This is a genomic window from Rouxiella silvae, assembly GCF_002093625.1.
In the GTDB taxonomy this organism is placed as follows: Bacteria; Pseudomonadota; Gammaproteobacteria; order Enterobacterales; family Enterobacteriaceae; genus Rouxiella; species Rouxiella silvae.
This window is the reverse complement of sequence record NZ_MRWD01000029.1, coordinates 1-57,671: the sequence shown is the minus strand read 5'-3', so window position 1 is coordinate 57,671 and position 57,671 is coordinate 1. Positions and strand designations below refer to the sequence as shown.

Annotated in this window: 51 protein-coding genes (1 of these 51 running past the window's edge); 28 read left to right on the top strand and 23 right to left on the bottom strand. The window is 52.6% G+C overall.

Annotated elements, in window-relative coordinates; genetic code table 11:
- The 7 genes from BS639_RS13265 to BS639_RS13235 form a co-directional block, all read left to right on the top strand.
- Nucleotides 1-310: the 3' portion of a dipeptide ABC transporter ATP-binding protein gene (locus tag BS639_RS13265; protein ID WP_084983311.1), read on the top strand. It extends 1,370 nt beyond the left edge of the window; the window shows 310 of its 1,680 coding nt (coding positions 1,371-1,680); the start codon falls outside the window, past its left edge; it ends in the stop codon at nucleotides 308-310.
- Between the two features lie 17 nt (nucleotides 311-327).
- Nucleotides 328-1,389, top strand: a complete 1,062-nt coding sequence (locus tag BS639_RS13260; RefSeq protein WP_173882098.1) for a putative FMN-dependent luciferase-like monooxygenase — start codon at nucleotides 328-330, stop codon at nucleotides 1,387-1,389.
- Nucleotides 1,386-2,510, top strand: a complete 1,125-nt coding sequence (locus BS639_RS13255) for an alkylhydroperoxidase domain protein (RefSeq protein ID WP_084983309.1) — start codon at nucleotides 1,386-1,388, stop codon at nucleotides 2,508-2,510. Before BS639_RS13260 ends, BS639_RS13255 begins: the two co-directional genes overlap by 4 nt.
- Nucleotides 2,511-2,626: 116 nt before the next feature.
- Nucleotides 2,627-4,171 (top strand): ABC transporter substrate-binding protein, encoded by a 1,545-nt coding sequence (locus tag BS639_RS13250; RefSeq protein WP_233427673.1) that lies wholly within the window; start codon nucleotides 2,627-2,629, stop codon nucleotides 4,169-4,171.
- Nucleotide 4,172: 1 nt separating this feature from the next.
- Nucleotides 4,173-5,102, top strand: a complete 930-nt coding sequence (locus BS639_RS13245; protein ID WP_084983307.1) for an ABC transporter permease — start codon at nucleotides 4,173-4,175, stop codon at nucleotides 5,100-5,102.
- A gap of 2 nt (nucleotides 5,103-5,104) precedes the next feature.
- Nucleotides 5,105-5,968, top strand: coding sequence for an ABC transporter permease (locus tag BS639_RS13240; RefSeq protein ID WP_055780572.1), 864 nt, complete (start codon nucleotides 5,105-5,107; stop codon nucleotides 5,966-5,968).
- 5 nt (nucleotides 5,969-5,973) lie between these two features.
- Nucleotides 5,974-7,650 (top strand): dipeptide ABC transporter ATP-binding protein, encoded by a 1,677-nt coding sequence (locus BS639_RS13235; RefSeq protein WP_084983306.1) that lies wholly within the window; start codon nucleotides 5,974-5,976, stop codon nucleotides 7,648-7,650.
- A 108-nt stretch (nucleotides 7,651-7,758) separates the two neighbouring features.
- Here BS639_RS13235 and BS639_RS13230 read toward each other — a convergent pair whose 3' ends face one another.
- Nucleotides 7,759-8,556, bottom strand: a complete 798-nt coding sequence (locus BS639_RS13230) for a MetQ/NlpA family ABC transporter substrate-binding protein (protein WP_084983305.1) — start codon at nucleotides 8,554-8,556, stop codon at nucleotides 7,759-7,761.
- A 302-nt stretch (nucleotides 8,557-8,858) separates the two neighbouring features.
- On the opposite strand from BS639_RS13230, the gene BS639_RS13225 reads away from it, so the two are divergent.
- Entirely contained in the window at nucleotides 8,859-9,572 is a 714-nt protein-coding gene (locus tag BS639_RS13225; RefSeq protein WP_084983304.1) for an SDR family oxidoreductase, read from the top strand.
- Nucleotides 9,573-9,617: 45 nt separating this feature from the next.
- Here BS639_RS13225 and BS639_RS13220 read toward each other — a convergent pair whose 3' ends face one another.
- Nucleotides 9,618-10,454: an SDR family oxidoreductase gene (locus BS639_RS13220; RefSeq protein WP_084983303.1), complete on the bottom strand. Its 837-nt coding sequence runs from the start codon at nucleotides 10,452-10,454 to the stop codon at nucleotides 9,618-9,620.
- Between the two features lie 101 nt (nucleotides 10,455-10,555).
- Here BS639_RS13220 and BS639_RS13215 point away from each other — a divergent pair, with 101 nt between their 5' ends.
- The 3 genes from BS639_RS13215 to BS639_RS13205 all read left to right on the top strand — a co-directional run bounded on the left by BS639_RS13215 (nucleotide 10,556) and on the right by BS639_RS13205 (nucleotide 14,697).
- The gene (locus tag BS639_RS13215) at nucleotides 10,556-11,467 is read left to right on the top strand and encodes a LysR family transcriptional regulator (RefSeq protein ID WP_055780594.1); all 912 of its coding nucleotides are present in this window, start codon (nucleotides 10,556-10,558) and stop codon (nucleotides 11,465-11,467) included.
- A gap of 193 nt (nucleotides 11,468-11,660) precedes the next feature.
- Complete coding sequence (locus BS639_RS13210; protein ID WP_055780598.1) at nucleotides 11,661-12,692, top strand: isocitrate/isopropylmalate dehydrogenase family protein; 1,032 nt, start codon at nucleotides 11,661-11,663, stop codon at nucleotides 12,690-12,692.
- 265 nt (nucleotides 12,693-12,957) lie between these two features.
- On the top strand, nucleotides 12,958-14,697 hold the full coding sequence (locus BS639_RS13205) for a cytochrome c biogenesis protein DipZ (protein WP_084983302.1): 1,740 nt from the start codon (nucleotides 12,958-12,960) through the stop codon (nucleotides 14,695-14,697).
- Nucleotides 14,698-14,753: 56 nt separating this feature from the next.
- Here the strand turns inward: BS639_RS13205 and BS639_RS13200 are convergent, their stop codons facing one another.
- Complete coding sequence (locus BS639_RS13200) at nucleotides 14,754-15,656, bottom strand: AraC family transcriptional regulator (protein WP_084983301.1); 903 nt, start codon at nucleotides 15,654-15,656, stop codon at nucleotides 14,754-14,756.
- A gap of 99 nt (nucleotides 15,657-15,755) precedes the next feature.
- Here BS639_RS13200 and BS639_RS13195 point away from each other — a divergent pair, with 99 nt between their 5' ends.
- Nucleotides 15,756-16,502, top strand: coding sequence for an SDR family oxidoreductase (locus BS639_RS13195; RefSeq protein WP_055780606.1), 747 nt, complete (start codon nucleotides 15,756-15,758; stop codon nucleotides 16,500-16,502).
- 101 nt (nucleotides 16,503-16,603) lie between these two features.
- Here BS639_RS13195 and BS639_RS13190 read toward each other — a convergent pair whose 3' ends face one another.
- Nucleotides 16,604-17,323: a sulfite exporter TauE/SafE family protein gene (locus BS639_RS13190; protein WP_084983300.1), complete on the bottom strand. Its 720-nt coding sequence runs from the start codon at nucleotides 17,321-17,323 to the stop codon at nucleotides 16,604-16,606.
- A 106-nt stretch (nucleotides 17,324-17,429) separates the two neighbouring features.
- On the opposite strand from BS639_RS13190, the gene BS639_RS13185 reads away from it, so the two are divergent.
- A complete protein-coding gene (locus tag BS639_RS13185) occupies nucleotides 17,430-18,317 on the top strand; it encodes a LysR substrate-binding domain-containing protein (RefSeq protein WP_084983299.1) in 888 nt (295 codons plus the stop codon).
- An 18-nt stretch (nucleotides 18,318-18,335) separates the two neighbouring features.
- Here the strand turns inward: BS639_RS13185 and BS639_RS13180 are convergent, their stop codons facing one another.
- Complete coding sequence (locus BS639_RS13180; RefSeq protein WP_055780613.1) at nucleotides 18,336-19,775, bottom strand: amino acid permease; 1,440 nt, start codon at nucleotides 19,773-19,775, stop codon at nucleotides 18,336-18,338.
- Nucleotides 19,776-20,156: 381 nt separating this feature from the next.
- On the opposite strand from BS639_RS13180, the gene BS639_RS13175 reads away from it, so the two are divergent.
- On the top strand, nucleotides 20,157-21,431 hold the full coding sequence (locus BS639_RS13175) for a Glu/Leu/Phe/Val family dehydrogenase (protein ID WP_055780616.1): 1,275 nt from the start codon (nucleotides 20,157-20,159) through the stop codon (nucleotides 21,429-21,431).
- A gap of 176 nt (nucleotides 21,432-21,607) precedes the next feature.
- Nucleotides 21,608-22,033 (top strand): cupin domain-containing protein, encoded by a 426-nt coding sequence (locus tag BS639_RS13170; protein WP_173882097.1) that lies wholly within the window; start codon nucleotides 21,608-21,610, stop codon nucleotides 22,031-22,033.
- Between the two features lie 46 nt (nucleotides 22,034-22,079).
- Here BS639_RS13170 and BS639_RS13165 read toward each other — a convergent pair whose 3' ends face one another.
- The 4 genes from BS639_RS13165 to BS639_RS13150 all read right to left on the bottom strand — a co-directional run bounded on the left by BS639_RS13165 (nucleotide 22,080) and on the right by BS639_RS13150 (nucleotide 25,480).
- The gene (locus BS639_RS13165; protein WP_084983298.1) at nucleotides 22,080-22,940 is read right to left on the bottom strand and encodes an AEC family transporter; all 861 of its coding nucleotides are present in this window, start codon (nucleotides 22,938-22,940) and stop codon (nucleotides 22,080-22,082) included.
- A 63-nt stretch (nucleotides 22,941-23,003) separates the two neighbouring features.
- Nucleotides 23,004-23,507, bottom strand: a complete 504-nt coding sequence (locus BS639_RS13160; protein WP_055780623.1) for a DUF1543 domain-containing protein — start codon at nucleotides 23,505-23,507, stop codon at nucleotides 23,004-23,006.
- 176 nt (nucleotides 23,508-23,683) lie between these two features.
- Nucleotides 23,684-24,511, bottom strand: a complete 828-nt coding sequence (locus tag BS639_RS13155) for an MBL fold metallo-hydrolase (RefSeq protein WP_084983297.1) — start codon at nucleotides 24,509-24,511, stop codon at nucleotides 23,684-23,686.
- A gap of 327 nt (nucleotides 24,512-24,838) precedes the next feature.
- Nucleotides 24,839-25,480, bottom strand: coding sequence for a glutathione S-transferase family protein (locus BS639_RS13150; RefSeq protein WP_084983296.1), 642 nt, complete (start codon nucleotides 25,478-25,480; stop codon nucleotides 24,839-24,841).
- Between the two features lie 137 nt (nucleotides 25,481-25,617).
- Between BS639_RS13150 and BS639_RS13145 the strand changes: the two genes are divergently transcribed.
- Nucleotides 25,618-26,532, top strand: coding sequence for a DMT family transporter (locus tag BS639_RS13145; protein ID WP_084983295.1), 915 nt, complete (start codon nucleotides 25,618-25,620; stop codon nucleotides 26,530-26,532).
- Nucleotides 26,533-26,557: 25 nt separating this feature from the next.
- Here BS639_RS13145 and BS639_RS13140 read toward each other — a convergent pair whose 3' ends face one another.
- On the bottom strand, nucleotides 26,558-27,421 hold the full coding sequence (locus BS639_RS13140; RefSeq protein ID WP_084983294.1) for a LysR family transcriptional regulator: 864 nt from the start codon (nucleotides 27,419-27,421) through the stop codon (nucleotides 26,558-26,560).
- A 98-nt stretch (nucleotides 27,422-27,519) separates the two neighbouring features.
- Here BS639_RS13140 and BS639_RS13135 point away from each other — a divergent pair, with 98 nt between their 5' ends.
- The gene (locus BS639_RS13135) at nucleotides 27,520-28,911 is read left to right on the top strand and encodes an MFS transporter (protein WP_084983293.1); all 1,392 of its coding nucleotides are present in this window, start codon (nucleotides 27,520-27,522) and stop codon (nucleotides 28,909-28,911) included.
- Nucleotides 28,912-28,993: 82 nt separating this feature from the next.
- Here BS639_RS13135 and BS639_RS13130 read toward each other — a convergent pair whose 3' ends face one another.
- The 3 genes from BS639_RS13130 to hpxO all read right to left on the bottom strand — a co-directional run bounded on the left by BS639_RS13130 (nucleotide 28,994) and on the right by hpxO (nucleotide 31,270).
- The gene (locus BS639_RS13130; protein ID WP_055780641.1) at nucleotides 28,994-29,764 is read right to left on the bottom strand and encodes a hypothetical protein; all 771 of its coding nucleotides are present in this window, start codon (nucleotides 29,762-29,764) and stop codon (nucleotides 28,994-28,996) included.
- Nucleotide 29,765: 1 nt separating this feature from the next.
- A complete protein-coding gene (locus tag BS639_RS13125; RefSeq protein WP_055780644.1) occupies nucleotides 29,766-29,963 on the bottom strand; it encodes a hypothetical protein in 198 nt (65 codons plus the stop codon).
- Nucleotides 29,964-30,112: 149 nt separating this feature from the next.
- On the bottom strand, nucleotides 30,113-31,270 hold the full coding sequence (hpxO, locus tag BS639_RS13120; RefSeq protein WP_084983292.1) for an FAD-dependent urate hydroxylase HpxO: 1,158 nt from the start codon (nucleotides 31,268-31,270) through the stop codon (nucleotides 30,113-30,115).
- Between the two features lie 355 nt (nucleotides 31,271-31,625).
- Between hpxO and BS639_RS13115 the strand changes: the two genes are divergently transcribed.
- The gene (locus BS639_RS13115; protein WP_084983291.1) at nucleotides 31,626-32,795 is read left to right on the top strand and encodes a cupin domain-containing protein; all 1,170 of its coding nucleotides are present in this window, start codon (nucleotides 31,626-31,628) and stop codon (nucleotides 32,793-32,795) included.
- A gap of 59 nt (nucleotides 32,796-32,854) precedes the next feature.
- Here the strand turns inward: BS639_RS13115 and BS639_RS13110 are convergent, their stop codons facing one another.
- Entirely contained in the window at nucleotides 32,855-33,439 is a 585-nt protein-coding gene (locus tag BS639_RS13110) for a TetR/AcrR family transcriptional regulator (RefSeq protein WP_055780652.1), read from the bottom strand.
- Nucleotides 33,440-33,595: 156 nt separating this feature from the next.
- Here BS639_RS13110 and BS639_RS13105 point away from each other — a divergent pair, with 156 nt between their 5' ends.
- Nucleotides 33,596-33,994: a RidA family protein gene (locus BS639_RS13105; protein WP_084983290.1), complete on the top strand. Its 399-nt coding sequence runs from the start codon at nucleotides 33,596-33,598 to the stop codon at nucleotides 33,992-33,994.
- Here the strand turns inward: BS639_RS13105 and BS639_RS13100 are convergent.
- On the bottom strand, nucleotides 33,991-34,899 hold the full coding sequence (locus tag BS639_RS13100) for a LysR family transcriptional regulator (protein ID WP_055780659.1): 909 nt from the start codon (nucleotides 34,897-34,899) through the stop codon (nucleotides 33,991-33,993). The two genes, BS639_RS13105 and BS639_RS13100, sit on opposite strands and share 4 nt — an antisense overlap.
- Nucleotides 34,900-35,032: 133 nt before the next feature.
- Between BS639_RS13100 and BS639_RS13095 the strand changes: the two genes are divergently transcribed.
- Nucleotides 35,033-35,890 carry an NmrA family NAD(P)-binding protein gene (locus BS639_RS13095; RefSeq protein ID WP_084983289.1) on the top strand — a complete coding sequence of 286 codons (858 nt, stop codon included), beginning with the start codon at nucleotides 35,033-35,035 and terminating at the stop codon, nucleotides 35,888-35,890.
- Between the two features lie 83 nt (nucleotides 35,891-35,973).
- On the opposite strand, the gene malQ is transcribed toward BS639_RS13095, so the two are convergent.
- The gene (gene malQ / locus BS639_RS13090) at nucleotides 35,974-38,061 is read right to left on the bottom strand and encodes a 4-alpha-glucanotransferase (RefSeq protein ID WP_084983288.1); all 2,088 of its coding nucleotides are present in this window, start codon (nucleotides 38,059-38,061) and stop codon (nucleotides 35,974-35,976) included.
- Between the two features lie 9 nt (nucleotides 38,062-38,070).
- Complete coding sequence (malP, locus tag BS639_RS13085) at nucleotides 38,071-40,473, bottom strand: maltodextrin phosphorylase (protein WP_084983287.1); 2,403 nt, start codon at nucleotides 40,471-40,473, stop codon at nucleotides 38,071-38,073.
- 307 nt (nucleotides 40,474-40,780) lie between these two features.
- On the opposite strand from malP, the gene malT reads away from it, so the two are divergent.
- The gene (malT, locus tag BS639_RS13080) at nucleotides 40,781-43,507 is read left to right on the top strand and encodes an HTH-type transcriptional regulator MalT (RefSeq protein WP_084983286.1); all 2,727 of its coding nucleotides are present in this window, start codon (nucleotides 40,781-40,783) and stop codon (nucleotides 43,505-43,507) included.
- A gap of 94 nt (nucleotides 43,508-43,601) precedes the next feature.
- On the opposite strand, the gene malM is transcribed toward malT, so the two are convergent.
- The 3 genes from malM to malK all read right to left on the bottom strand — a co-directional run bounded on the left by malM (nucleotide 43,602) and on the right by malK (nucleotide 47,034).
- Nucleotides 43,602-44,498 carry a maltose operon protein MalM gene (malM, locus tag BS639_RS13075; RefSeq protein WP_084983285.1) on the bottom strand — a complete coding sequence of 299 codons (897 nt, stop codon included), beginning with the start codon at nucleotides 44,496-44,498 and terminating at the stop codon, nucleotides 43,602-43,604.
- A gap of 101 nt (nucleotides 44,499-44,599) precedes the next feature.
- Nucleotides 44,600-45,895, bottom strand: a complete 1,296-nt coding sequence (locus tag BS639_RS13070; RefSeq protein WP_055780845.1) for a maltoporin — start codon at nucleotides 45,893-45,895, stop codon at nucleotides 44,600-44,602.
- Nucleotides 45,896-45,924: 29 nt separating this feature from the next.
- Entirely contained in the window at nucleotides 45,925-47,034 is a 1,110-nt protein-coding gene (gene malK, locus BS639_RS13065) for a maltose/maltodextrin ABC transporter ATP-binding protein MalK (RefSeq protein ID WP_084983284.1), read from the bottom strand.
- Between the two features lie 423 nt (nucleotides 47,035-47,457).
- On the opposite strand from malK, the gene malE reads away from it, so the two are divergent.
- The 4 genes from malE to BS639_RS13045 all read left to right on the top strand — a co-directional run bounded on the left by malE (nucleotide 47,458) and on the right by BS639_RS13045 (nucleotide 51,817).
- On the top strand, nucleotides 47,458-48,636 hold the full coding sequence (gene malE / locus BS639_RS13060) for a maltose/maltodextrin ABC transporter substrate-binding protein MalE (RefSeq protein ID WP_139804099.1): 1,179 nt from the start codon (nucleotides 47,458-47,460) through the stop codon (nucleotides 48,634-48,636).
- A gap of 97 nt (nucleotides 48,637-48,733) precedes the next feature.
- Nucleotides 48,734-50,311 (top strand): maltose ABC transporter permease MalF, encoded by a 1,578-nt coding sequence (gene malF, locus BS639_RS13055; RefSeq protein ID WP_084983282.1) that lies wholly within the window; start codon nucleotides 48,734-48,736, stop codon nucleotides 50,309-50,311.
- Nucleotides 50,312-50,323: 12 nt separating this feature from the next.
- Nucleotides 50,324-51,214 (top strand): maltose ABC transporter permease MalG, encoded by an 891-nt coding sequence (gene malG, locus BS639_RS13050; protein WP_055780855.1) that lies wholly within the window; start codon nucleotides 50,324-50,326, stop codon nucleotides 51,212-51,214.
- Nucleotides 51,215-51,352: 138 nt separating this feature from the next.
- Nucleotides 51,353-51,817, top strand: coding sequence for a GNAT family N-acetyltransferase (locus tag BS639_RS13045; protein WP_084983281.1), 465 nt, complete (start codon nucleotides 51,353-51,355; stop codon nucleotides 51,815-51,817).
- A 35-nt stretch (nucleotides 51,818-51,852) separates the two neighbouring features.
- Here the strand turns inward: BS639_RS13045 and BS639_RS13040 are convergent, their stop codons facing one another.
- Nucleotides 51,853-52,338: a GNAT family N-acetyltransferase gene (locus BS639_RS13040; protein WP_084983280.1), complete on the bottom strand. Its 486-nt coding sequence runs from the start codon at nucleotides 52,336-52,338 to the stop codon at nucleotides 51,853-51,855.
- 183 nt (nucleotides 52,339-52,521) lie between these two features.
- On the opposite strand from BS639_RS13040, the gene BS639_RS13035 reads away from it, so the two are divergent.
- The 3 genes from BS639_RS13035 to BS639_RS13025 all read left to right on the top strand — a co-directional run bounded on the left by BS639_RS13035 (nucleotide 52,522) and on the right by BS639_RS13025 (nucleotide 54,909).
- On the top strand, nucleotides 52,522-53,112 hold the full coding sequence (locus BS639_RS13035; protein WP_084983279.1) for a TetR/AcrR family transcriptional regulator: 591 nt from the start codon (nucleotides 52,522-52,524) through the stop codon (nucleotides 53,110-53,112).
- A complete protein-coding gene (locus tag BS639_RS13030) occupies nucleotides 53,109-54,029 on the top strand; it encodes a DMT family transporter (protein ID WP_084983278.1) in 921 nt (306 codons plus the stop codon). The genes BS639_RS13035 and BS639_RS13030 overlap by 4 nt, the downstream gene beginning before the upstream one ends.
- A 142-nt stretch (nucleotides 54,030-54,171) precedes the next feature.
- On the top strand, nucleotides 54,172-54,909 hold the full coding sequence (locus BS639_RS13025) for an HPP family protein (protein WP_055780871.1): 738 nt from the start codon (nucleotides 54,172-54,174) through the stop codon (nucleotides 54,907-54,909).
- A 74-nt stretch (nucleotides 54,910-54,983) separates the two neighbouring features.
- Here the strand turns inward: BS639_RS13025 and BS639_RS13020 are convergent, their stop codons facing one another.
- Together BS639_RS13020 and zigA are read right to left on the bottom strand one after the other, a co-directional pair.
- Complete coding sequence (locus tag BS639_RS13020; protein ID WP_084983315.1) at nucleotides 54,984-56,192, bottom strand: CobW family GTP-binding protein; 1,209 nt, start codon at nucleotides 56,190-56,192, stop codon at nucleotides 54,984-54,986.
- A 26-nt stretch (nucleotides 56,193-56,218) separates the two neighbouring features.
- On the bottom strand, nucleotides 56,219-57,454 hold the full coding sequence (zigA, locus tag BS639_RS13015; RefSeq protein ID WP_084983277.1) for a zinc metallochaperone GTPase ZigA: 1,236 nt from the start codon (nucleotides 57,452-57,454) through the stop codon (nucleotides 56,219-56,221).
- Nucleotides 57,455-57,671 lie beyond the last annotated feature (217 nt).

Sequence of the window (57,671 nt, the reverse complement as noted above, 5' to 3'; positions counted from 1 at the left end):
GGTGCTGGTGCTCGACGAAGCCACCTCGGCGCTGGACGTCACCGTGCAGGCACAAATTTTACGTTTGCTGGTGCAGCTGCAGCAGGATTTAGGTCTGACCTATCTTTTCATCTCTCACGACCTGGCTACCGTACGTCAGATTTCACACAGTGTATCGGTGCTCAATCAGGGAAAACAGGTTGATTATGGCGACGTTGAATCCCTGTTCTCTGCCCCTACCGATGCTTACACCCGGGAACTTTTAAGCGCCATTCCGGGGTTTTCGCCTTTGCACGTTGCAGAACGTTCAGCAACCAAGGAGTTTGTATGAGCCAAGCGGCCTCTAAAATTAGCCCTAAACGACTGGGATTCTTTACCCGCCTGTTGGACGACACAAGTCCGCAGGAGCGCTACCGCCTAGCAACAGAGCAAATTGCCCACGCCGAGCAGCAGGGATTTGACTCGGCTTGGATAGCGCAGCACCACTTTCATCGCGATGAGGGCGGCCTGCCCGCGCCGCTGGTTTTTCTTGCCTACGTGGCGGCCAATACACGCCACATTCGCCTCGGCACCGGCGTGATTACGCTGGCAATGGAAAATGCACTGCGCGTGGCTGAAGATGCGTCGGTGCTGGATTTACTCTCCGGTGGCCGCCTGGAAATTGGACTCGGCTCCGGCGGGACGGCTTCCTCGTTTATCCCCTTTGGCTTAAATATTGACACGCGCGGTGAGGCCTTCGGGAAAAACCTCGACATTCTGCGTCACGCCTGGGCTGGCAAGGCGCTGGAAGGTGAAGATAACCAGCTTTATCCACCCGCCCAGCAGTTAAACCGACGCCTGTGGCAGGCCACCTTCTCACCCGAAGGCGGTGCACGTGCGGGTGCTGCGGGCGATGGCCTGATGCTGTCACGCACCCAGCCACGCCCTGAGGGACAACAGGGTTTACCGCTGGACGTGCTACAAAACAGAATTATTGACGCCTATCTTGAGGCACTGCCCGCAGGCGTTGAGCCGCGCATTCTCGGTTCACGCACCGCGTTTGTCAGCGACGACGCCGATGAGGCAAGAAGACTGGCGGCAAAAGGATTACAGCGACAGGCTGACGGCGCACGTGCGGCCGGAAATCGCTTTAGCGGCAATACCCTCGATGAACACATCGCCGCCTTTGACGTGCATCTGGGCACCGCAGATCAGGTTATCGCCTCTTTACAGCGTGATACCGCACTCGCACGCGTCACCGATTTGGCGTTTCAGGTGCACTCAATCGATCCACCGCATCCGTATATTTTGCGCTCCATTGAGCTTATCGCCAAAAAAGTGGCCCCAGCGCTGGGCTGGGTTCGCCGCACGCCAAAAAATATTGCCAAACCGCAACCACTTCATCAGGAACTCTCAAGGGAAACGCTATGACTTCTGCATTTAATCACACCGACCTGCTGGCAACGCTTGCAGAAATCGAGCCAGAATCAGCGCTTGCGCAGGCGCGTGACACCCGTGATGCGGCCACCGAGCACACGCAGGGAAGCTACAACGCCCTGTTCAACAGTAACGAAAATCTCAACGACTTCCCTCTGCATGAACGCCTGTCGCTGGCGCAGCAGATTGCCCGCTGGCACGGTGACATTCAGCTGGGCGCACATTACGCGGAACGTCTGAACGCGTTGCAGTCAGATGCTTGGGTCTCGCGCAGCCGCCAACAATCGGCACTGGCGCACGCCGAGCGGCTGAGCTTTAAACCAGCCAACGCCACCGCCGAGCATCTTGAGGAGCTACAGAAAGCCGGTTGGACGTTAAATTCCATCGTGACACTGTCACAGCTGATTGCTTATGTTAGTTTCCAAAGCCGCCTGCTTCGCGGTTACCGCCTAATCAACGGTAAACCTACCGAAGATAATGGCCCACATTCGGTCGGTGCAGCTTTTTGGCGCACCGATGCTAAGACGCACTCAGGGAAAAAGGCGCCAAAGGCCTTTACTCAGGACGAACTGAACTGGGAACCGTGGATCGCCTCAAAACCTTTAAAAGACTTCAATGCCGAACAGCAGGAAACACTGGCGCGCTTTGGCCACTCAGACTCCGACTACTTCCGCCTGCTGGCGCGAAATTTACCGGTGCTGGAGCAGCGTACGCTGACCGACAAAGGCATTTTCTTCACCCCGGGCGGTCTGCCGCGCAAAGACCGTGAACTTGCCGCCGCAGTAGCCAGCAAGATTAACGGCTGTATTTTCTGCGCCTCCGTACATGCCCGCAAAGCAGCACAGCTGTCGAAAAATCCAGAAGCAGTTCAACGGCTGCTGGACACGCCGCCGGGAGATATTTTAAGCCACGGTCAGGAAGCCAGATGGCAGGCAGAAATCGACTTTTCTGCCGCGCTTTCCGCTACGCCTGCCACGGCCAACGCGCAGCAAATTCAGCAACTGCGAGCGCTGGGGTTGAGCGACCTCGAGCTGCTGGATCTTGTGCAATCCACGGCGTTCTTCGCCTGGGCAAATCGATTGATGCTGACCTTAGGTGAGCCTTTCGAAAAATAAGAAAAAAAAACAAAAACAGGGTTTTATAAACTTTTATGGAGTCGTTAATGAAGATAAGCAAACAGCAATGGAAATTAAACCAGGTTGCCAAACTGGGTTCGGCCTTGATATTAGTGATGGCGGCAGGCCCGTCATTTGCCGCAGAAACGCCGGTCCAGGGTGGCACACTCAACGTTGCGCTGGGCAGCGACACGCCGATTATTGACCCGTCAATTACCGGTCAGTCGGTAACGGCGCTCATTGACCGCAATGTGGTGGACTCGCTTGTGGGTCAGGCGGAAGATAATCGTTTCACCCCGTGGTTGGCCTCTAGCTGGGAGGTGAATGAAAATCACACCGACTACGTGTTCCATCTTCGCAAAGACGTGACCTTCAGCGACGGTACTAAGCTGAACGCCGACGCGGTGAAATATAATCTGGAACGTATTCTGGATCCTAAAACCACCTCGAGCTACTCCAAGTCTCTGCTCGGACCAATCAAAACCATCACCACCCCGGATGAGTACACCGTTGCTATTCACTACGACACGCCGTTTGCCCCGCTATTGCAGGGATTAAGCCTACCGTATCTGGGCATTCAGTCGCCAACTTATCTTAAGAATACCCCGAACACCACGAATACCGTGGTCGGTTCCGGGCCGTTTATCCTCAAGTCGTTTGTTAAAGGCAGCGGCAGCCAACTGACCCGCCGCGCGGACTACCAGTGGGGACCCGGCTACGCAGCACACACTGGCCCGGCCTATCTTGAAGCCATTAACTTCAAATACCTGCCGGAGTCTTCAGTGCGTCTTGGTGCGCTGACCAGCGGTCAAATTCAGGCGATTGACGCCGTGCCACCGGTGAACGCCAAAACGGTGAAAACCAATCTGGCGCTTGACGTAAAAACCAAAGAGAATCCGGGAATTGTGCGGGTGCTGTACCTCAACACCTCCAAGGGTCCCTTCACGGATCTGAAAGTGCGTCAGGCATTTCTAACCGCTGTCGATCCAACGTCAGCAGTAAAAGTGGCGTTCTTTGGCACGGTTAAAGCGGCCAATAACGTACTGGGTCCACAAACGCAGTATTACGACCCGACGGTTGCCAAACTGTGGGGCTTTGATTTGAGCAAGGCAGAGAAGCTGCTCGACGAAGCGGGTTGGACCAGCAAAGACGCCGCCGGTATTCGCACCAAAGACGGCAAACCGCTGACCGTTGATTTCGTGTATGACCCGACAACGCTTGAAAGCTCCGACGTCACCTTATTCCAGGCAATTCAATTCCAGGTTAAAAAAGCCGGTATCGATCTTAAGCTGGATCCGGTTGATTCTGGTGGCTTTACTGACAGAACCAACAACAACCAGTACGACGTAGTGTCGAACTTCTATGTGCGCGCCGAGCCGGACATTTTACGCACCGTGTTCCACTCAAACTACACGCCGCCTAAAGGCTCAAACTACAGCCACATTAGCGCACTGGATGCCAAACTGAGCGAAGCCGTTGGCGCACCGGACGCAAAGCGTAAGCAGCTGTATTCCGACATTCAGCATCAGATTATCAGTCAGGCGTACGTCGTGCCTCTTTACGTGCCGGCTTATCAGCTGGGCATTTCCAAAAAGGTTCACGGTGTCAGTTGGGCAACCAACGCCAAGCCTAATTTTTATGATGCCTGGCTGAGCCATTAATATGCTTTGGACTGCAACACAACGTCTTTTCACCATCTTGGCCGTGCTTTGGGGCGCGGCCACCCTCACGTTTATTGCTCTGAAGATGATACCCGGTGATCCGGTGTCTATTCTCAGCGGCGGTGCCAACGTGGTGGACGATGCTTTTCGCGCCCAGCTGACCCATGAGTTCGGGTTGGACCAGCCGCTGTGGCTGCAATATTTGCACTACTGCGGTCAGGCCTTGCTGGGCAATTTTGGACAGAGTTATCAATATCGCGAGCCGGTGATCGGCGTGATTATTGATGCCCTGAAACAAACGCTGGTACTGGCCGTGAGTGCTTTAGCCCTCGCGCTGGTATTGGCTATTCTCAACGCGCTGGCAACCGCCGGGCGCTGGCGCTATCTCAGAACCCTCTTTGCCGGTCTGGAGCTGTGTCTGTTGAGTACGCCGGTTTACTGGCTGGGCATTATTCTGCTCAGCGTGTTCAGTTTTCAGATGCACTGGTTCCCGGTGATGGGCAACGACGGTTGGCGCTCACTGGTGCTGCCAGTTATTACCCTCAGCCTGCCGCTGGCTGCAATACTGAGCCAGATTCTGCGCGACGGTTTGGAAGAGGCTCTCTCACAGCCGTTTGCGCTGACGGTGCGCGCTCGCGGTGCAGGGGAAACGCACCTTCGCCTTCGTCACGGGCTGCGTCATGCGGCATTGGCGGCTTCGACGCTGACCGGCACCCTGCTGGCCAACGTGCTTAGCGGGTCCATTCTGACTGAAACGGTATTTGGCCGCGCGGGGATTGGCAAAATCACCCTGCAGGCGATTGCCAGTCGCGATATGCCGCTGGTGCTGGGGGTAGTGATGCTTTCAGCCCTGCTCTTCGTGGTTATTAACCTGCTGGTGGATGCTGCCTATCTGGTAGTCGACCCGCGTCTGCGCAAAAGGACCCCTTGAATATGAGCAGCGATCCTTTACTGGTGTTTTCGCGCCAGTCTATTAAACAGCGCAGTGGTAATCCGTGGCTGTTACCTAAAACCTTGATACCGGCGGCCGTGGTGCTGCTGCTTTTTCTGACCGTCATCTTTCCGCAGTGGTTCACCCCGCTAAAGCCCGATGATATGGACATGGATGCCGTACTCGCCGCACCCACTCTGCACCACTTATTTGGTACAGATTCGCTGGGGCGCGATGTCTTTGCCCGCGTCGTTTACGGCTCCGCGCTGTCACTCAGTATTGGCCTCGGTGCGACTGCCATTGCCTGTGCCGGAGGCATGGCGCTGGGTCTGCTCACCGCGCTGGCGCCGATGGCTATCCGACGCGTGCTGGTGCGCCTGCTGGATATTTTGCTGGCTTTCCCTGAGCTGCTTTTGGCTCTGCTGGTGATTGCGGTACTGGGACGCGGGCCAACCAACACGCTGCTTGCGGTAGGGTTATCCGGCATTGCCAGCTATGCCCGCCTGCTTCGGTCCCAAGTATTGCAGGTGAAGCTTTCGGGGTACGTCGAACACTCCGTAGCGCTGGGCGAGTCGTCGTTAAGCATTATTTTTCGTCATATTTTACCCAACACGCTGCGGCCACTGCTGATTTTGGCCACCATTGGCGTGGGCCAGTCGGTACTCACCGCGTCGTCACTCAGCTTTTTAGGCCTTGGCGTGGTGCCGCCCACCGCCGAATGGGGTGCGCTGCTGGCCGACGGCCGCGATTATCTTGATGTCGCGCCGTGGATAAGCCTGCTGCCAGCAACCGTGGTTGCGCTGTCGGTTATCGCCATCACTTTGTTCGGACGTCGTCTGCAAACTATTTTGGCAAAAGGGGCCTAAACGTTATGACCTTCAATACGAACGCCTTTACTCCCTTGCTTATCGTTGAAGACTTGCAGGTTGATTTTCATCAGCAGCAGGGAAACGTTCAGGCGGTAAAAAGTATCTCGTTTCAAGTGAACCCAGGTGAAATAGTGGCGCTGGTCGGCGAATCCGGTTCAGGAAAATCGGTTACCGCCCGCACGTTGGTCGGTCTGGCGGGTGACAATGCTAATGTGCGCGCACGCACCCTGAGTCTCACGGCGCATGATGGAAGCCAAAAAAACCTTTTAACACAAAGCACCGCTGACTGGCAGGCGCTTCGCGGTCGAGAAATCGGCTTTGTTTTGCAAGATGCTTTGGTTTCACTGGACCCGCTGCGCACTATTGGCCGGGAAGTGGCCGAACCGATGCTGATTCATCGGCTTTTCGCGCGCAGCCAGGTGGCCGCACAGGTCTTGTCACTGTTATCTCAGGTGGGTATTCCAGACCCGCACAATCGAATTAACCAGTATCCGCATGAGCTGTCGGGCGGATTACGCCAGCGCGCGCTTATCGCCTCTGCGCTGGCGGGCGGACCAAAACTGCTGATTGCCGATGAACCCACGACGGCGCTCGACGTGACGGTTCAGCAGCGTATTTTGGACGTATTTCGTAAATTGGCAAAGGCTGGTCACGGCGTTCTACTGATAACCCATGACCTGTCGGTAGTGGCTCAGGTCGCGGATCGCGTAGTGGTGATGCAGCACGGGCAAGGCGTTGAAAGTGGCCCTGCGGCAGAAGTGTTGGCGGCACCGGTGCATCCTTACACTCGACGGCTGCTGGCGGCCATTCCCGGCGCGAGCACCCGCGGTCGCTGGCTGTCGGGTGAGCCCCCGCTGCCGGATGTGCCCTTAACGACACAGGAAAATGCGACCCAACGCCGCCGGGAGAGAGACGTCGCCGCGTTAGATGTTCGCAGCGTGTCGGTCGATTTCAGCCGACCCGATGGCGTGAAGCATAACGCGGTAAATCAAGTATCGCTTCAGCTGGCATGGGGGGAAACGCTGGGGTTGGTAGGTGAGTCTGGTTCGGGTAAAACCACCCTCGGCAAAGTGGTGTTGGCGCTGCAAAGCGCGCACCGAGGCGAAGTGTGGCTCGCGGGTAAACCCTGGAGCAGCCTTCGTGAAGTTGAGCGTCGGCCTTCACGCGGACGGATCCAAACCATTACTCAGGATCCGCTGGGTTCGTTTGACCCGCAGTATACGGTGGAGCAGATTATTCAGCAGCCGTTAAAACTGCGAGCAAACCTGTCTCCCGCCGCGCTGCGCGCCAGAACGCTTGAACTGGTAAAACTGGTAGGCCTGCATCCCGATCTGCTGCTGCGGCGTCCTCAGGCGCTGTCTGGCGGTCAGCGGCAGCGGGTTTCAATCGCTCAGGCGCTGGCTTCTGATCCAGAAATCTTGGTATGTGATGAACCGGTTTCCGCGCTCGACGTTACCACTCAGGCGCAGGTGCTGGACCTGCTGATGGCACTTCAGCGCAAACTGGGCTTGGCGATGCTGTTTATTTCACACGATCTCGGCGTGGTGCAGCACATGAGTCATCGAATTGCGGTAATGAAAGACGGGAAGATAGTTGAAACCGGAACGACTGAGGAGATAGTCGCCTCGCCGAAACATCCTTACACTCAAACGCTGTTGGCCAGTCTGATGGTGGCATGATGAATACGGGATGGGGTAGCGTTATATGCTACCCCATTCTAGCTTTCCACCGGTCGGGGGAAAGGTTCACCGTAGTAGTACAAATACTGAGGAAGAGGCCAGCACGGTTTAGCTTTTAGCCGCGCTCACCGGCAGGACAGAACCGTGGTATTTCTGCTGAATAAATTCTGCCACCTGCGGTGATTCTAAATCTTTCGCCAGACGTAAAATTCGCGGGTCCTCCGCCAGCTTTTGCGAGGTAACCAGAATATTGGCGTAAGGATTTCCCTTCGCCTTCTCCAGACCCAGTGCATCTTTGGCGGGATCCAGTCCTGCCTCAAGCGCAAAGTTGCCGTTGATAACCGCCAAGTCTACGTCCGGCAGTGCGCGCGGGATCTGCGGAGATTCAATCTCCAGTATCTTTAGGTGCTTTGGATTACCGATAATATCCAACGGTGTTGCCAGGCCTTTCAGGTCGGGTTTTAGCGTAATCAAGCCCTGATCCTGCAGCAAATAGAGGCCGCGGCTAAGATTGGTTTCATTATTCGGGATAGCCACTTTGGCTTTATCAGGCAGCTGGCTGTAGTGCTTGTATTTACTAGAATAAATACCCAGTGGCTCAATATGCACCTCGGCAGCCACGGCAAATTTAACGCCCAACGCCTTCTCCTGCGTCGCTAAATAGGGACGGTGCTGAAAATAGTTGGCGTCAATATCGCCGTGAGCCAACAATTCGTTGGAGTTCACGCCGCTAGGAATTTCAATCACCTTCAAATTCAAATCCGGATCGATTTTTTGCACATAGGCAAGAATTTCAGCATGCGGCACCGGATCGGCCGCCACGCGCAAAGGCTCAACGGCATAGGCCGATACGGACGAAACCAGCACCGCCGCAGCAGTAAGAGGCAAAACAAAATTTTTAATCATGCTTATAGATCCCAGTAATGTTTTTATAAATGACGGGTGACAAAAAAAATCGCTTCACTTCATTGTCAAAAAAAACTCAACATTGAATCAAGTGATGCTTTTTTGTTATAAGTCAGAGCATTACACAGGCCAAAAAAGGGTACTACCAAGAAAAATTGCTAAGCGTCTCAGGAAAATGCATAAGCTTTGTAGGTCGTTATTTTCCTTATGCCGCCTGTTCACAATGCTTATCAGGATATGTTACTCGTCACCGGCAGGACCCGCTGTTAACGTCGAATTCACATCTAAAAAGGGAGTTAACAATGAGTACATCTTCTTCGTTACCGGTGGCGATTGTGACCGGTGGAACCAGCGGCATCGGCCTGGCGGTGGTGCATAATCTGGCTAAAGATCATCAGGTTTACGCATTAGGCAGAAATAAAGACAGTCTTGTGCAACTGCGTTTACTGCAAAACGTTGAGGCGGTGGAGATTGATTTACTGGATTTTGATGCACAGCGGCAGTTCATTAACCGGTTAGCGAAAATTAACGTGCTGGTGCATTCCGCCGCCGTCTCTGAGCAAACTACGGTAGAAAAAGCCACACCGGACGTCTGGCAGAGGCAATTTTCAGTTAACGTATTTGCTCCCGCTGAATTAACCCGTCTGGCGCTGCCGGCGTTGCGCGAGCAGAACGGCCAAGTGGTATTTATCAATTCGGGATCGGGTACGCTGGCACTGCCGGGCCACACGGTGTATTCGGCGAGCAAGTTCGCGCTTAATGCGCTGGCTCACGCCCTTCGCGGGGAAGAAAGCGCCAACGGGGTACGGGTAGCTACGGTATCACCCGGCCCAACCGATACGCCAATGAACCGCAACAGCCGTCAACGAGCGGGCAACTTCGCAGAAATCGACCCGCTGGAATACAGCACGCCGGAGTCGGTAGCCAGCGCGATTCGTCTGGTCGTTTCTGCCAGCGAAGACACACAGATTACCGACGTTAACGTCAGGCCTCGCCACGACAAGGCCAAGCGCTAATAGTGCGTTTCACCTCGCGTGCCTAAGCCATCCCTGAGTTTCAACTCATAAGGCGCTGTCGATATCCGTTGCAAGAGTGATTAATTTTTGCTCTTCAAGCTGCTGCAAACGGTTATTCAGCGCTGCATGAATCGAGGCATAGGCCGTACTCCCGAGGGCAAGGCGCTTTGGCATTATTTTCGCATCTACGGCGGCAATTATGGCCGCCACCGCTTTTTGAGCATCACCGGTGATAGGGAATTTTTCGCCGTCTACGGCGCGCCTGACCTCCCCGGCGGGCGTATTGTCATAGCAACTCATGGGTGTTGCTCTCTCCAGCCCTGCGGCAAAATTTGTTCCGGTGGGACCAGGTTCAACCAGCATGAAATCGATGCCCAACGGTGCAACCTCCTGCGCTACCGATTCAACAAAACCCTCAATTCCCCACTTGGTGGCGTGATAAAGGCTAAAGTTCGGATAAGCTATTTGGCCGCCTTCCGATGAAATCTGCACCACGCGTCCCGCTTTTTGTTCGCGCAAATAAGGCAGCACGGCACGGATCAACTGAATCGATCCGGTAAGATTGGTGGCGATCTGACGTTCAATCTGTTCGTCGCTGAGTTCCTCAGCCGCGCCAAACAGGCCATAACCGGCGTTGCTTACGACCACATCAATATGTCCTACATTCCTAAAGGCTTCTTCCACTCGCGATCTCATCGCTGGGATGTTTGTCATATCCAGCGTAAGTACCTGCAAACACTCGCCAAATTGCTCAGACAGGGCATTAAGTGTGCCTGACTTACGCAGTGTGGCGATAACCCGGTCTCCTCGTTCAAGAAGACGTTCGGTTAATAGACGGCCAAGGCCGGTGGATGTTCCCGTTATGAACCAAGTTTTAGACATCGTGTTTACCTCTGTAAGAATAATTTGGCTTTGAGGTATAGATGTTAAGCCTTGTTTATTGTTACGTTAATGACCAATAAACCGCACCTACAGGTGAAATAATGTCACCAATCAATCGTCCCACGCTGGCAGAGCTTAGAGCCTTCATGGCCGTTGCCGAGTACAAAAGCTTTCGCCGCGCGGCGGACATGCTCGGCGTGACGCGCTCTTCGCTGAGCCACGTAATGAAAACGCTGGAAGACACTTTGGGCACGCGGTTGCTGCATCGCACCACCCGCAGCGTCTCGCTTACCGAAGCAGGAGAAAGGCTAATGAACAACCTTGAGCCGCTGCTTAACGGGCTGAATGTTGCGCTCGAAAACGTTTCTGGAGATCATAATCACCTCATTGGCCGACTGAGAATTAATGGTAATGAGGGCGGGATTCGCATTCTGCTCGCCAGCATCGTGCCGACGTTCATGCAGCGTTATCCTCACGTAGAACTCGACCTGGTGGCCGAAGGGTCGCTGGTTGATATTGTTGAAGCGGGCTTTGATGCCGGGATTAGACTCGCGGAGGCGGTGCCTAAAGATATGGTCGCGGTGCGGTTGGGGCCAGAGGTGCGCTTTCTTGCCGTCGCCTCCCCTGATTATTTCGCGCGTTGCGGCACGCCAAACGTGCCCGACGACCTGTTGCAACATCAGTGCCTTCGCCAGAGGCTGCCGAGCGGTAAGCGCTACCGGTGGGAGTTTCTCAAACACGGGCAGGAAACCGCGCTGGATGTGCCCGGAATGCTGACCCTAGATAACCTGCAGTTAACGCGCGAGGCGGCCATCGACGGTCTAGGTATTGCCTATCTGCCGGACAGTTATGCTAACGAATCGCTGTCTAACGGCGAGCTGGTCGCAGTGTTGCAAGATTGGTCTCCCACTATTGCGGGTCTGTGCCTCTACTTCCCGCAGAATCGCCATATGCCGGCGAATCTGCGCGCACTCATCGATATTATCCGTGAAATTGATGCCGCAACGCGGTAAGATTCATCAAATTAATTAACATTTTTTCTACAAATTTTGCGCTTTAGCATCCGTGGGTAATGCAACTGTCCGCGCAGTTAGATATTTTAAGAAACAAATTCGCATCGCAGTCTGGTGTTGACAACATTACAATGGTCGGCAGTAAGCTGACACACTTGAAAAGTTTCCCGTTTACCAAAAAGAGACAAGTAACATGACCCAACTAAACAAGAAAATCCCTGCCACGCTAATACCAGGTGATGGTATTGGACCGGAAGTTGTTGAAGCGACTGTCAGAGTTCTCGATGCGCTTGGCCAACCTTTCGAATGGGATGTTAAGCAGGCAGGCGTTGCCGGTGTGGAAGCGGAAGGGGATCCGCTGCCGGCAAGTACGTTAGCCAGCATCCGCGAACGTCGTTTAGCGCTGAAGGGTCCGCTTGCTACGCCAATCGGCGGTGGGTTCCGCTCTTCTAACGTGCGTCTGCGCGAAGAATTTGAGCTGTATGCCAACGTACGTCCTGCCAGCACCCTGGTCCCGGGCCGTTTTGAAGACATCGATCTGGTGCTGTTCCGCGAAAACCTGGGCGGTTTCTATGTCTCGCACGAATACTATATTCCGGTAGGCGATGACCCTAAAGCGGTTGCCGTTTCAACCGGCATGAATACCCGTGAGGGAAGTAAACGTATTGCTCGCTATGCGTTTGAATATGCCATTAAAAATAACCGTAAAAAAATCACTATCGTACACAAAGCCAACATCCTGAAAGCGCTGACCGGCATTTTCCTGGAAGCGGCTCGTGAAGTGGCCAAAGAGTACGAAGGCCGTGTTGAAGTTGACGATATGATTGTTGATGCCTGTGCGATGCAGCTGGTTCTGAACCCGTGGCGCTTCGATATGCTGCTGTGTACCAACCTGTTTGGCGACATTCTTTCTGACCAAATCGCCGGTCTGGTCGGCGGTCTTGGCATGGCTCCAGGTGCCAACATCGGTAAAGATGTGGCTATTTTCGAAGCTGTTCACGGCACAGCTCCGGATATCGCAGGTAAAGGCCTCGCTAACCCGATCTCCTTGCTGCTGGCTGCGGCCATGATGCTTGACCACGTTGACATGAAAGACAAAGGCGATCGCCTGCGTGCTGCAATTTATGCAGTATTGAACGAAGACAACATTCGCACCGGCGACCTCAAGGGTACGGCAACGACCCGCGAATTCACCGACGCAATTTGCCGTCGTCTGGCTGACTAAGCCTGCGCACAGCGTTACCCTGCCCTGTTAATGTCTTAACGGGGCAGACTTATCCCTTCAAAGTTTGCTCCCTCACTCTTTTCCTTGCCCTTAGGCCGTTCACCACAATCTTAACATTTTCGTTAAACCTCACCCAAGCAGGTTCAAGGGGGATATAATTCAAGTATCGCTATATATTTAAATACATAGCGAAACTTGACGATACATTCCGGTACATTGCGGTGCATCAGGCTCCAAGGCAGCCGCGACCTATTGAGGTTTTACTATGCTAATCCTTATTCTCGCCTATTTTGGCGGCATTTTGACCATCGCCAGTCCCTGCATTTTGCCGGTATTGCCTTTCGTTTTTGCTCGCTCCGACCAATCTTTTCTGAAATCAGGTTTACCCTTGCTGGCCGGAATGGCGCTGACATTTACGCTGGTTGCCACGCTGGCCGCAGTAGGCGGAGGATGGGTTGTGCAGGCAAACCAGTACGGACGCTGGGTTGCACTGGTGCTGATGGCATTTTTCGGCGTCACGCTGCTGTTCCCGCACATTGGTGACAGAGTGATGCGCCCGCTGGTCTCGGCTGGTAACAAGGTAAGTGAAGCGGCGACCAGCAGTAAAAAATCGCCAATCGGCACCTCTTTCCTGCTGGGTATTGCAACCGGGCTGCTTTGGGCGCCGTGTGCAGGCCCGATCCTCGGATTAGTACTCACTGGCGCAGCGCTGCAAGGGGCTAACGTCGGCTCAAGCCTGCTGCTGCTGGCCTACGCCGCGGGCGCCGTGACCTCCTTAATGCTGGCCCTGCTGATCGGTGGCAAAGTTTTCACCGCCATGAAACGCTCTTTGGGTGCGGGGGAATGGATACGCCGAGGTATTGGCGCAGCGATGCTGATAGGCGTGGTGGCCATTGCACTGGGTCTGGATACTGGCCTGCTAACGCGTCTCTCCAATCAAACCACCAGCGGCATCGAGCAAAAGCTGGTCGATAAATTGGGTTTAAGCCGTACAGGGAGTCAATCGCCAACCGCCGCCGACGAAAATGGCACCCCGGTGTTAAGTGACCTTGGTCCGATGCCTTCTCTAGACGGTGCCGTTCAGTGGCTTAATTCGCCACCGCTGACCCCGCAGGCGCTGAAAGGCAAAGTGGTATTGATAGATTTTTGGACCTATTCCTGCATTAACTGCCTGCGCGCCCTGCCGTACGTTAAGGCGTGGGCGGATAAATACCGCAGCGAAGGACTGGTGGTTATCGGTGTGCATGCCCCAGAGTTTGCCTTTGAGCGCAACGTTAATAACGTGATTCAAGAATCTAAAAAGTTGGGCATTGACTACCCGATTGCGATTGATAATAACTACAGCATCTGGCGCGCCTTTAATAACCAGTATTGGCCTGCTCACTACTTCATTGATGCCAAAGGCGAGATTCGCTATGAACACTTTGGCGAAGGCGAGTACCCCCAGTCGGAGCGCGTTATTCAGCAACTGCTTAAAGAAGCCGGTGCTAAAAACGTCAATACCTCAATCAGTCAGGTACAGGCAAAAGGCGTAGAACAAGCCGCCGGTCAGGATAGCGACATCTCACCTGAAACCTATCTGGGTTATATGCGTTCACAGCATTTTGCCTCGGACAATAAGGTAACCGATGCACCGGCGGACTTTACCATTTCAGACCCTCTGGACCTCAACGAGTGGGGCCTGCAGGGAAACTGGACCGTGGGTGATGAAAAAATAACCTTAAATAAGCCTAACGGACGCATTACCTATCGTTTCCACGCGCGCGACCTTCATCTCGTATTAGGTCCACAGGAACAGGGTAAACAGATCCGCTTTAAGGTCACCCTCGACGGTAAAGAGCCTGGCGAGATGCACGGTTCGGACATCTCCGCCAGCGGCGAAGGCGTGGTGACCGACCAGCGGCTCTATCAGCTCATTCGTCAGCCGGATGCTGGCGGTGAGCACAGCTTTACCATCGAGTTTCTTGATGCGGGGGTAAACGCCTACGCCTTTACCTTTGGCTGATTGCGGGATCTGAGAGTCAACTGACAAGCGCGCAGAAAGGGACTTCTGCGCAACGCTTATTGACGCAGTTGCTGAGCGTAATGTGCTGGCGCCATACCGACATAGCGGGTAAATGCGACACTAAATGCGCTGGCAGAACCATAGCCCACGCACTCTGCAATATCCCCCATGCTGCCTTCTTTGTTTTGCAGCATCTTTCTGGCCAGCGCCATTCTCCAGGCCAGCAAATACTCCATAGGCGCCACGCCAACGGCTTCTCGGAAGCGCTCAAAAAAGCTTGAACGAGACAGCGCCGCCTCTTTTGCCAGCTCCACCACCGTCCATCTACGCCCCGGCGTTTTATGCATTTGCCGTATCGCTGCGGCAAGACGCTCGTCGGCTAATCCGCGTAAAAGTCCCGTGGAACCTGCGGTTGCGGTCATTGAGCGAAGCGCTTCTATCAGTAGAACCTCCAAAAGGCGCAGCAGAACGACGTCACGAGCAGGTCGGCGCTCTCGGGTCTCATCAGCCACCAGTTGAACCAGCGTTGAAAGCCTTTTCTCGCCACGAACCAGCACCAACTGCGGCAGCAGTGAAACCAGCAGCGCCGCATCCGGCGAGCCAAACTGACAATACCCAATCAGCAATTGCACCTCTGGCTCCCCCTCGGGAGAACCTATCCGGTAGACGCCCTCAGGATGCAAGGTTGGGAAACTGCTGACTTCTTTAGACAGCTCGGGAGGATAACTTGAGGTCGAAAAATCCGATGCTGCCGGGATAAGCACAAAATCACCCTTTTGCAGGGTAAGTGGCGGTTGCCCATTGATCTCCAGGCAGCAACATCCTTCCAGAATCACACCATAAAACGGCTTTTCGCTTTGCGTACGATGTACGCGCCATATTCCTGCGCCGTGGACGAGTTTCGAAAAAGGGGCCTGAGGTTGGAGCAGCGTAACCACCTCGGCAAGAGGATCGTTCATAACCGGACTCCAACGAATGAAAACTGGACTTTGCAGTGTATTAAGTACGGCCGATGGCGCGTAGAGTCAAGTTCTAACGATTTATCTTCAGGAGTTATAATGAAAACTGTGCTGATTACTGGCTGTTCCTCTGGCTTTGGGTTAGAGACCGCAGGCTATTTCTTAAAACAAGGTTGGAAGGTCATTGCCACTATGCGTACCCCGCGTGAAGACCTGCTGCCGCGCTCCGAACACCTGCGCCTGCTTGCCCTTGATGTGACCGACGCAGAAAGTATTCACCACGCGGTTGAAGCCGCCGGTCCCATTGACGCACTGGTCAACAATGCGGGTATTGGCTTGCTGAGTGCTATCGAAGGTACCTCGATGGATCTCGCACGTGATATTTTCAACACCAATACCTTTGGCACAATGGCGCTGTGTAAGGCGTTTATTCCACAGTTCAGACAGCGAAAATCAGGGGTGATTATAAACGTGACGTCTACCGTCACACTAAAACCGATCCCGCTGCTTGCCGTTTATACCGCCAGCAAGGCCGCGGTTAATGCCTTTACAGAATCGCTGGCGCTCGAACTCGCGCCTTTCAATATTCGAGTGGGTCTGGTGCTGCCGGGGTTGGCTCCCTCCACCGATTTTGGCAAAAATGCGGCATCGAGAATGCAAAACGTCTTCCCCGAGCCGTATGAGGCTTTTGCCGCGAATTTTTTTGCCAACGCTAAAAACACTGCCGTTGTTACCTACGCGGCCGACGTGGCGCACGCGGTGTGGCAGGCGGTAAACGACCCTTCAGCCCCCATGCGCATCCCCGCCGGTGCCGACGCCGTTGCACTTGCCGCACAGAGCCTTTAGTGCATTGAGAGTAAAGTCAGTAATACCGTTAACCCGAAGCCAATAGTTAGGCTTTGGGTTAATCGTCCGAGAAAAAACCGTAACGCCGTTTTATCAAAAAACTACACCACCGCATCCCACAGCAAAGAAACTCCGGCAATCAGCAGCATGGCGTCAATCAACCGATTAAAGACATTTTCTGAAAGTCTGAGCACAAATCGTCTGCCTATCAGGGTGCCCATAATCAAGGTGCTACCGACCAAAATGCCGCAAATAAATACCGATGCGGGCAGTGCGCCGATAGCTTCAAAGGTTGAGGCTTTGGCCAAATAGATAGCAAAAGAGGCGGCGGCTTCGGTAGATAACAACGCGCCTTTCACTAGGCCGTATCCGGCAAATATAGGGATCGTTATCGGACCGGTTGAGAACACCACGCCGGTCAAATATCCGACCACCGCCCCGACTAGCGCCAACTGGACACTGTTCAACGTGAAGGCCTGTGTTTTTGCCCATCGACGCAGGGGAATTAGCAGCAAAAAGAACAGTCCGATACAGAGGTTTGATAATTCAACCGGCATGACCCATAGCGTGTTTGCCCCCAGAACAGCCGCAGGAATACCGGGGATGGCATACAGCATAAATGCTTTATAATTAATCTCTTTACGCCATAAAATCACCCGCGAAACGTTGCCCATAATGGCGGCAATCGCCATGATAGGAATAGCTGCCTTGGGGCCAAAAGTGTAGGTCAAAGCCGGTAACAGCATGATGGATGCCCCCGTGCCGACCACGCCGCTAAGGGTCCCAGCCAGAACCCCAATCAAGATAATAACGAGATACATCACCGCATTTATTTCCTATAAGTCTTCATTTAAGCGATGTTAGCGATTAAAAAATTACAATACTCGTGCTAAAACATCACATAACCGTGACTTTAAAGGACAGTAAATGCACCCTCTTCCTCCCCTGACAGCGCTGAAGGCTTTTCTGGTTGCCTGTCATGCAGGCAGTTATACCGCAGCGGCCAAAGAGCTGTGCATCACTCACGGCGCGATAAGCCGTCAAATTCAGGTGGTTGAAAAGTGGTTTGGGGTAAATTTATTCAGTAAGGAGGGTCAGCGTCGCGTGCCGACCCCCTACGCCTTGACGCTGGCCCGTGAACTCGGTAGCGCCTTTGACACGCTTTCTGATATTGCGCTGCGTTATGGAAACGGCGGGCGGAATAATGTGTTTAACATCAGCGTGCCAACTACCCTGAGTTTAAAGTGGCTGCTCCCACGAATTGACGATTTTTACGCCCGTTACCCACAGGCTAATTTGCAAATATCCACCGCCAATACCGAACAGCTGCATATTATCGGTCATTATGACCTGTTAATTCGTCGAGAAATCAGCGCGGTGGAGTATTCGGCCATTGCGTTCTTGCAGGACCAGCATTGTCTAATGGCCTCACCGGAACTGCTTAAACGCTATCCCATTGAGAAACCAGCAGATGTTTTGTTGTGCCCACGGATTGAGACGTTGACTCGCCCAGGCCACTGGAATCAATGGTTTGCCGCGGCGGGCCTGCAAAAAATGCCGGTAAGCGGTTTTAGACGTTACGATCATTTTCACGTTTCGCTGCACGCGATGCTTGAAGGGATTGGCGTCGGTCTAGGACCGGTCAAGACGCTGTCTACCGAAATTGCGCGTGGTAATCTTGTTCCGCTGTTTACACAAAACACCGTGGCGCCGTGCCTGTATCAGGCGCTGACGCCAGTTGGGGTGCAGAAAACCGTTTTACACCAAGATTTTGAACGCTGGCTGGTCAATCAGGACGGACTCTCTGAGGAATAATAATCCGTCACTTCAGCTCTATGCCTGACTGTTGATTACCGTCGTCATCTGTTGCTCCTTTCTTTGCTTCATTTTCCAAAAAATGAACAGCATGATGAACCACAGCGGCGTGGCACAAAGTGCAGAAAGTGTGTCTGGGTCGAACAGCATAATGACAATCGTAAAGGCAAAGAACGCCAGGCTGAGCCAAGTCATCACAATACCCGCAGGCATTTTAAACGAGGATGCAGCGTGCAAATCAGGGCGTTTTTTACGATAAACCAGATAAGAAATCAGGATCATCGCCCAGCTGTAAATCACCAAAATAGCTGCCAGAGTAGAAACGATAGTGAACAGCGTCATCACGTTCGGCACTAAAAACAGTAAAAGCGTGCCGCTGAGCATGCAAAAACAAGAGAATAACAGGCTGCGTATCGGGATTAACGTGGTTCTCGAAAGGATTCGGAACTGCCAGTGGGCGTGTTTCTCGATAGACAGGCCATAAAGCATGCGCGTGCTGGAATAAACGCCGCTGTTAGCCGACGACATAGCCGAGGTCAGAGCAACAAAATTGATCACGGCGGCCGCAGCAGGTAACCCAGCTTTGGCAAAAAGCATCACGAACGGGCTAACGTCGGGCGAGATAGCCCCCCAGGACGTTACGCCAATAATCACCGTCATCGACAGCATATAGAAAATTATGATCCGGAGCGGCAGCGCATTGATGGCTTTTGGCAAAATTCGCTGCGGATCCTTAGTCTCCGCAGTCATGGTGCCTAGCAGTTCTATGCCGGTATAAGAAAAAATAGCGATTTGGAATCCGGCCAGAAAACCTGCAATTCCGTGCGGCATAAACACTTCAGGGTCACTAAGATGATGCATTGAGGCGCGCACACCGTCTGGAGAGGTCCAGCCGGTCGCAATCATCCAGCCACCGGTCAAGATAAGCGCCACAATGGTCACCACTTTTATCAGCGCAAACCAGAATTCCGCCTCGCCAAACATTTTGACCGACAGCATGTTGAACAGGCAAAGCAGCCCGAGCGTGAACAGCGCCGGCGCCCAGGCTGACATATGCGGAAACCAGTACTGCATATAGCCGCCGCACACCACCACGTCGGCAATACAGGTAACAACCCAGCTCAACCAGTAGGACCAGCCGAGAAAAAAACTGGCTTTTGGTCCGAGATAATCCGCCACAAAATCCGCGAACGACCGATAGTCGAGACGCGAAAGCAACACCTCACCCATAGCCCGCATTACCATGTACATGAAAAAGCCAACCAGCATGTAGATGATTAAAATGGAAGTACCGGAAACGGCGATATTTTTCCCTGCGCCCATAAAGAGACCCGTGCCAATTGCACCCCCTAAGGCAATCATCTGAATATGACGCTCACTGAGGCCCCTGTGCAGTTTCTCAGGGGCATCAAGCTTACCGGCAGCGTTTTCCTGTCGTTCTATTTTCTCGAGGGTCATTGCAATTCCTTTAGCCTTGCAGAAAAGTCATGGAGCGGCGAGTTCAGGATGCATGCTGGCGTTGAGCTTTAACAAAGTCAACACTGAAAAATATCATTTCATTCACTTTTTGACCGGTCTCAAAGTTCTGATAATTGGGAAAAAAAAGTTTATTAGTCACTTTAATGAATATAAATTGCATAAAAATTCACTCCTTATAGGTCTCTATTTCTTGTATAACTATTCACTAATTGAATGCCTCACCGATCACAAATAAGCAATTTGCCGTTGTCATCCATAAACACTCTTTATAAAAGCTGATAACATTATCACCGCATAGTGAAATGCACTTCTCTTCCTCAGCTTCACAAAATAAATGACTTTATTTAAAAAGGCTTTTTTATGGAAAAGTTATCTTACGCGTCAGAAAGCAGTACATCTCCCTGGACAACCTATCTGCGTCAAATCGATCGCGTCGCCCCTTATCTGGGTGACCTTTCACGCTGGATAGACACCCTACGTCATCCGAAACGCGCGCTGATCGTAGATATTCCCCTGCAAATGGATGACGGTACGATCCGTCATTTTGAAGGCTATCGCGTTCAGCACAACCTCTCGCGCGGCCCGGGAAAAGGCGGCATCCGCTACCACCCTGGTGTTGATCTCAACGAAGTTATGGCGCTTTCGGCGTGGATGACCATCAAGTGTGCGGCCGTGAATCTGCCTTATGGCGGAGCGAAAGGCGGCATTCGCGTTGATCCCTTTGCCCTGTCTGACGGTGAGCTGGAGCGACTGACTCGCCGCTACACGAGCGAAATTGGCATTATTATCGGGCCTCAGAAAGACATTCCGGCACCGGACGTCGGTACTAACAGCAAAGTTATGGCTTGGATCATGGACACGTATTCCATGAACCACGGCACCACCATCACCGGCGTTGTGACCGGTAAGCCGATTCATCTCGGCGGCTCACTAGGCCGCGAAAAAGCCACCGGCCGCGGTGTATTTGTTACCGGACGCGAAGTTGCACGCCGCGCAGGTATTGAAACTGAAGGCGCAAGAGTGGCGATTCAAGGATTTGGTAACGTGGGCAGCGAAGCTGCTCGCCTGTTTGCCGAAATCGGCGCACGGATCGTGGTAATTCAAGACCATACGGCAACCTTGTTTAATGACTCCGGCATCGATATGGCGGCGTTGAGTGAGTGGCAAATCCAACACAGACAAATTGCAGGCTTCCCGGGTGCACAGGAAATCAACAGCGAAGCCTTCTGGACTACGCCGATGGATATCCTTATTCCTGCGGCACTTGAGGGACAAATCACCCGCGAACGCGCACAGCTGCTTAGCTGTAAATTAGTACTTGAAGGTGCCAACGGCCCAACCTTCCCAGAGGCCGATGACATTTTGGCCGAACGCGGCGTGATTGTCGTGCCAGACGTGGTGTGCAACGCCGGCGGTGTGACGGTCAGCTATTTTGAGTGGGTGCAGGACATGGCCAGCTTCTTCTGGAGTGAAGACGAGATCAATGTGCGCATGGACAAAATCATGACCGACGCAATGGTTCACGTTTGGGAGAAAGCAAAAGAGAAGGATTGTTCGCTGCGCACGGCGGCCTATATTGTGGCCTGTGAGCGAATTCTGATGGCGCGTAAAGATCGCGGTATTTATCCTGGCTAATACCCCATTCTAGTCTCTGATTAACGCCACACGTCTATTCTGCGGGTGGCGTTTTTTGTTAATGTCACTTTTTGGCAATGTGGAAAAGTCTTTTTTCTGGCATAAAGAACGGCAGGAAAAATCAGGCAGCAACAGGGTGCCTGAAATAATGGATTTATAATAACAGGGTGAAATTTATGCGTAAATTAACAACTGCATTATTGTGTATCGCCGCTTTATTACCGGCTTCATGGGCAAATGCGCAGGTCATTACTAAAGAACAACAGCAAAAAATTGAAAAGAAAGGCTTGGGCGGCGGTAAAGGTAACGTGGATGCGGCTTTTGCCTTTACACGCGATAAAGCCAAGCCCGATCAGGCAATTAAAGAGCTGAGCTGGCTGACCCTCAAACCGGGTGACTCGATTGGCTATCATCAGCATAAAGATAATGAAGATGCTTATGTGATTGTTTCTGGGACTGGCACATTTAAAGACACCGACGGTAAAGATTATCCGGTTAAAGCCGGTGATATTACTATTGTCCGCAAAGGCGAATCACACGGATTAAGCAACACGGGCAAAGAGCCATTAGTGATTATTGACGTTATCGCTGCACAGCAATAATAAATAGCCCTGATAACGCCGAATATTTCACAACGTTATCAGGCATTTAATGGCTTAAGGTAATTGCGCCCGCATAAAGCGCAATAGCAACAATACTAATACAGGTGCCACAGCTGATAGGACGCGCCGATCGACCACTGCCAAGATAGTGTGTTTCCAATACAATAATATTGGCAGCGGGCGGTAATAAGCACAGCAAGTAGAGCGTAGGTGCATTATTAACCACGGTCGTTTGGTGGATATAACGCGCAAACATCCACATTAGCGTAACAAGAATGGCCATCACCGCAGAACGGAGTAAAAAAGGCTTCAACTCGCGACGAAAATCCACCGCCCTCACCTTAACTTTTGACAACCAGATACCCAGAATTGCCATCCCCAAAAAGCTCATCATAAATTTGGCAAACGGGTAGATTTCAACGCCTAAAGACTCAACCTCACGGCTGAACGGAATAAGCAGAATACCTATGGCCAGCGCAATGACAGGTGGCGTCTGAATCAGCTTTTTCAGGTTGAATGCGTTGCCTGATAGCATCCCTGCGCCCACCGAGTTACCCATTATGGAGCTACCGACATACGCGGCAATAATAATAACCGCAGCCTCGTTGCCAAACAGTGCCGTCGCCACCGGCAGACCGAGCCAGCCAATATTGAGATAACAAAAGCAGAGATTAAGTACAGGATCGCGGGTGAATAATCGGCTGACGCCAAGGAGAATCAACATCGCCAGAGCGGTGGCAATAATAATGCCGCTCATGCTGCTAAAATGTGTGGCAATATTGAAAACGATCACCAAGGGAATAAACAGCCGGGTCAATAACGTGGAAGCCAGCGTTTTAATATCCCACGATGTCTGCCCAATCAACCATCCGACCAGCAGATAGCCTAACGGTAAAAAAATGGTCATTCCGCACCCTGCCCCAGCATACTCAAACATTAGCCTCTGGATTAACAGAGGCTAAAATAATGGTTAGAGCCCAATAGGCTGGTAGCCCTGCCACTCAGGTCTGAAAGCTTTACCGTGACTGCTCGGGGTTAAATGCACATAAAGATCGCCGATTTTATCCAACAGAATGCAATCATCCACGTCTTTAAGATTATCTTTATGCTGGTGCAGTGCACCATTAAGCAAAGACTCTAATCCTCTGACTTTAGCCTCTTGTGCATCTCGGGCGACAAACAAATCAAAGGCGTGCAATTCAGCCAACGTCGAAGGGTCATAGGCGCCGGCATTAACAAAAAATAGCTTTTTATCGTCCGCCGCAGGCGTCGCCGACAGTGAAACGGCATAGCCGTCCGCCCAGTTAATACGCGCATAACCATCAATGTGCACTTTATCCGCGTCGCCAAACCATGCTTCACGCAGCGCAGGCCAAGCATGCTCCGGCTGCTCGGCTGCTACAAACTGGATATCGTGAACTTCAATATTTGATCTTCCGGCATTGCCGCCTAAGTAAAACATATACAGGTACAATCTGAGTTCCTCTTAAATATTACGCCTTCAATGGGGTAAGACAGTACCTTACAATCGCTATATAATAAATAATATAGCGATTAGATAATTAGCAAAAATTTAGCATTTACTATTCTTATTTACCGGTGGCGTAGAGTAGAGCCACCCTAATAAATGCACGATGTTTAATATTTTGCTTAAACCGGCTGCCAGCGATAGTCGTCGCCTTCACGATTAACGTAGCCGACGGAGCTGCCTTCAAAATGAGAGCTGAAATACAGCGTGTGACTCTGTGCCATCTGTTCCAGAATCTGCTGGCGAGTCTCTATCGCTAGGGGCTTATCTACGCAAAATACCGAGACTAACTGGGGGTTTTTAACCTGTTCCAGACAATGCATCACGTCTCCGGCAAATAATCCCTGCTCTCCCTCGGAGCTAAAACGGATCGACATATGACCCACGCAGTGGCCGGGCGTTGGAATATATTCAAAATGTTGGTCTACCGTTCCCCCCGCTGCGGGGATAAAATCGGCTAAACCGGCGGCAACGATTGGCGCGACGCTGTCGGCAAAAGCAGCATATCCCGCCACGGCTCGGCCTTCTTCGGTGAGATAAAACTCATAGCCCTCTTTAGGAAACACATAGCGCGCATTGGGAAAAGTGGGTTGCCATTCACCGTCTTTGAAAGTTGTATTCCAACCTACGTGGTCAGTATGAATATGCGTCATCAAGACATAATCGACCTGATCAGGAGTTACACCCTGCTCGGCCAATCGCTCTAAATAAGGGTTATCGAGATGATTGAATAACGCCGAGGCGCGGGTCTTGCCCTTACCTACTCCAGCATCAATCAAATATATTTTCCCTTCATTTTTCACCAACCAGCTGTGCACGCTGAGCGGCACAACAGGCGTGTCGTCGGCCCAGTCGGGGAAGAGATAGGTTGAACCAAATTCAAGCGTAGTTTCAAATATTTTAGCGACCGTAGCCTGGCCCAACGCATGTGTAATAGAGGTTTGAGACATGAGGAACTCCAATTAATACTGACAGGTATCAACATAATGAGCACATACGTCACCATAGTGCTCAAATGACAACAGAGTAGTTCCTTTAATTTACTGAAAATAGTGCAGTTAATCATTACCAAAGTGAGCTAACGAGGTAAAACATCACCAAGCTTAAAATTACGATTACCGCGCGCGTAAAGTGCCGATTCAAATGAAATGCAGAAAGTCTCATGCACGTGGCATAAATAGCACTGTATCGAAGAGATAGACCGTGAATGACAGGGGCGTTATATAGCCTTTGTTTAGTCTAGAATCTTGAACGAAATTGCTGTTTTCGATTTCAAATCACTTCACCCGGAGATCGTCATAAGAAACCATCACATGCTCGACGAAAGCCGGACGCTGCTTCAGTCGTTCATAGTATTGCTCCAGGGCCGGGAACGATTCGCGCTCAATATCGATATCGAAATAACGGTAGAGAATATGCCCGAACTGCACATCGGCAAGAGTAAAACCCTCACCGGCAATATAGGCGTGCTTGCTGAGCTGGACTTCGGCGACATCTAAAAATTTATTCAATACTTTCATTGCATTATCGATGGCTGGTTGGTCTCTGTCTTTGCTGGCGGTTCGCACGACTCGCCAAAAAAGCGGGGCCGTAAAGCTGTGCGAGACGCTGACTTTGGCCCATTCCGTCCATTTATCAACCTGCGCACACTCTGCCGCACTCGACGGCCAAAAAGCCTCATTGCCATACACTCTCGCAATATAACGCAGGATGGCGCCGGTTTCCCACAACGGCTCATCGTCACCGTCTTTCAATACCGGCACGGTACCGTTGGGGTTCATGGCTAAAAATTCCGGCGTATCGTTGCCGCCAAAACGATGACCGATATCATAACGTTCATAAGGTAAATTTAATTCACCCACACACCACATCAAAGCCTGCACGTTCGATGATGTCTTTCTGCCCCAAATTTTAAGCACAACGCCTCCGGTTAACTATTGCCCTATCCATTACTGCGTCTACCTGTGCTATTTTCTCTGTGCCACAGGCCGCTAAACTATACCTCTATTACGGCTGAAGAGTGTCAACTGGCTATCGCAAAAAGTAAGGAAACAACATGAAGGTGCCCGACTTTATAAGATTATTGACTTTAGCCGCCATTTGGGGAGCTAGTTTCCTGTTTATGCGTATTGCGGCACCTGAATTTGGAGCAATTAATACCGCGTTTCTACGGGTGCTTTTCGGCTGTAGCGGACTGGCTATTATTTTGCTGATGATGCGAAAAAAGATAGCCTTTAACGGCAAAACTCGGCAAGCGCTGCTGCTTGGCGCGATCAACTCGGGTTTGCCGTTTCTGATGTATTGCCTGGCCGCGCGCTGGCTGCCTGCCGGATACTCCGCCATTTTAAATGCCACCACCCCACTGATGGGCGCGGTGATCGGTTTTTCCTTTTTTGGCGCCACGTTGAACCTCAAGAAGTGGGCAGGCGTATTTCTTGGACTCGCGGGGATAGTGCTGATAACGTCCACCGGAGAGATGCATTCGACCGCTGACCTGGTGTGGGGGGTAATAGCATGCCTTATTGCCACCGCCTGCTATGGCGTAGCCGGTTTTCTGGCTAAAAAATGGATTTCAGACAAGGGAGGTCTTGAGCCCTCGATAGTCGCCTTCGGCAGCCAACTGGGGGCAACCCTGTTCCTTCTGCCTTTCTTTGGCTACACCCTTGCATTCGGACCGGCGGTGAATTGGGCACAGCCCGAGGTCTGGGGCAGCGTACTGGGGGTCGGTCTTCTCTGTACAGCAGTGGCCTATATCCTCTATTTCCGCCTCATCAGCGATATTGGCCCACTAAAAACGCTGTCGGTCACATTTCTCATCCCGCCGTTTGGCGTTTTCTGGAGTTATTTGGTGCTAGGCGAAGAAATTAACTCCGGCTTTATCTTTGGCGGCGTGATTATTTGTATTGCCGTGTGGTTGGCGGTGAGTCCTGATAAAAAGCGCGTGGAGATTATTAGCGTGGCCGATAAGTAAGCCTCAGATTCCATTCTCTTATCGTTCAATCATTGCTCCACTGTGCCTTAACAGCATCAATGATAAAGTCCATAACTGCGCGGATTTGCGGTGTATGCCGCAGGTCTGTGTGAACCGCTATCCAGATTTCTCGCGCAAACGCCTCGCCGTCAACGTGTAAACGCTGCAACTGCGGGTCACCGTCGCCCAGAAAGCACGGCAGTCCGGCGACGCCAATACCAGTGCGCACCGCCACGCACTGACTGGTGATATCACTGACCTCACTCACAATTCGCCGACCGTTTGCTACTTCAAGCAGCCACTTTTGATGTGTCATTTCTGAAAGCGACGCATCATAAGCGATAAACTCCCAGCGTTCCGGCGTTTTTGAATGCGCATAATCTTTGCTGGCGTAAAGCGCAAACGGCATTAAGCCAATCTTGCGCGCCACGCTGCTCTGCTCGGTAGGCCGAAACAGGCGCACGGCAATGTCGGCCTCACGACGGCTGAGTGAAACACTTTGAACCTGACTGGCAATCGAAAGCTGAATATCCGGATAGCGCTGGCGAAAAGCAAACAGCTGTTTCGCCAAGAAATTGGCCGCCAGCACTGGCGGTGCACTGACCGACACCTTGCCCACCAGCGGTAACTGCGCGGCGCGAGTCGCTCTTTCAACGGCAAACGCACTCGCTTCCATTTGGGCGGCTAGCTGAGCCACCTGTTCACCCAGCGGCGTGAGCAGGCAGGCGCGCGGCTGTCTGTCCACCAACCGCACCTGCAGCTTATCTTCCAGTAGATTCAGGCGACGGCTTACGGTCGCGTGATCGACATGCATTGCCCGCGCTGCGCCTGACAGGCTACCGGCCTGCGCCACGGCGAGGAAGAATCGTAAGTCTTGCCAGTCAAACATCTGTGCATATTTCCCAGTCTGCTATGTTCATATACTGAATTTTCGCACGCATGATTTCAACCTATGATTGCTCAATCTTATTATCAGGTGAGCCATCTATGCATAATCAATCCCATCGGCAGCTACACTTTATACAATTTGCCGCATGCCTCGGTTTTGTCATTGTCCTTCTCGATGTGAGCGTGGTCAACGTCGCGCTTGAAGCGTTACACGCGAAATTTCACGCAAAAATCACTCATTTACAATGGGTGATTAATGCCTATGCGCTAGTTTTTGCCTCCCTGTTATTAACCGCGGGGGCGCTTGGAGACCGCTTGGGTGCCAAGCGCGTTTTTATGGTTGGTTTCACCATTTTTACTCTCGGATCGGCGGGCTGCGGATTAGCGCCCACGCTTTCAGCCCTGATTTCAGCGCGCATTTTTCAAGGGCTCGGTGCGGCTCTGCTGGTACCTGCTTCCCTTTCACTGCTGCGCCAAGTCTTTTTAGACGATGAGGCCAGAAGCCGCGCGGTAGGTTGGTGGGCGGCATCGGGCGGAATAGCCCTCGCCGCAGGGCCGGTGCTAGGTGGACTGCTAATAACCAGCGTCGGCTGGCGCAGTATTTTCCTGATTAATCTCCCGCTGGGCCTGCTGGGGCTGTGGATGGTTGGTCGCCATGCGCCAACCTCGCCGGTACAGACGACGAAAAGTCTCGATATTGCTGGGCAAATAACCGGCGCACTTACGCTAGCATCACTCACCGTTGCCCTCACCGAGACCAGCAGTCTGGGTTGGGAAAATCCGCTGATTGCTGCCGCTTTTGCCTGCTTCGTTATGCTCGGCGCTGTGTTTCTGTGGATTGAAGCGCGCAGTCCTTCGCCGATGCTGCCACTCAGTTTATTTCGTAACGCAACCTTGCGCAGCGCAACGATTATTGGACTGCTCGCCAATCTAACTTTCTACGGCACGGTGTTCACCCTCAGTCTCTATTTTCTGTTTATTCGCGGGTTTACCCCGTTACAAACCGGCGTAGCCTTCTTGCCGATGATGGGAATTTTGGTTGTTTTCAATATTACGGCAGGGCGCTTGGTGACGAGAATCGGTACAAGAACCCTTGCGGTAAGCGGGATGCTTATTTCGGCCTGCGGCTATGCGCTGTTTTTACCCAGCATTATGACCGCGTCCTATCCCTTACTGGTTATCCCGATGCTGATTGCCGGTGGCGGCACGGCCTTGACCATACCGACTATTACCAACGCCGCGCTGGCAGCCGTAGCAGGAAAGCAGGCTGGTATCGCCTCCGGCCTGCTCAATGCCTCAAGGCAATTAGGTGGAGTGATTGGAGTCGCGCTGTTTGGCTTTTTGGTACGCAATCAACAGCCCCCCTTTTTTTTGCACGGATTCGAAAAGGTGGTGATTGTTTCTGCCCTACTTCTGCTTTTTGCCGCAGCCGTAGCTATGCAGGGTTTGCAAAAACGTAAAAAGGATACGCGCGAGGCGGGAAGCGAGTGAAACAGAAGTTGCAGACCTTGGCTTGCAAAGGTCTGCAACCTCTGCCTCATTAAACGCTGCCCGATTCGGGCAGCGTCGCTAATCACAGGGAACGCGCGTCCTGTTCTATCGACAGCGCCGTGGCGCTGGCAGCGTCAAACAATGAGAGGCTTTCAATCTGCTCCACCATAATGACCTTGCGAAAATCCATTGCCGAGCGCGGAGACGAATCTAGCGATATTTCATGCTCGTCGTACCACGCGCTGTAGTTATGCTCTATGCACAAGCTCATGGATTTGCCTTCGCGATAACCACTGAGCATGGGTACGATCACCACGTTGGCAGTCGCGCTATTTTCAAACGATGCAGTGTGGACCATGCCAATATAAATACGACGAGATTTCAAGGTTATCCACGCCAAATGCCCCTCTTCCATACACTGAAACAACAGTCCTTCAACGCCGTTTGAGTGAGTAAGCCTTTTGTAGAGTTCTTTTCTGCCTGCGCTGTTTAAACGCGCACTGCCGGCCCAGTTAGAGCGATAAATGCAGAATATGACTGCCAGCGTCAACATAATCACCACGGGAGCCTGAATACCCAAAAAGCTCCAGTTGATGAAATCCATTTGCATATGGTGATAGCGGTCTGCCAGTGAATATGAGGTCAGATTCATAATGCCGGATGCAACAAAAAGAACAAACCAAATCAAGGCAGTAGCAACCAAACCCTGCAATACAAAAATACAGCCATACAGGGCAACCAGAAAATAGACGTCCCAGCCAAAGGTACGCTTAAATTTAAAACGGGTTGAAAGGTCACGACTGGTATACCAGTAACCACAGACCATCAGTACCATAAAGACAGCGGTTCCCATCTTAAACTCTCCTAAGTGACTGAACGTGCCGTTGGAAATCCTCTTTCACTTCATTGCTTTTAATATTGACTGAGGCGACACCGTCCTCGTTGATAATGATACGCTCGCCCTCCTCAATCGCTTCCTCAACGTCGCGTCGACTCAACACCTGCAGCAGCGACTCAGGACTAGAGAATATTGAAAATACGAATTTATGCATCGCGGCCTCCATGAATTAATCAATAAGCATGGCAGGCGATATCGCATCTATCCATAAGACTGTTGGTGGTTTTCTGTCGAAGGGGGAGTTTAGAAAAATGCGCAATGGCAGGGAATGCCGGGTGACATTCCCACATTAGCGACATTAGGTTACTGCAAAGGTCCACCAAGAATAGTTTCACACATGCCCGCGAGAATGCGCTCACCGTTTTCCTGCTTGAGGTCTCGATACCACTGTTCGGTGACTGCCATCTCTTTGCCGTGAGTAACGTCGCAGCGCTTGCGGGCCTTGAGCACCAGGTCCTTAACGCGGTCGGCGCGTTTTTCCTGATAGCGCAGCAGCGCATCTTCAATACCGAGGGAGTTAGTTTGCAGCATAGTCGCCAGCACTACCGCGTCTTCCATTGCCGCGCAACCTCCCTGCCCAATATCCGGGGTAGTGCTATGAGCCGAATCGCCCAATAGGGCAATGCGCCCTTTCACCAGTTGTTCAAAGGGTTCGATGTCGTGGATCTCAACCCGATTGGTGGTTTGCGGATTAATTTGAGCAATAAGTTTTTGTACCGGCTCCGCCCAACCTGCGAAATAGCCGTACAAATCTTCACGCACCGTGCTGCGGTCCTGCGATAGCCCTTTTGGCAACGGCACGTCAAAGAAGAAGTAAAATCGGTTGCCGCTCACCGGCATCAGCGAAACGCGCTTGCCTTCACCTACGAAGGTGGTCCACTGATCGGCCGGAGCAATACTTTCGTCAATCTCGACCAGACCATTCCAGTTAACATAACCGGCATAGCGGCGCTCGGTGGCATAGCCCAGCACATGTTTACGGATAACAGAATGCGTGCCGTCGGCAGCAATCAGCAGGTCACCGGTGGCGGAAGTTCCGTCGTCAAACCACGCGGTTACGCCACTCGCTGATTCTTCAACGTGAGTCACGCGCTTGCCAAACTGCACGTCGTTGCGGCCATAGGCGTCGAGGAGCATCGCCTGCAACTCGGCGCGCGCCACCGGATACGGCTGTTCGCCTACGCATTGAATCAGCGGGTCCATGCTGAAACGCGTCAGGGTCTGGCCTTGCTGGTAATCATTGTAAGCCATGTAACGCATCTGCCCGCCAAGCTCGCGCAGCGCATCTTTCATGCCGAGATAATTCAGGCATTTCACGCCGTTAGGCCAGATGGAAATCGCAGCCCCCACTGGTTTGATCTCTTTTACTGCTTCAAAAACCGCAGTTTCGATCCCAAAACGTTTAAGCGCAATTGCCGCACACGTCCCACCAATTCCACCGCCAATCACCACAGCTTTCATTTGCTTCTCCTTAAAGTCTCTTATGGAAAAAGCAATTTCTGTACCAGATTGATTGTTGAGGGCAATATCGATCCAAGCCTTTGTAGACACTCGTTGTATACAAAGAAATTTGAAACATTCGTTACAACAGATGCCGATACGCACTAAAACAAGGCGTCGCATTAGCGCATTGATCCGATCTGGTGCAATATATAATAAATCTTAAACAAACCCTTTTTTTTGGCTGTAAAATAAATTTTGTTAAATATACATTTAACGTTATTACCTTTTTGAAACATTAAAATATTATTTAATAAACATTTTTTATACATTTGCACCGCATTAAGTATCCTTAGTTTTTTTAAGGAGAATTAAAATGCTAACTCGTCGTGATATGTTGAAAATCTCTGCCGCAGGTGCGGCAACTATGGGCCTGACCGGTGCGGTAATTAATAAAGCCTCGGCGGATGAAAATCGTAACATTGTCCCTCCCACCACTTATCAGCCAGGGCATGATACAAAGAGCGTGTATAAATATAAGTTTTCGGACAGTGAAAAGCGCAGTCTGCCGGGGGGATGGGCCAGAGAAGCGACGGTAAAACAGTTCCCTATTTCCGAGGGCGTGGCGGGTGTTGATATGACACTAGAGCCTGGCGCTGTGCGGGAATTACACTGGCACGCCATCGCCGCCGAATGGGCTTATATGATTTCGGGCAAGGCGCGTATTACGATTATCGATCCTGAAGGCACCTCGGAAGTTTCCGACTTTGGCGCGGGTGACGTGTGGTATTTCCCGAAAGGCTACGGCCACTCAATTCAAGCACTGGAAGGCGGCGCGCACTTTATATTGACCTTCGATAATGGACACTTTTCCGAGTTCGGCACCTTCAGTATTACCGACTGGATCGCGCACATGCCCAAGGAAGTGTTGAGCAAAAGCACCAATTTACCGGCGTCAGTCTTCTCCAAGGCGAAACAGGGTGAAGCCTATATTGTGACGGGCCGCGTACCGCCTGCCCTTCCTTTGGAGCGAGATAACGGCGGGCGAGACGACTCTCCGCTAAAACATCATTATCCTATGATGAGCCAACCCCCCTTTTTTGAGAGCGATGAAGGCAGCGTATATATTGTTTCCTCGAAAGAGTTCCCAATATCAAAAACAATTACCGGTGTAATTGAAATAATGAAGCCGGGTGCCGTGAGAGAGATGCATTGGCATCCAAACGCCAATGAGTGGCAATATTATATTTCCGGTAAAGGACGCATGACGGTGTTTAGCTCACACGGCCACGCCGAAACGGAAGAATATAACGCCACCGACGTTGGCTATGTTCCACAAGGGTTTGGTCACTATATCGAAAATATCGGTGATGAAGATTTAAAAGTATTGGTGGTGTTGGACAACGGCATCTATCAGGATATTTCGCTTTCTGACTGGTTAGCAAAAACGCCGGCCTACGTGCTGGCGGATACCTTTAACAACAACGAAACAGATTGGAACGCCCGACCGGCCGAAAAACTGGTGATCTCCAAAGGCGCGAAGTAACACATTTGTGTTAACTCAGGCCTCGCCAGCGCGAGGCCTTTTCTTTTTATATTAATCTTTTAAGCCTTCAAACCTGCGGCGAGTAGGCGAAAAGCTTCAATTGCTTTCTCTAATATCGCGTGCGGATCGTCCGCTGCGGCAATCCACAGGGCAGCATTAAGCGCAGCGCCGTTGAGCAAGCGTGCCGCTGCCTCGGGATCGACAGGTTTCAAGGTTCCATCATCAATCAGCGTTTGGATGGTGATTGCCGCCCTGCGTAAACAGGCATTCTGATTCGGCCATTTCGAGGGGTCTCCCAGCACCGCCGCGCCGTCTAGCAGCATAACGCGCTGGATTTCAGGTTCCAGTGCCATCTCGATATAGGTGATGTTTTCGGCCAAAAATCCCGACCACGCATCGTCTGCCTGTGCCTGTATTTTGTGCAGACGCGCCAGCATCTCAAGATCCATCTGGTCGATAACCGCCTGCAGCAGGCCCTTTTTATCACCAAAGTTGTGGTAAAGCGCGCCGCGAGTCAGGCCCACTTCTGCCGTTAATTCATCCATCGAGGCTGCCGCATAGCCCTTTTCTGCAAAGGCTTTACGCGCGGCCTGAATGAGCTTGGCGCGAGTCTCCTCCACTTTCTGCTCACGTTTTTTTGCCACTTTTTACTCCCCCGCAATAATATACGCCACGTATGTTATTTGACATGCGTGGCGTATGTAGGATATTAATACATACGCAGCGTATGTTAACACCGATTCCACCCATTGTCAGATGTCTACCCGAACCCTAAAACATGTTCAAACAGGAGCGAATCCATGAGTAAACGTGATGCCATCTTCCCCGCCGGTCGCCAGGCACTGTATGAAATCAATAAGTATTCCGCCGCCATTCGTTCAGATGATTTATTGTTTGTATCGGGGCAGGTCGGCAGTAGAGAAGACGGATCGCCCGAACCCGTTTTCGAGAAACAGGTCCAGCTCGCCTTCGACAATCTTGGGGCGGTGTTGGCCGCCGCCGGATGCACCCTGGACGACGTCATTGACGTCACGAGTTTCCACACTGATCCTGCCACCCAATGGGAAACGCTTAACACGGTCAGGCTCAAAGCCTTTGGAGAACCTCCCTATCCGAACTGGACCGCCGTGGGCGTAAACTGGTTGGCCGGTTTTGATTTTGAAATCAAAGTCATCGCAAGGACTCCACCGGCCTCTTAAGACTGTGCCGCAACAAGCTGCTGCACAAATTCAATGAAGGCGCGCACCTTGGCGGGCGGTAAATGCCGCGACGGATACAGCGCGTAGAGAGTGAACTTTTCACCCGTCCAAGCGGGCAAAAGCTCGACCAGCAGGCCTTGGGCAATTAAATCACGCACCCCTTCGGCTTTCATTCGCGCTATTCCCGCGCCCGCCAGACAAGCCGTTAATAAAGTTTCAGACTCGTTAACCAGCAGTCGGCTAGTAATTTTGGCCGACGCGGTTTCTCCCCCCCGAGTATAGGCCCACTCCAACGGCAGGCCGGTCATTGAACTGCGCATCTGAATGCATGAATGGCTGACCAAATCGGCTGGCGTTTGCGGCGCTCCGTGTTTTTTTAAATATTTTGGCGAGGCGACGGTCACCGTTTTGGTCTCGAGCAGCCGGCGGGCAATAAGGGATGACGAAGGCGGTTGGCCAAAACGTACGGCAATATCAAACCCTTCTCCCACGATGTCGCCCAGTTGATCAAGTACCGTCACGTCGAGCGACAGCCCCGGATATTTATCCAGAAATTCACTGAGGTGCGGCGCGAGTATTCGGCGCGAAAAATAAGCATCGACGTTAACGCGAAGCCGTCCGTGAACGGCGGTAGAAGCTCCCGACGCCAGGCTGACGGCGTCGCCAATTCCCGCCAAAAGAGGGCTAATTTCCTCGTACAGCCGTCGCCCCTCATCGGTGAGTGTGACAGCTCGCGTAGTGCGGTCGAACAACCGTATACCGATGCTAGCTTCGAGTCGACTCACTGAGCGGCTAACGCCCGACGGTGAGAGGCTAAGCGCCTGAGCGGCACGTGCGAAGCTGCCGCTGTGCACAATAGCGGCTAATACGTTGATGTTGGCAAGCAGCCTTCCGTCGAAGCCCATGATTCACTCGTGCTTAAAAGTCACTAAAGTTATGCATCAGTGTGCATTCTGTCAACTAATAACACACTTTATACTCCCCCCACAGGTGCACTGGCATCCCTTTCGTAATTCACACCATTTAAGGAACCACAGAATGTACGTCATCACAGGTATTACCGGAAAAGTCGGCGGCGCGGTAGCACGTAATTTACTTAACAAGGGTCAGGCGGTGCGCGCGGTTATTCGCGATCCGCGCAAGGCAGACGAATGGCAGGCGCTGGGATGCGACATTGCCGTCGCGGATATGTACGACACCGCCGCGCTCAGTAAGGCCTTTAAGGGAGCAGAAGCGGTGTTTATTCTTCCGCCGTCAGATTTCGATCCCGAGCCGGGTTTTCCCGAAGCACGAAAAGTGATCGCCGCCGTATTCCGTGCGCTTGAATCTGCCAGGCCGCAAAAGGTGGTGTGTCTTTCAACTATTGGCGCGCAGGCGACGCAGACCAATTTACTGACCCAACGCACGCTAATGGAAGAGTCCTTAAACCAGCTAGACCTGCCTGTCACCTTCCTGCGTCCGGGCTGGTTTATGGAAAACTCGGCGCTCGATATTGAAAACGCGCGTCATAACGGCGTTATCGACAGTTATTTGCAGCCGCTCGACAAGCCGGTGCCGATGGTAGCAACCGCCGACGTGGGGCGTGTGTCCGCCGAGTTAATGCAACAAACCTGGACGGGGAAACGTATCATCGAGCTTGAAGGTCCGGTGCGAATTTCACCCCATGACCTGGCCCTGGCCTTTGCCGAAGTCTTGGAGCGTAAGGTTGTCGCCTCTGCCGTGCCGCGCGAAACGTGGGAAACCTTATTTCGCGCACAGGGCGCTAACCATCCCCTGCCGCGCATCCAGATGATCGACGGTTTCAATGAGGAGTGGATCTGCTTTGAGGGGGATATTACGAACCGGGTGATTGGCGAGGTTGAGCTGACCACCGTGTTGCGCGGTATGCTGGGTTAACGTCTGGCTAAAACGAAGTGGGCCTAACGCTTAAAAAAATCCGGAGCCATTACTGACTCCGGATTTTTGTTTTCACGCCAGTTTCAGTTTACTGAAACATTGCGTCGGCGTTTATCGAGATCTTTAATAAGCTTGTTGACCTGATCATCGGCAAACATTTCTTCGAGGCTGTGCGAAAGTTTGCGCCGCCAGTTGGGGTATTCGTCGCTGGTGCCAGGCACATTAACCGGCACCGACATGTCGAGCCAGTCTTCAGGCTGTAGCCCCAGCAGCGCGCAGGCACTGTCGGCTACGTAGCGCTGCAAACCGCGGTTGAGCACCGGCGTCATCTCCATCATCTCGGCCTGATGCCCGGTTCTTTTCGCAATGCAGTCATAATAATGCAAACCGTTGAGTAACCCTTGCCGCGCTCGGGCGCGATCGGCATAGAGTGCCTGTAATACCTCTTCATCACGATAGAGCCCGAGCGTTTTGCCCAACGCCAGGTCGTCACCCTGCCAATAGCCGCGCAGCGTGGGCAGATCGTGGGTGGTAATAGTGGCCATCGCCTGAACCGGATACGACTGCGGTGCGCGGAAATTACTCTCTTCATCACGCTCAAAATAGAGCACTTTATACGAGTAAACGCCGGACTCACGCAGCTTGCTGACAATTTCTACCGGCACGGTGCCAAGATCTTCACCTATCACCATACAGCGGTGGCGCTGGCTTTCGAGTGATAAAATGGCCAGCAAATCGTCAACGGGGTAATGTACGTAGGCGCCTTTATCCGCCGTTTCTCCCGCTGGGATCCACCAAAGTCTTAGCAGAGTCATGACGTGATCGATGCGCAATGCACCACTGTGCGTCATGTTGGCGCGCAACAGGTCGATAAACGGTTGATAGCCGCGTTTAACCATCACGTGCGGGTCCATCGGGCGTAAATCCCAGTTTTGCCCTAAAGGTCCGAGAATATCAGGCGGCGCGCCCACGGCGGCTTTCAGGCAATACAGCTCGCCATCGCTCCAGGTTTCCGCCCCGCCTTCTACTACGCCAACCGCCAGGTCGCGATACAGCCCTATCGACATGTTCTGCTGCTGGCTGAGCTTATAGGCTTCGGCAAGCTGTGTTTCTGCCAACCACTGCAACCATAAATAAAATTCAACATCTTGGGCATGCTGCTCGCAAAATGCTCTGACCGCCGGACCGCGTGCATCATGATACTGCTCCGGCCAACGATTCCAGCCGAGCGCGACGCGATTCTCCTGCGCTAAATGCTGATACAGGGCGTCAAATGCCGCCTGTAAATACAAACTTTCCCCGCCATTTTTGACGAAATGAGCCAGTGATTTCACCCGCGGATCGTGCGCTTTACGCCCAAGAAACTGCGCATAGGCCAGCCGCAGCCCGGTGAGTTTTAGCGCCATCACCTGTTCGTAGTCGACCCAGTCACTGGCGCGTACGTCCTGCAACTGCTGCTGAGTTTGCGGCAAATGCCACCACTGTTGCGCCTGTTCACTGCGCGTAAAATCATCGAGTACGCCGACGTCAATATAAATGATGTTCAACCAGCTGCGTGACGACGGGCTGTAAGGACTGGCGGCTACCGGATTTGCCGGATACAGCGCGTGGATCGGATTAAGGCCAACAAATGCTCCTCCACGTTCAGCGACGTTTTTTAGCATCACACTGAGGTCGCCGAAATCACCAATCCCCCAATTGTTGGCCGAGCGTAGGGTGTAAAGCTGCACACAGGCGCCCCACAACTTTTTACCCGACAGCAAGGCATCGGACTCATAGCAGCGCTTTGGCGCCACGATAACTCGACAATCCCAATGCTGTGCGCCCTGCGTCAGGGTGAGTTTATGATAACCCTCAGGGATTTTTGCCGGCAGCGCCAAGGTCATTTTCCCGCTTACGCGGCCCTGCTGAGTCGCGCCCGTTTCAAGCTGTAGCTTCCAGCCGTATTCGCCATCACCGGCTACCGGCAGCGCCAGGCGATTGCCGGTCACAAAAACTTTAACCACAGGCACCGGCGTTACTTGCGCACTGCTGCCGGGCTTCCAGCCCATCGCCGCCAGCAGATCACGCTTGGTTTCGGCAGCTATCGCCTGCTGTTTGCCGTGGGCGTTGATGAACCCCGAGGAAATACCGGCCTCTCTGGCAGCCTGTTCCAGTGCTTTGTTCTCCATTGCGTCTCCTTATCGCTTTGCCTGCCAAATCCGTTGTTGATAATCACGAATAGAACGGTCGGCGCTAAACATGCCAACGCGCGCGGTATTAAGAATGGTCGTGCGCGTCCACTGATCCTGATTGCGGTATAACGCATCGACTTTTTTCTGCGCCGCGCAGTAATCGGCGAAGTCCGCCAACACCAGATAAGGGTCACCGCCGCCCAGCAGACTGTCGAGCATCAGGCTAAATGCCTGCTTATCGCCGTTGCTGAAAGTGCCGTCTTCCAGTTCGCCAAGAATGGCATCAAGATGGGCATCTTTTTTACGCAGCGCAAGCGGGCTGTAGCCTTTCGCCAACAGCGCTTTCACCTGATCGACCGTATTGCCAAAGATGAAGATGTTCTCTTCACCGACCTGCTCTGCAATCTCGACGTTGGCACCGTCGAGCGTACCGACGGTCAGTGCTCCGTTCAGTGCCAGCTTCATATTGCCGGTACCGGAGGCCTCTTTACCGGCGGTAGAGATCTGCTCCGACACGTCGGCGGCCGGGATCATCAGCTCAGCTACCGAAACCCGATAATCGGGGATGAACACCACTTTCAGTCTGTCGGCCACCTGCGGGTCGTTGTTAATCTTTTCCGCCACCTTGTTGATAGCAAAGATGATATTTTTTGCCAGGTAATAACCTGGTGCCGCTTTGGCCCCAAACAGGAACACGCGGGGCACGATGTCCAGCTGCGGGTTATCGCGCAGTTGGCGATAGAGCGACAAAATGTGCAGCAGGTTCAAATGCTGGCGTTTATATTCGTGCAGGCGCTTAATCTGCACGTCAAAAATAGCCTCCGGATTGAGCGTAATGCCCATTGTGCGGTGAACGTACTCCGCCAGGCGGATTTTATTCTCACGCTTAATAAGCTGGTATTGCTGGCAAAAATCGGCGTTATCCACCTGACTTTCGAGGTCCTTCAGCGCGTCGAGGTCATTGACCCATTCGGTTTTCAGCGTGGTGTCAATCAGCGTCGACAGTGCGCGATTGCACTGCTTGAGCCAGCGACGTGGTGTAATGCCGTTGGTCACATTGTGAAATTTATTGGGCCACAGCTGATAATATTCTGGGAACAGGTCTTTCACCACCAGCTCAGAGTGCAGCGCCGCAACGCCGTTTACCGCAAAGCCGCTGACCACGCACAGGTTAGCCATTCTTACCTGTTTATTCTGATGCACGGAGAGCTTTTCCCACACCGCTTTGTCACCTGGCCACTGTTTTTCAACCACTTTTTTGAAACGGGCATTAATCGCTTTGATCAATGAAAAATGGCGAGGCAGTAGGCTTTTAACCAGCTTTTCGTCCCAACACTCCAGCGCTTCGGGCATCAACGTATGGTTGGTATAGGCAAAGGTCCGGCGGATGATGGCCCAGGCGGCGTCCCATTCCAACGAGTGCTCGTCGAGCAAAATGCGCAACAGCTCGGGGATCGCAATGGTCGGATGGGTGTCGTTGAGCTGAATCACCTCAAACTCGGGCAAATCCTCAATTTTACGACCCAGAAAATGATGGCGGCGTAAAATATCGGCCACCGAGCAGGCACATTGGAAATACTGCTGCATCAAGCGAAGTCGTTTTCCCGCCTGATGATTATCATTCGGATACAGAACTTTGGTTAACTTGGCGGCGTCGATACCTTTCTGCTCGGCCTTGAGAAATTCACCGTCGTTAAACAGCGTCAGGTCAAACGGATGAACGTCGGTCGCCTCCCAAAGACGCAGTGGCTGAGTCACGCCGTTTCTATAACCCACCACCGGCAGGTCGCAAGCCTCACCGCGCAGGCTAAATGCCGGACGCCAGTGCTCTTTTCCGTCCTCATTTTTGACCAGCGATCCCCCAAAAGCGACGTCAACCGACAGTGAACCGTTGCGGCTGAACCACGGATAATTTTCGCGATGCCAGTTGTCCGGCGCCTCCTGCTGCTGGCCATCATCGAACGACTGACGAAACAGGCCGTACTGATAATTCAGGCCATAACCGATCGCTGGTTGGCCCACAGTCGCCATCGAATCCAGAAAACAGGCGGCTAAACGTCCGAGTCCTCCGTTGCCCAGCGCCGGATCGGTTTCCTGCTCCAAGATATCGGCCAAGTCTACGCCCTGCTGTTTGAGAGACGCGTTCACCGTGTCGTACCAGCCGAGATTAAGCAGATTGTTGGCGGTCAGTCGGCCAATTAAAAACTCCATCGAGATATAGTTTACGTGGCGCTGCGGCTGATTCTCCGCCTTGGGCAAGGGTTGTGCGCGAAGCTGTTCTGCAAGCGCGGCGCTGGTAGCAAGCCACCACTGGTGTGACGTCATATCCTGCGACTGCTGTAAACCAAATCCCTGCCACTGGCGTTTTAATGCGGCCTCAAACTGCGCTTTATCTAAAGTCACTTGCATCACTTGCCCTCTTTATCCGGAAACCTTTAAAGAAATTTTCACTATGCTGCGGGTTCTTCGCCGGTGGAGCATCATCCCATCGGGGATTAGTCAGGGATGAGACACGGGGCTTAGCGGGGTGAAATTTAGGGTCAGAAAAATTTCGGAAACTACGTGGCTTAAAAGTGTGATGCAGAGCAACTTAACAACATGAAATAAGGTAATAATGTTGCAATAAATATTTCAAAAGCGGAGTTTAGAAACATTAATTACGCGCTATGAAATAATTCCTTACGCCCCTCCCAGATTTTTATCAAAGGATTGAAAAATGCTGATCCCTTCAAAACTGAGTTGCCCGGTTAGGCAGCAAAATAGTGTAGTTCGCGATCGCTTGCTGACCAAGCTTGCCACGGCACCGAACTACCGTTTGATGCTGGTGACCAGTCCGGCGGGATACGGCAAAACGACGTTAGTGGCTCACTGGGCGGCGGGTAAAAATTGTCTGGGCTGGTATTCACTGGATGAGGGCGACAATCAGCTTGAGCGGTTTGCCAGTTATTTGATTGCCGCCGTGCAGCAGGCGTGCGGCGGCCACTGTGTAAAAAGTGAAGCGCTGAGCCAGAAGCATCAATATGCCAGTCTCTCCACTTTGTTTGCGCAGCTGTTCGTGGAGCTTTCTGACTGGCACGGCCCGCTGCTGCTGGTTATTGATGACTACCATCTAATAACGAATGATGCGATTCATGAGGGAATGCGCTTCTTTCTGCGTCATCAGCCCGAAAATGTTCTCTTGGTGCTGTGCTCTCGCACGTTGCCGCAGTTGGGTATTGCTAATATGCGCGTGCGCGAGCAACTGCTCGAGCTTAACGCCACCCACCTGGCTTTTAACCACCATGAAACACAGCAGTTTTTTGACTGTCGCCTAAAAGACCCTATTGACCATGCCGACAGCAATCGGCTGTGCGATGAAGTCGCGGGCTGGGCCACGGCGCTACAGCTGATCGCCCTTTCGGCGCGGCAGTCTACTCACTCCTCACAGCAGTCAACCCAGCAGTCGGCACGAAAACTTGCCGGGCTGAATGCCAGCCATCTATCTGAATATTTGGTGGATGAGGTGCTTGACCGCGTTGATGCATCCACCCGCGATTTTTTGCTCCGCTGCTCCTTGCTGCATTCGATGAATGATGCCCTGATAGTCAAGCTGACCGGTGGCGACAACGGCCAGCAGCGCCTTGAGGAGCTTGAGCGCCAAGGGCTGTTTATTCACCGTATGGATGACAACGGCGAATGGTTCAATTTTCATCCGCTGTTCAGCTCTTTTCTGCGTCAGCGTTGCCAGTGGGAGTTAGCCAGCGAATTGCCTAAAATTCATCGTGCGGCCGCTGAGGGCTGGCTGACGCAGGGTTTTCCCGCCGAGGCGATTCATCATGCGCTGGGCGCTGACGATTTGGACCTGCTGCGCGATATTTTGCTGCAGCACGCCTGGGCGCTGTTCAACCAAAGTGAGCTGCCCTTGCTCGAACAGTGTCTGAATGCCTTGCCGTACGATCGGCTGATTCAAAACCCTAAACTGGTGCTGTTGCAGGCCTGGCTGGCACAGAGCCAGCATCGCTATGCCGAGGTCGAGGCGCTGCTGGCGCGGGCCGAAAGCGAGATGCAACAGCGTAATATCGTGATGGAACAGGACCTGACCGCAGAGTTTGACGCCCTGCGCGCGCAGGTTGCCATCAACGATGGCCGACAGGATGAGGCTGAGAAATTGGCCGCCGAAGCACTGCGTTTTCTGCCCTATGAGAGTTATTACAGCCGCATAGTCGCGACGTCGGTCACCGGAGAAATTCAGCACTGTAAGGGCGATTTAAGCCGCGCCCTGCCGCTGATGCAGCAAACGGAACAGATCGCGCGTCGTCATGAGTCCTACCATTACGCGCTGTGGGCGCTACTGCAGCAAAGTGAAATTCTGATTGCTCAGGGCTTTTTGCAGGCTGCCTATGAAACGCAGGACCGCGCCTTTGAACTGGTCAGCGAGCAGCATCTTGAACAGTTGCCAATGCACGAATTTTTGCTGCGCCTGCGCTCACAGCTGCTCTGGTCGTGGGCAAGACTCGACGATGCAGAAGATGCCGCCCGCCGAGGTCTGGAAGTATTAAACAACTTTCAGCAACCGCAGCAGCTACAGTGTCTGGCGATGCTGGCGAAATGTTCGCTGGCGCGCGGCCAGCTCGACAACGCGCACCACTATCTCACTCGCTGTGAAAACTTGTTGAAAACCGGGCAATATCATATCGACTGGTTAACCAATACCGACAAGCCGCGGGTGATTTACTGGCAGATGACCGCAGATAAAGTGGCCGCCCGCCAGTGGCTTCAGCTAGCACGTAAACCCGACATGGCTGATAACCACTTTCAGCAGGGCCAGTGGCGCAATATCGCCCGCGTGCAGATTTTACTTGAACAGTTTGACCAAGCCGAAGTGGTGCTCGACGAGCTTAATGAAAATGCACGACAGCTGCGTCTCACCAGCGACCTGAACCGGAATTTGCTGCTCAGCAATCTGCTTTATTGGCATACCGGCAGGAAAAGTGAGGCCCAGCGTGTGCTGATTGAGGCGCTGGGGCTGGCGAATCGCACCGGATTTATCAGTCATTTTGTGATTGAGGGAGAAATTATGGCCCAACAGCTGCGTCACCTGCTTCAACTTAACCTGCTGCCGGTGCTTGAACAGCGCCGCGCCCAGCTGATTTTGCGTGAAATCAATCAGCATCATCGCCACAAGTTTGCCAACTTTGACGAAAAATTCGTGAGTAAATTACTGACGCATCCGCAGGTGCCGGAGCTTATCCGCACCAGTCCGCTCACTCAGCGAGAATGGCAGGTGCTGGGGCTGATTTATTCGGGCTATAGCAATGACCAAATTGCCTCCGAACTGGTGGTCGCGGCCACCACCATTAAAACCCACATCCGCAATCTTTATCAGAAACTGGGCGTGGTGCATCGTCAACAGGCCATTCAACAGGCACAGCATTTGCTGCAGGTGATGGGTTACTGCGCTTAGACCCTTGCGGCCTTAACGGGTGGAATTACAGATAAAAAAAAGCACCGACTGTTGTTCGGTGCGTTTTTACTGTCCCTGTTGCCAGCGAATATTCTTAGTGTTTTACACTGTCGATAAAGGTCTGGCGTGCCGTTTTCGATCCCAGTCTTTCTGCCTCATCCAGCAGTTTCAGCGCCTTGTCGATGTTACCGCCCTTCACTGCTTTTCTTATTGAGTCGTTGAAATAACGCTCTGAATCACTGAGCAACGGCTCTGCATTTTTAATCGGTGCAGGAGCCGGAGTCGCAGGCTGGGTATTGCCCACCACGACCGGTGCGGCAGCTGCCGGTGCCGAAGACGGGAACAACTGACCAATCATCACGTTCCCCGACTTTTGTTCGGCACTGACCTTAATACTCAAGGTACCGGTCGGCGTGTGGCGAGCAATCGGGTCTGGAATATCCGGCAGCGCATTGCCCACGCCAGCCGCATAGGCCTTGGCAGGGTTCACCATTTGGGTGGTGGCGGCCAAATCCTGCTCGGTGGTGTACACCAGCAGATATATTTGCTTCTGTCCCAGCGCTGGGGTCAGCTTCAAGGTGCCTTCGAGGCGATCGCTTGAGACAATACCCGGCTTCATATAGGGGAAATAGCTTGAAGGGTAAAACGCCGCCGGATGCATCTGCTCGTCCAGTACTAACACGTTTGGCGCATACACCGTTTTACCGGTGGCGATGCTGGTCAGCGTAATTTCCAGTGAACCTCTGTCAGCAGGCACGGCAAACGCCGCCACCGCCCCTTGAATATCGCCCTGATTAATTTTAGCGCTGCTCTCGCCGAGCGTGATGTCCTGCGTCACCGGCGGAACCAGCGGCGTCCATGAAAGATTATGTAAAGTTTGACTCGCTATGGCTGGCGTCGTGTTTTCAACGCCGCTAGCGGCAAATACCCCCGCCGGTGCTGCCGCCAGCAGGCTCAGCGACAAACAGAGTGACAGCAGACTTTTTCTCATTATTGTTTCCTTAATAAACACGATGAAGCGTGGAGCAAGCGCGGACTACAACCTGCTCCTGTCATCTTAAATCTCAACGGGTGACTGAAATTTCATTCTCACTACCACCAGATTTCCATTTGCGCCCCAAAGGTCACTTCACTGTCTTTACCACGGCTGAACGTGCGGTTGGCGGTGTCGCTCATGGCTAAACCGTTGCTTGCGCCGGTGTCGGTGTTATAGCCCCATTTCTCATCCCAGTTAGCATAGGTGGCGAAGACGCGGATGGCCGGACGTGACCAGATGCTGTCGCCTGCCTGCCACTGTTGAGCGAGAGTGACTTTATATTGGCCATTGCGCTCGTCGGTGCGCTGCGACTTAACGTTGTCATAGCCTACTTCAAGCAGCGTACTCATGATTGGCGTCCATTTGTACATTGGACGCACGCCTACGGTGTACCAGGTGGTACCGTTGTTATTGTCGCGATTAACGTCTTGATACATCGCCACATACATCAGGCCCCAAGTGTCGTTGAAGTCGATGGCACCGTGGTCGATAACGCGGACCATTTTGCCGTTGTTATTGATTGATCCACCGCTGGAATGGCCGTTTGCCGTCCCTTGACCTGGGTCTGTCATCGAGTCTGAGGCGTACTGCAACACAAATTTGTTATAGCCGTTATAAATGCTCTGCGTGTGTTCTGCGGTCAGCAAGACACCGTCTTTAGTGGCGTCGTCTGCCAGCGAATAGCCATCACGCGCGTTGGCACGGCCGTAATCAACACCCAGCTCCAGCATGCCGCCAGGGTTGGTTTGTAAGCCCGCCAAACGCACGTCGAAGACGTCATTTGAGGTCGGAATTTCTTTGCGTTGATCCGCGATATACCCGTATGAACCGCCGCTTTCTGTGTTGCGCGTTGCGGCGAAGGAGAGTTTGCCGAAGCCGACGTCAATGTCTTCCAAACCGGCACCCGGACCGGAAATGTCCCAGTAATAGAAGTCAATCATGTGCACGTCATGACGCTGGTAGAAACGCTTACCGGCCCACATCGTTGCGCCAGGAAGCCAGTCGATCAGGTTCTTACCTATCACGTTAGCTTCGCGAAAAGCCGGATCGGTTGACTCATAGTCATTCTGCTGCGAAACGGAATACGCCACGTTACTGTTGAAATAGAAGCTTTTATCACCCTGCTTCCACACTTCTTGACCCAGCCTTAATTCGGCATAGGTTTCACATTCGTTACCGAGGCGATATTTGCTGTCTGCACCGGTAGCCTTGAAACACTGCTGCTCGCCGCCGCTTCCTGTCCAGCCGATGCCGGAACGGGCATAGCCGGTGAAATCAACGGCCATAACTTGTGTAGAAAAAAGACCTGCCGTCACTGCCAGGGCCAGAGAGGAATTACGCATTGTTATCATCATTTTCTCCTGTGAGGGGATGCGTGCTTTCAAACGCCGAGCTCGGGATGCAATCGTCGACACGCGGTTCCGTCTTCGCGGAACAGGTGGCAGCGGTGTGGCGGCAAACCAATGGCGAATGTTGCACCTTCTTCTACCAGCACCACGTCGTTCTGGCGGTAAACCAGGTTCTGACGAATTGCCGGAATTTGGATGTGGATCTGCGTTTCATTACCTAATTGCTCAACCACCTGCACCTCTCCTGAGAGCGTCACTTCGGCGACGTCGCTCGATAAAAGGTGCTCAGGGCGAATGCCTAACGAGAGATTGCTGCCCGCTTTTACGTCGATACCTTCTACCGGCAGCCAAACCCGCTGATGGTTCGGCAGCTCGATTTGTACGCGTGCAGACTCGGCCTCGATGACTTTTACCGGTAAAAAATTCATTTTGGGTGAGCCGATAAAACCGGCCACGAAGCGGTTGGCGGGATAGTGATAAAGTTCAAGCGGCTTGCCGACTTGAGCGATATGTCCGGCGTCGAGCACTACGATTTTGTCGGCCAGCGTCATGGCTTCTACCTGGTCATGCGTGACGTAAATCATGGTGCGTTTTAACCGCTTATGCAGACGCGAAATTTCAATACGCATCTGTACGCGCAGCGCGGCATCCAGATTAGAAAGCGGTTCATCAAGCAGGAACACTGACGGCTCCGAGACCAACGTACGGCCAATCGCCACACGTTGACGCTGCCCGCCCGAAAGCGCTTTTGGGCGACGGTCCAACAGGTGTGCCAACTGCAGCACCTCAGAAACCTGATTCACCTTTTGAGTGATTTCAGCTTTGCCCGCGCCCGCCAGTTTGAGTCCAAAGGACATGTTTTCGGCCACCGACAGGTGCGGATAAAGCGCATAAGACTGAAACACCATGCCAATACCGCGCTCGGCGGGTGGCACTTCATTCATACGCCTGTCGCCAATCTTCAATTCGCCCGAGGTAATGTCCTCGAGACCGGCAATCATGCGCAGCAGTGTTGATTTGCCGCAGCCCGATGGGCCGACAAACACCACAAATTCGCCTTCGTCGATCTCCAGATTGATATCACTGGAAATCACGTTTTCACCAAATGCCTTGTACACGCCGTTAAGGGAAACGCTCGCCATCCTGAACTCCTGTACTTGCTGCCAGCGAGGAAACTGAATGCAATGAAGAGTGAAGGAACCGCAGCTAAGCGTAATCATCCGTAACAAAGTTTTTCATGGGGGAGGAGAAAGGAGGATGGGGTGTTAAGCCAAAGGGCTGAAAGTTCAAACCAAAAATCAGATTCGTGATCTGCCTGGCAAAAAATGAAGCCTAATCCCGCGTGTTTGAGCACATATAGCCCAACGTTGGGAGCCACATCACACTCTGAGCCTTGGGGGCGTAGAGAGGGGGATGATGAAGCGGCGGCGGGTTGAATCCACACTGGCAACGTACCCTGGCTTTCACGTCTAAGACGAAAACCGACGCCTCACCGCATATAAAAGGATTGGATTATGACGCTCAGCATTAACGCTTCTCGAAACAACGCGCCTCGGCTTAAAACCATGCTCAGGCACACACTGGCTCTGTCGGCACTGGCCACGCTGGTGCTGTCATCCCCCGCTTTTGCCAAAATAGAAGAAGGCAAGCTGGTTATCTGGATTAACGGTGACAAGGGCTACAACGGCCTGGCGGAAGTTGGCAAGAAATTCGAGAAAGACACCGGCATCAAAGTCACCATTGAACACCCTGACAAACTCGAAGAGAAGTATCCACAGGTGGCCGCCACCGGCGACGGCCCGGACATTATCTTCTGGGCGCACGACCGTTTTGGTGGCTACGCGCAGTCCGGCCTGCTGGCAGAAATCACCCCGGACCAGGCTTTTAAGGACAAACTGTTCCCGTTCACTTGGGACGCCGCCACCTACAATGGCAAGCTGATTGGCTATCCGGTTGCGGTGGAAGCGCTGTCGCTAATTTACAACAAAGACATCATCAAGGAAGCGCCTAAAACCTGGGAAGAGATCCCGGCCCTCGACACGCAGCTGCGCGCCAAAGGCAAAAGCGCCATTATGTGGAACCTGCAAGAGCCGTACTTCACTTGGCCTATCATTGCCGCCGACGGCGGTTACGCCTTCAAATATGAAGACGGCAAATACAACATTAAAGATACCGGCGTAGACAACGCAGGTGCTCAGGCGGGCCTGCAGTTCATCATCGATCTGGTGAAAAACAAACATATCAATGCCGATACCGATTATTCCATTGCCGAAGCTGCCTTTAATAAAGGCCAAACGGCAATGACCATCGATGGCCCGTGGGCTTGGTCGAACCTCGACAAGAGCAAAATCAACTACGGCGTGACCCTGCTTCCAACCTTTAAAGGGAAACCGTCCAAACCGTTTGTTGGCGTACTCACCGCCGGGATTAACGCCGCCAGCCCGAATAAAGAGCTGGCCCAAGAGTTTCTAGAACATTATCTGATTACCGATGAAGGACTGGCAGAGGTTAATAAAGACAAACCATTAGGTGCGGTAGCGCTTAAGTCTTATCAGCAACAGCTGGAAAAAGACCCGCGCATTGCAGCCACGATGACCAACTCCAAAAACGGTGAAATCATGCCGAACGTGCCGCAGATGAGCGCCTTCTGGTACGCCGAACGCAGCGCGATTATCAACGCGGTTAACGGCCGTCAAACGGTTCAGCAGGCGTTGAAAGACGTCGAGACTCGCATCACCAAGTAACGGCGCGTGATGCACCGCTTTTAAAGTGAGAGAACGTTACGTTAATAGCGGGGCCAGGCCGGTACGTCTGCGCCCCGTGACTCAAAGGATTGCCCTTATGCCAGTAGCCCAAATCGGTCTGACCGCACGTAAAAAACGGCCGTTTAGTCACGCATTTAAATGGCCACTCATCGGCCTGCTTGCCTGCTTAACCGGTTACTTGATCGTTCGAATGTATGTGCAGGGTGAATACTTATTTGCCATGTTGACCCTCATTCTCTCAAGTCTGGGATTGTATATTTATGGCAACCGTCGCGCGTATTCGTGGCGCTATATTTATCCTGGTCTCGCGGGAATGTCGTTGTTTGTGCTGTTTCCGCTGGTTTGTACTATTGCCATCGCTTTCACCAACTACAGCAGTCTTAACCAGTTAACCTTTGAACGCGCTCAGTCGGTGCTGATGGGGCGCGAGTTTCAGGGTGGTAGTGCGTTAAACTTTTCGCTAATCGCTGCCGGAGACCAGTGGCAGTTAGTCCTTAATGCCCCTGACGGCAGCAATGTACTGGTGTCGCCGCCGTTTACTTTTGATGCCTCAGCACAGAAAACGTTGGATCTCGTGGCGCAAAGCCAACCCGCCGGTGAAAAGGCCGCGCTAAGGGTGATTACGCAAAATCGTCTGGCGATAGGTCAGCTATCGGCCAAATTACCCGACGGCGAAATTCTGCGTATGAGCTCACTGCGACAATTTTCCGGAACACAGCCGCTTTATAAGCTTGCAGAAGACGGCAAACAGCTGACCAACGTGCAAACTGGTGCAATTTACCGCCCCAATATGGAGAGTGGCTTTTACCAGGCGGTTAAGCTCGACGCGGTTGGAAAACCGCAGTGGCAGGCCGAAAAACTCAGCCCCGGCTTTACGGTAGGTATTGGCTGGAAGAATTTTCTGCGCGTATTACATGACGACGGCATAAAGAAACCCTTCCTGTCTATTTTTGTTTGGACGGTTATTTTTGCCCTGCTCACCGTGGTGCTGACCGTTGCAGTAGGCATGATTCTGGCCTGCGTGGTGCAGTGGGAGGCGCTGAAAGGCAAAGCGATTTATCGCATTCTGCTGATTTTGCCCTATGCGGTGCCGGCGTTTATTTCGATTCTGATCTTCAAAGGGTTATTCAACCAGAGTTTTGGTGAAATCAATCTGATGCTCAATGCGCTGTTTGGCATAAAACCGGCGTGGTTTAGCGATCCACTTACCGCCAAAAGTATGATTATACTCGTTAATACTTGGCTCGGTTACCCGTACATGATGATCCTTTGCATGGGGCTGCTGAAAGCCATTCCCGACGACTTGTACGAAGCCTCGGCGATGGACGGCGCGACGCCGATGCAGAATTTTTTCCGTATCACGCTGCCGCTGCTGGTAAAACCGCTGACGCCGCTGATGATTGCCAGCTTCGCCTTTAACTTTAATAACTTCGTGCTGATCCAGCTGTTGACCAACGGCGGTCCGGACATGATAGGCACCACTACGCCGGCGGGTCACACCGATTTGCTGGTCAGCTACACCTATCGCATTGCCTTTGAGGGCAGCGGTGGCCAAGACTTCGGGCTGGCAGCGGCGATTGCGACGCTGATATTCCTGCTGGTTGGCGTGCTGGCTATCGTGAATCTTAAAGCTTCACGACTGAAACTGGACTAAGGAGAGACAACAATGCCGATGGTTAAACCGAAGTCGCAAAAAGTCAGGCTGCTGGTCACGCACCTGCTGCTGCTAAGTTTTATCACCTTGATTTTGTTCCCATTGCTGATGGTGTTCGCGATTTCTCTGCGTCCCGGCAACTTCGCCACCGGCAGCCTGATCCCAGACCAAGTGTCGTGGGACCATTGGAAACTGGCGCTGGGAATGTCGGTTACCAACAGCGATGGCAGCATTACGCCACCGCCTTTTCCGGTGATGCTGTGGCTGTGGAACTCCATTAAAATTGCCGGAATTACTGCGGTGGGTATCGTGGCGCTTTCAACCACCTGTGCCTATGCGTTTGCCCGCATGAAGTTTCGCGGCAAAAGCTCACTGTTAAAGGGTATGTTAATTTTCCAGATGTTTCCGGCGGTGCTTTCTCTGGTAGCACTCTATGCGCTGTTTGACCGGCTGGGCGTCTATGTACCGTTTCTTGGGCTTAATACCCACGGCGGGGTTATTTTCGCCTACATGGGCGGTATTGCGCTGCACGTATGGACCATCAAAGGCTATTTTGAAACCATTGACGGCTCACTGGAAGAGGCCGCGGCGCTTGACGGCGCAACACCTTGGCAGGCATTCCGTCTGGTGCTGCTGCCACTGTCGGTACCTATTTTGGCGGTGGTATTTATTCTGTCGTTTATTGCTGCCATCACTGAAGTGCCGGTGGCTTCTCTCCTGCTGCGTGACGTCAACAGCTACACGCTGGCGGTTGGCATGCAGCAATACCTCAACCCGCAGAACTATTTGTGGGGTGATTTCGCCGCCGCCGCCATTCTCTCTGCTATTCCGATAACCGCCGTATTCCTGATTGCGCAACGCTGGCTGGTTGGTGGACTGACAGCGGGAGGCGTAAAAGGTTAACACTGCCCTTGCTTGACTTGTTTACTTCCTGTGTCTTGGGCGACTTAACTGTCGCCCTTTTTTTAGCGGATTTTGCGTCTTGTAAAACTGTATTCAGATGTTATCTTTGAGGAATGGCTTTTTATTCAAGGAGATATTGTGATTCTATTAAGGGATATGAACGCTGAGGAATTTGCAAAATATCGCACAATTTTCATCGGTGAATATGCGCAAGATTTGCAAAATACGCGCGTATACAGTGCCGAAAAAGCACGCAATCAAGCCAGTGAGACCCTCGATATGATGTTGCCGCAGGGTATCGAGAGCCATGACAATGCCGTTTGGTGTATTAGCCTTTGCGCTGAACCGCAGTCGACGGTCGGCTATCTGTGGGTAGGATTAATCAGGCAGGCTGCCTGGATTAATGATTTTTATATTCTTCCTGACTGGCGCAATCGCGGGTTGGGGCGTGCTGCGCTGATGGAAATGAAAGTGCGCCTGAAAGGCATGGGCATTAACGAAGTCGGCCTCCGCGTCGCGCCCGAAAATCCGTCCGCCAAAGCGCTGTATGAAAAGTGTGGTTTTCATATTACCGGTATCAATATGTCGCAGAATTTAAATTAATAAAGCCCAATTCCTTAAAAATTCACTTTTTATGGTCACCCCGCGGCTAGCGTTTTCAACCCTGCGCCATAGAGCCGAAAATGGTGCATGCCATTGAGTATTTCGCCGCCGAGTGCGGTATAAAATCGTTTGGAATCGGCATTACTTTTTTCCGACATCCAGTCGAGGCTGCTGCACTCACGCTCCAGTGCCAGCCGGCCAATGAACTGCATCAATTTTTTACCTGCGCCATGCCCTCTATAACGTTCAGAGATAAACAGCTCTTTGATAAACATCTGTCCCGAGTATCTTGGTGACGGATAAAGAACATTGATACAGGCAAAGCCAATCACCCGATCGCCCTGCTCTACGCGGATAACCGTCACGCCTGAATCTTGAGCGAAAACTCTTGAGGCCAGATAGTGCTGCATCTTATGCAGTTCAACGACTCCCTTACCATAATAGTGCTCCTCCATTTCGGTGAAAATCGCCACCATCCGTTCAGACTCATTTTTCTGACAAATACCGACTGTAATATTCATTTTTTCCTCCCTGATAATTTCCTGAGTTTTAGCGCTAGTTTATGATTTTTTTAAGCTGACTCGGAGTTTGTTTTATCAACCTACCCTTTACCAGAAAAAATAAAAATCGTCGTATAGCTTGACGCAGCCAAGGCAGTAGGTAGACTGGGCTACCTACTATTTATAAACCCTACAGGTGACTCCGTGTCCAATGACAAATCTGAAGCCTCTGAAAGTGCCCGCGATCGACTGCTCGGTGCCGCAAGAGTGCTTTTTTACAATGATGGCATTGCCGGTACTGGCATTGATGCGGTGGTAAAAAGAGCCGGTGTCGCCAAGAAAAGCCTCTATAACAATTTTGCTTCCAAAGCTGAACTGGTAGAGACCTACCTAGAGATCCGTCACGACGAGTGGCTCTCACTTTACGCCGCCAGACTGGCTCAGGCGACAACGCCACAGCAAAAAGTATTAGCCGTGTTTCAAGCCTATGAAGACCACGCCGAGCACGCCTATGAGCGCGGGTTCAGAGGCTGCGGTCTATTAAATGCAGCGGCAGAGTTACCCGCCGGCGCTCCGGGCAGGCTGGCGGTTCGTCGGCATAAAGAGCAGGTTGAATCTATCCTTGTAGAACATCTTACCCCGCTAACCGGACAAGATACTGACAGGGCCAATACCTTAGCCAGACACTTTTCTTTTCTGCTTGAGGGGTCAATATCCCGCGCCGGTCTTGAAGGCAACGGCAACTGCGTGCGTCAGGCGTTCGCCATGGCAAGCATGATGATGGAGGCGCTATGAGTCTGGTGGTCGGCGGTCAGCTTTCCGGAACGTTAGCGGTTCTTTTTGCCTCGGTTTTATGGGGCACCACCGGCACCGCGGCAACTTTTGCGCCGCAGGTGAGTCCGGTCGCCATTGGCGCCCTCGCGATGGGCGTCGGCGGCCTGCTACAGGCGCTCATTGCGTTGAGAAGCCTTGTTCGTTTTCGCAACAGCCTGCGTCAGCACTGGCGCTTGGTACTCACCGGCGGCCTGGCGGTGAGCATTTATCCTTTAGCGTTCTATGCCTCAATGCACCTCGCCGGAGTCACCGTCGGTACGGTGATTTCGATCGGCTCGGCTCCCCTGCTGTCTGCACTTATCGAATTTCTGTTTGAAGGCAAACGTCTGTCTACTCGCTGGATGTTCGGTGCCGTTATTGGAATTGCAGGCATGATTTTGCTGTGCCTTGGAAAAGGCGCAGGCCACGGCGAGTCGGCAATGTCAGGAGACGTTCTCACCGGCGTCATGCTCGGACTGCTGGCCGGTCTAACCTACGCGCTCTATTCCTGGGCGGCAAGGCAGCTGATGCAACAGGGCGTGCCGTCCAAAACGTCGATGGGTGCCACCTTCGGCCTCGGCGGCCTGCTGCTGATGCCGGTGCTTTTTGTTACCGGCGGTCCTCTTCTGGCCTCATGGAACAATGCCGCCGTCGGCACTTATATGGCACTGATCCCGATGTTTGTAGGCTATGTTTGCTACGGCTTTGGGCTAGCGCGCATCCCGTCGAGCAGTGCCACTACGCTTACCCTGCTCGAGCCGGTCGTCGCGGCAGTATTGGCCGTGTGGGTCGTTGGCGAAAAAATATCACCGATTGGCTGGCTGGGAATGGGGATGGTCGGCGTCTGTCTGCTGCTGATAACCGTTCCGGCAAGGCGCTATCAGCCTGCGCTTTCCTGATTCATCAGCCTGTTTAATGAAGCAGGCACGACAACGTGCGTTTCCCGTCGACCTTAAACTCGGCATCAGGAAACGCACTCACGCCTCATCAATTTTATGCTTGATATGATATAAATCGTTTTTAACACTCTTCCTTAGCATCATGAATCCATTCATAAAGAAGTTATTCAACGGCCTTGCACATTTCTGGCCACAACCCATTTTATCTAGCCGCCGTGAACGTATTGCTGGCTGTGTCGGTGCCGGTATTGGCCTGATTCTGACCGCATGGCTTTGTCATCATGCATTGGGCGACAGCAGCCCGTGGCTGATTGCGCCGATGGGGGCTTCGGCAGTACTGATGTTTGCTATTCCGGCCAGCCCATTGGCCCAGCCTTGGGCGATTGTGGGCGGTAACCTGCTGGCAGCGGTTATTGGCGTCACCTGCGCGTATTGGATACATGACACCGCGCTGGCGGCCGGATTCGCGGTTGCTTTGTCAATTGCGCTGATGTTTCCACTGCGCTGCCTGCATCCACCCAGCGGTGCCGTGGCCGTGACAGCCGTTCTTGGCGGACCGGCAATTGCCCAGCTGGGATACGGCTTTGCCCTCTATCCGGTGCTGGTCAACTCCCTGCTGCTCACTGCCGTCGCCCTGGTGTTTAATAATGCGGTAAAACGCCGCTATCCTCACTCGATGTCGAGTGCCAAGGCGGTGACGGTCGCAGAAAATGGGCCACAGCCTGCGGTCCGCCAACGATTGGGAATTCATCGGGAAGACTTGCACGCCGTGCTGGTCGAAAGGGGTGAAATTCTTGATATTGATGAAGGCGATTTACTCGAAATTCTCACTCAGGCCGAGGCGCGTGCACAGCGCAGAGCAACAGCGAAATCGGCCTAAACAGTCGCTTAAACACTGTCGAAAACAGCGATAACAACCGTCAGCATGCCGCCACCACGTTGGCGGCATGCTGATTACTTGGCTTTTAATCGTGCTATCCGCTGCGGCCAAGGATCGTTAAAAACACCGCCCTGCTGCCAATGGGTGATTTCGGCCTCGGTGCAAAAGCTTCGCTTCAACGCCTCGGTAAATTCAGCCACCCCAGCGCCCTCGCCAATCACCGTCAAGCGACAGCGCCTGTCGCCAAAACGCGAACACTGTTTCGCCATCTGCTGCTCAAGCCTCAGCCGCTCCTCTGCCATCAGGCCGCTGTCAACGTGCGCCAATACGCCCGCCTTCCAATAGCTGACAAACTCCAGATTAATGCTGCCCGCCGCCTGATTCCACAGCAGTGCGAGATCGTCACGGCTGGCCATCCAAAAAAAACCTTTGCTGCGATGAACCCCTTTGCCCAAAAACTGCTGGCAGGTGTCCCATAATCGCTGGGGATGAAACGGGCGTTTATCATCTATCACCCGCGTCTCCAACGTGTAATCTTCACTTTCCGCAGACGCATCGGCGCGACCTTGGCGCATCAGTTCCATCTCATCGAGAAGTTGGGCAACCAGATGAAAATTGTAAGCCGGCAGCGACGTGAGCATTGCCAAATCAACCTCTCCCCACTGCGTTGCCATAATGTCGATATAGGGATTAAGCGGGTGCAAATGATGGGCAATTTTCTGCACAGCTGAAGCACTGAGACGATCAGTTTTGGTCAGTAGTAACTTGCTCGAGAGCATTATTTGCTCGGCCAACAGGTTTTCGACCCCCTGCGTTCCCTGCGCCATGTGGCGCTGAAAGCCTTCAACCAGTGCCTCACCGCTGCGGTAGTCGTCTCTTAGCATCACCGCATCAGCCAGGGTCAGAAAACCTTTTAGGACAACGGTGTTGTGCTGTCGAAAATAGCGCAGCAGTGGTGCAGGATGGCTGCTGCCGGAAGTTTCTAGCAGCAGCAAATCGGGTTGGAATTCGCTATGCAGATTGTTTAATGCCTCATCAAGTCGGGCAATTCCCTGCTCGCTGCTGATACTGGTGGCTGAAATGCTGACGAAGTTTAGCCGCGTTTTGCTCACTAATTCGGTGTTGGCAATGATCACACCATCAACGTCCAACTCGCTCATGTCGTTAACAATTACCGCCAGCTTCACCTTTTGATCTCGCAGCTTATACAGCAGGCTTTTTAGTAGCGTGGTTTTTCCCGCCCCAAGAAAGCCATTGAGGATAATCAGTGGCGTTTTTAGCACTTGCTCGGTGGAGGAATCTTGTGGACTCACAGCGCATGTTCCCAGGAAGGGATCGGATCGTTAAAACGCGCCCACCCTTTTGGACCCAGCGCCATTTCTTCATCGCTCAGCAGTGCATAATCCAGCCGTTCGCGAAGATGCTGATCGGCCATTCTCATGCCGATAAACACCAGTTCCTGCCGCGCATCGCCAATCCCGTCAACCCATTTTTCAAGGATGAACGCCAGCGTTTCTGGATCCTGCGGCCAGTTCTCACGCGCAATACTCGCCCACCAGGTACCGGCCATTTCCTGATGTGCAACGCCGCCGGCCTGTGACCATAAACCGGCAAAGGTGGGACGCGAAGCCAGCCAAAAATGGCCTTTAGAACGCACAACTCCCTCCAGCTCCCCCGCCATAACGTCCCAAAAACGTTGAGGATGAAAGGGCCGGCGCGCGCGATAGACAAAATGGGTAATGCCAAACTCTTCTGTCTCAGGGGTATGTTCACCGCGCAGCTCTTTAAGCCAGCCAGGGGCCAATGAGGCTTGCTCAAAGTCAAACAGCCCGGTGTTCAGCACTTTATCGAGGCTGACTTTTCCAAATGAGGAGATTTCAATTTTTGCCCGCGGATTCAGACTGCGCAGTATCGCAAACAGTTCGTCACGCTGAGGAACATCGATAAGGTCTACTTTATTAAGCAAAATGACGTCACAGAACTCGATTTGCTCAATCAGTAAATCGACGATGCTGCGTTGGTCCAACTCTCCCAACGACTCTCCGCGCTCCTGCAACAGGGTGTCTGACTGGTAGTCTTTTAAAAAGTTGTAGGCATCAACGACGGTGACCATCGTGTCGAGACGGGCGATCGCAGACAGGCTTTGCCCCTCATCATCGGCAAAGGTGAAGGTTTCGGCAACGGGCAGCGGCTCGGATATTCCCGTTGATTCAATGACCAGATGGTCGAAGCGACCGGCCTTGGCTAGCCTGTCGACCTCAATCAGCAAGTCTTCACGCAGTGTGCAGCAGATACAGCCGTTGCTCATTTCTACCAGCTTCTCGTCAGTTCGCGACAGCTCGGCGCCGCCGTCACGCACCAACGCGGCATCAATATTGACCTCTGACATGTCGTTAACAATGACCGCAACGCGCAGTCCCTGTCGATTATTGAGAATATGATTCAGTAAAGTGGTTTTACCAGCACCCAAAAATCCAGAAAGCACGGTGACGGGTAAGCGCGTGTCTGGCACGCCGTTCAGATACGGGTTTGATGATTCTGACATTAAAGTAGACCTCTACAGACGGTGTATAACACCCTTAATAATATTGTTATGTTATAACATAACAATATTAGATCAAGCTTATCCGTAGAAATTATTGGGTGACTCATTAACGTACCCGCTGAAATACCTCAATGACTTAAGCAGTCAGTGTTCCTCATCGTCCTGAACGGTATAAAAAAAGACGCTTAACCCAACCAAATTATTTCGAACAATTTTC

Bases quoted from the DNA above. Each gene is read 5' to 3' on its own strand.
- malK (WP_084983284.1), bottom strand. From the start codon at position 47,034: ATGGCGAGCGTTTCCCTTAACGGCGTGTACAAGGCATTTGGTGAAAAC.
- BS639_RS13140 (WP_084983294.1), bottom strand. From the start codon at position 27,421: ATGTTTGACTGGCAAGACTTACGATTCTTCCTCGCCGTGGCGCAGGCC.
- BS639_RS13175 (WP_055780616.1), top strand. From the start codon at position 20,157: ATGGAAAAGTTATCTTACGCGTCAGAAAGCAGTACATCTCCCTGGACA.
- BS639_RS13200 (WP_084983301.1), bottom strand. From the start codon at position 15,656: ATGAACGATCCTCTTGCCGAGGTGGTTACGCTGCTCCAACCTCAGGCC.
- BS639_RS13165 (WP_084983298.1), bottom strand. From the start codon at position 22,940: ATGACCATTTTTTTACCGTTAGGCTATCTGCTGGTCGGATGGTTGATT.
- BS639_RS13230 (WP_084983305.1), bottom strand. From the start codon at position 8,556: ATGATTAAAAATTTTGTTTTGCCTCTTACTGCTGCGGCGGTGCTGGTT.
- BS639_RS13070 (WP_055780845.1), bottom strand. From the start codon at position 45,895: ATGATAACAATGCGTAATTCCTCTCTGGCCCTGGCAGTGACGGCAGGT.
- BS639_RS13125 (WP_055780644.1), bottom strand. From the start codon at position 29,963: ATGCATAAATTCGTATTTTCAATATTCTCTAGTCCTGAGTCGCTGCTG.
- BS639_RS13250 (WP_233427673.1), top strand. From the start codon at position 2,627: ATGGCGGCAGGCCCGTCATTTGCCGCAGAAACGCCGGTCCAGGGTGGC.
- malG (WP_055780855.1), top strand. From the start codon at position 50,324: ATGCCGATGGTTAAACCGAAGTCGCAAAAAGTCAGGCTGCTGGTCACG.
- BS639_RS13235 (WP_084983306.1), top strand. From the start codon at position 5,974: ATGACCTTCAATACGAACGCCTTTACTCCCTTGCTTATCGTTGAAGAC.
- hpxO (WP_084983292.1), bottom strand. From the start codon at position 31,270: ATGAAAGCTGTGGTGATTGGCGGTGGAATTGGTGGGACGTGTGCGGCA.
- malT (WP_084983286.1), top strand. From the start codon at position 40,781: ATGCTGATCCCTTCAAAACTGAGTTGCCCGGTTAGGCAGCAAAATAGT.
- malQ (WP_084983288.1), bottom strand. From the start codon at position 38,061: ATGGAGAACAAAGCACTGGAACAGGCTGCCAGAGAGGCCGGTATTTCC.
- BS639_RS13105 (WP_084983290.1), top strand. From the start codon at position 33,596: ATGAGTAAACGTGATGCCATCTTCCCCGCCGGTCGCCAGGCACTGTAT.
- BS639_RS13245 (WP_084983307.1), top strand. From the start codon at position 4,173: ATGCTTTGGACTGCAACACAACGTCTTTTCACCATCTTGGCCGTGCTT.
- BS639_RS13220 (WP_084983303.1), bottom strand. From the start codon at position 10,454: ATGTCTAAAACTTGGTTCATAACGGGAACATCCACCGGCCTTGGCCGT.
- BS639_RS13025 (WP_055780871.1), top strand. From the start codon at position 54,172: ATGAATCCATTCATAAAGAAGTTATTCAACGGCCTTGCACATTTCTGG.
- BS639_RS13130 (WP_055780641.1), bottom strand. From the start codon at position 29,764: ATGGGAACCGCTGTCTTTATGGTACTGATGGTCTGTGGTTACTGGTAT.
- BS639_RS13040 (WP_084983280.1), bottom strand. From the start codon at position 52,338: ATGAATATTACAGTCGGTATTTGTCAGAAAAATGAGTCTGAACGGATG.
- BS639_RS13240 (WP_055780572.1), top strand. From the start codon at position 5,105: ATGAGCAGCGATCCTTTACTGGTGTTTTCGCGCCAGTCTATTAAACAG.
- zigA (WP_084983277.1), bottom strand. From the start codon at position 57,454: ATGTCAGAATCATCAAACCCGTATCTGAACGGCGTGCCAGACACGCGC.
- BS639_RS13100 (WP_055780659.1), bottom strand. From the start codon at position 34,899: ATGGGCTTCGACGGAAGGCTGCTTGCCAACATCAACGTATTAGCCGCT.
- BS639_RS13115 (WP_084983291.1), top strand. From the start codon at position 31,626: ATGCTAACTCGTCGTGATATGTTGAAAATCTCTGCCGCAGGTGCGGCA.
- BS639_RS13185 (WP_084983299.1), top strand. From the start codon at position 17,430: ATGCACCCTCTTCCTCCCCTGACAGCGCTGAAGGCTTTTCTGGTTGCC.
- BS639_RS13170 (WP_173882097.1), top strand. From the start codon at position 21,608: ATGCGTAAATTAACAACTGCATTATTGTGTATCGCCGCTTTATTACCG.
- BS639_RS13095 (WP_084983289.1), top strand. From the start codon at position 35,033: ATGTACGTCATCACAGGTATTACCGGAAAAGTCGGCGGCGCGGTAGCA.
- BS639_RS13205 (WP_084983302.1), top strand. From the start codon at position 12,958: ATGCTAATCCTTATTCTCGCCTATTTTGGCGGCATTTTGACCATCGCC.
- BS639_RS13255 (WP_084983309.1), top strand. From the start codon at position 1,386: ATGACTTCTGCATTTAATCACACCGACCTGCTGGCAACGCTTGCAGAA.
- BS639_RS13215 (WP_055780594.1), top strand. From the start codon at position 10,556: ATGTCACCAATCAATCGTCCCACGCTGGCAGAGCTTAGAGCCTTCATG.
- BS639_RS13190 (WP_084983300.1), bottom strand. From the start codon at position 17,323: ATGTATCTCGTTATTATCTTGATTGGGGTTCTGGCTGGGACCCTTAGC.
- BS639_RS13195 (WP_055780606.1), top strand. From the start codon at position 15,756: ATGAAAACTGTGCTGATTACTGGCTGTTCCTCTGGCTTTGGGTTAGAG.
- malM (WP_084983285.1), bottom strand. From the start codon at position 44,498: ATGAGAAAAAGTCTGCTGTCACTCTGTTTGTCGCTGAGCCTGCTGGCG.
- BS639_RS13180 (WP_055780613.1), bottom strand. From the start codon at position 19,775: ATGACCCTCGAGAAAATAGAACGACAGGAAAACGCTGCCGGTAAGCTT.
- BS639_RS13145 (WP_084983295.1), top strand. From the start codon at position 25,618: ATGAAGGTGCCCGACTTTATAAGATTATTGACTTTAGCCGCCATTTGG.
- malP (WP_084983287.1), bottom strand. From the start codon at position 40,473: ATGCAAGTGACTTTAGATAAAGCGCAGTTTGAGGCCGCATTAAAACGC.
- BS639_RS13225 (WP_084983304.1), top strand. From the start codon at position 8,859: ATGAGTACATCTTCTTCGTTACCGGTGGCGATTGTGACCGGTGGAACC.
- BS639_RS13210 (WP_055780598.1), top strand. From the start codon at position 11,661: ATGACCCAACTAAACAAGAAAATCCCTGCCACGCTAATACCAGGTGAT.
- BS639_RS13155 (WP_084983297.1), bottom strand. From the start codon at position 24,511: ATGTCTCAAACCTCTATTACACATGCGTTGGGCCAGGCTACGGTCGCT.
- BS639_RS13030 (WP_084983278.1), top strand. From the start codon at position 53,109: ATGAGTCTGGTGGTCGGCGGTCAGCTTTCCGGAACGTTAGCGGTTCTT.
- malF (WP_084983282.1), top strand. From the start codon at position 48,734: ATGCCAGTAGCCCAAATCGGTCTGACCGCACGTAAAAAACGGCCGTTT.
- BS639_RS13135 (WP_084983293.1), top strand. From the start codon at position 27,520: ATGCATAATCAATCCCATCGGCAGCTACACTTTATACAATTTGCCGCA.
- malE (WP_139804099.1), top strand. From the start codon at position 47,458: ATGCTCAGGCACACACTGGCTCTGTCGGCACTGGCCACGCTGGTGCTG.